Source organism: Caballeronia sp. LZ024 (assembly GCF_031451455.1).
Classification (GTDB): Bacteria; Pseudomonadota; Gammaproteobacteria; order Burkholderiales; family Burkholderiaceae; genus Caballeronia; species Caballeronia telluris.
Window position 1 is genome coordinate 511625 of record NZ_JARUXL010000004.1, and the last position, 56130, is coordinate 567754.

General features: G+C 65.0%; 55 protein-coding genes (2 of these 55 only partly in view). 14 read left to right on the forward strand and 41 right to left on the reverse strand.

Features of this window, described 5'->3' with window-relative positions:
* The 6 genes from rhaS to rhaM form a co-directional block, all read right to left on the reverse strand.
* Positions 1–910, reverse strand: the 5' portion of a protein-coding gene (gene rhaS / locus QCE48_RS24495) for a rhamnose ABC transporter substrate-binding protein (RefSeq protein WP_309782844.1). It extends 104 nt beyond the left edge of the window; the window shows 910 of its 1014 coding nt (coding positions 1–910); its start codon is at positions 908–910; the stop codon falls past the left edge of the window.
* 76 nt (positions 911–986) lie between these two features.
* Positions 987–1991 (reverse strand): ABC transporter permease, encoded by a 1005-nt coding sequence (locus QCE48_RS24500; protein WP_309782845.1) that lies wholly within the window; start codon positions 1989–1991, stop codon positions 987–989.
* On the reverse strand, positions 1984–3024 hold the full coding sequence (locus QCE48_RS24505; protein WP_404982097.1) for an ABC transporter permease: 1041 nt from the start codon (positions 3022–3024) through the stop codon (positions 1984–1986). The genes QCE48_RS24500 and QCE48_RS24505 overlap by 8 nt, the downstream gene beginning before the upstream one ends.
* A complete protein-coding gene (locus QCE48_RS24510; protein WP_309782846.1) occupies positions 3021–4541 on the reverse strand; it encodes a sugar ABC transporter ATP-binding protein in 1521 nt (506 codons plus the stop codon). Before QCE48_RS24510 ends, QCE48_RS24505 begins: the two co-directional genes overlap by 4 nt.
* Positions 4542–4569: 28 nt before the next feature.
* Entirely contained in the window at positions 4570–5460 is an 891-nt protein-coding gene (locus QCE48_RS24515) for an amidohydrolase family protein (protein ID WP_309782847.1), read from the reverse strand.
* Positions 5461–5496: 36 nt separating this feature from the next.
* On the reverse strand, positions 5497–5811 hold the full coding sequence (rhaM, locus tag QCE48_RS24520) for an L-rhamnose mutarotase (protein ID WP_309782848.1): 315 nt from the start codon (positions 5809–5811) through the stop codon (positions 5497–5499).
* 148 nt (positions 5812–5959) lie between these two features.
* On the opposite strand from rhaM, the gene QCE48_RS24525 reads away from it, so the two are divergent.
* Positions 5960–6907: a LysR family transcriptional regulator gene (locus QCE48_RS24525; protein WP_309782849.1), complete on the forward strand. Its 948-nt coding sequence runs from the start codon at positions 5960–5962 to the stop codon at positions 6905–6907.
* Here QCE48_RS24525 and QCE48_RS24530 read toward each other — a convergent pair.
* Genes QCE48_RS24530 through QCE48_RS24545 form a run of 4 tightly spaced genes read right to left on the reverse strand, consistent with a single transcriptional unit; the run spans position 6894 to position 10998 of the window.
* Positions 6894–7673, reverse strand: a complete 780-nt coding sequence (locus QCE48_RS24530; protein WP_309782851.1) for an SDR family NAD(P)-dependent oxidoreductase — start codon at positions 7671–7673, stop codon at positions 6894–6896. The two genes, QCE48_RS24525 and QCE48_RS24530, sit on opposite strands and share 14 nt — an antisense overlap.
* 11 nt (positions 7674–7684) lie before the next feature.
* The gene (rhmD, locus tag QCE48_RS24535; RefSeq protein WP_087629587.1) at positions 7685–8866 is read right to left on the reverse strand and encodes an L-rhamnonate dehydratase; all 1182 of its coding nucleotides are present in this window, start codon (positions 8864–8866) and stop codon (positions 7685–7687) included.
* A gap of 25 nt (positions 8867–8891) precedes the next feature.
* Positions 8892–10211 carry an MFS transporter gene (locus tag QCE48_RS24540; protein WP_309782853.1) on the reverse strand — a complete coding sequence of 440 codons (1320 nt, stop codon included), beginning with the start codon at positions 10209–10211 and terminating at the stop codon, positions 8892–8894.
* A gap of 34 nt (positions 10212–10245) precedes the next feature.
* Positions 10246–10998 (reverse strand): SDR family NAD(P)-dependent oxidoreductase, encoded by a 753-nt coding sequence (locus tag QCE48_RS24545; protein ID WP_309782854.1) that lies wholly within the window; start codon positions 10996–10998, stop codon positions 10246–10248.
* A 282-nt stretch (positions 10999–11280) separates the two neighbouring features.
* Between QCE48_RS24545 and QCE48_RS24550 the strand changes: the two genes are divergently transcribed.
* Positions 11281–12606: a tryptophan leader peptide gene (locus QCE48_RS24550; RefSeq protein WP_309782855.1), complete on the forward strand. Its 1326-nt coding sequence runs from the start codon at positions 11281–11283 to the stop codon at positions 12604–12606.
* A 32-nt stretch (positions 12607–12638) separates the two neighbouring features.
* Here the strand turns inward: QCE48_RS24550 and QCE48_RS24555 are convergent, their stop codons facing one another.
* Entirely contained in the window at positions 12639–13298 is a 660-nt protein-coding gene (locus QCE48_RS24555) for an NUDIX hydrolase (protein ID WP_309782856.1), read from the reverse strand.
* A 100-nt stretch (positions 13299–13398) separates the two neighbouring features.
* Between QCE48_RS24555 and QCE48_RS24560 the strand changes: the two genes are divergently transcribed.
* On the forward strand, positions 13399–13845 hold the full coding sequence (locus QCE48_RS24560; RefSeq protein WP_309782857.1) for an RDD family protein: 447 nt from the start codon (positions 13399–13401) through the stop codon (positions 13843–13845).
* Positions 13846–14031: 186 nt separating this feature from the next.
* Here the strand turns inward: QCE48_RS24560 and QCE48_RS24565 are convergent, their stop codons facing one another.
* The 3 genes from QCE48_RS24565 to QCE48_RS24575 form a co-directional block, all read right to left on the reverse strand.
* Positions 14032–14355: a DUF4148 domain-containing protein gene (locus QCE48_RS24565; protein ID WP_309782860.1), complete on the reverse strand. Its 324-nt coding sequence runs from the start codon at positions 14353–14355 to the stop codon at positions 14032–14034.
* Positions 14356–14473: 118 nt separating this feature from the next.
* Positions 14474–14812 carry a hypothetical protein gene (locus QCE48_RS24570; protein WP_309782861.1) on the reverse strand — a complete coding sequence of 113 codons (339 nt, stop codon included), beginning with the start codon at positions 14810–14812 and terminating at the stop codon, positions 14474–14476.
* Between the two features lie 60 nt (positions 14813–14872).
* Positions 14873–15724: a hypothetical protein gene (locus tag QCE48_RS24575; protein WP_309782862.1), complete on the reverse strand. Its 852-nt coding sequence runs from the start codon at positions 15722–15724 to the stop codon at positions 14873–14875.
* Between the two features lie 644 nt (positions 15725–16368).
* Here QCE48_RS24575 and QCE48_RS24580 point away from each other — a divergent pair.
* Positions 16369–16671, forward strand: coding sequence for a hypothetical protein (locus QCE48_RS24580; protein ID WP_309782864.1), 303 nt, complete (start codon positions 16369–16371; stop codon positions 16669–16671).
* A gap of 181 nt (positions 16672–16852) precedes the next feature.
* Entirely contained in the window at positions 16853–17707 is an 855-nt protein-coding gene (locus QCE48_RS24585) for a helix-turn-helix domain-containing protein (protein ID WP_309782865.1), read from the forward strand.
* Positions 17708–17734: 27 nt separating this feature from the next.
* Here the strand turns inward: QCE48_RS24585 and QCE48_RS24590 are convergent, their stop codons facing one another.
* The 4 genes from QCE48_RS24590 to QCE48_RS24605 all read right to left on the reverse strand — a co-directional run bounded on the left by QCE48_RS24590 (position 17735) and on the right by QCE48_RS24605 (position 22484).
* A complete protein-coding gene (locus tag QCE48_RS24590; protein WP_309782867.1) occupies positions 17735–19543 on the reverse strand; it encodes an ATP-binding protein in 1809 nt (602 codons plus the stop codon).
* Positions 19540–20037 carry a molybdopterin-dependent oxidoreductase gene (locus QCE48_RS24595; protein WP_309782868.1) on the reverse strand — a complete coding sequence of 166 codons (498 nt, stop codon included), beginning with the start codon at positions 20035–20037 and terminating at the stop codon, positions 19540–19542. Before QCE48_RS24595 ends, QCE48_RS24590 begins: the two co-directional genes overlap by 4 nt.
* Positions 20037–21674, reverse strand: coding sequence for an ATP-binding domain-containing protein (locus tag QCE48_RS24600; RefSeq protein WP_309782870.1), 1638 nt, complete (start codon positions 21672–21674; stop codon positions 20037–20039). Before QCE48_RS24600 ends, QCE48_RS24595 begins: the two co-directional genes overlap by 1 nt.
* 138 nt (positions 21675–21812) lie before the next feature.
* Complete coding sequence (locus tag QCE48_RS24605; RefSeq protein ID WP_309782872.1) at positions 21813–22484, reverse strand: glutathione S-transferase; 672 nt, start codon at positions 22482–22484, stop codon at positions 21813–21815.
* Positions 22485–22636: 152 nt separating this feature from the next.
* Between QCE48_RS24605 and QCE48_RS24610 the strand changes: the two genes are divergently transcribed.
* Positions 22637–22807: a hypothetical protein gene (locus QCE48_RS24610; RefSeq protein ID WP_309782873.1), complete on the forward strand. Its 171-nt coding sequence runs from the start codon at positions 22637–22639 to the stop codon at positions 22805–22807.
* 55 nt (positions 22808–22862) lie between these two features.
* Here the strand turns inward: QCE48_RS24610 and QCE48_RS24615 are convergent, their stop codons facing one another.
* The 6 genes from QCE48_RS24615 to QCE48_RS24640 form a co-directional block, all read right to left on the reverse strand.
* On the reverse strand, positions 22863–23276 hold the full coding sequence (locus QCE48_RS24615; protein WP_116562983.1) for a response regulator: 414 nt from the start codon (positions 23274–23276) through the stop codon (positions 22863–22865).
* 328 nt (positions 23277–23604) lie between these two features.
* Entirely contained in the window at positions 23605–24333 is a 729-nt protein-coding gene (locus tag QCE48_RS24620; RefSeq protein ID WP_404982299.1) for a helix-turn-helix domain-containing protein, read from the reverse strand.
* Between the two features lie 213 nt (positions 24334–24546).
* Positions 24547–25815 (reverse strand): FAD-dependent oxidoreductase, encoded by a 1269-nt coding sequence (locus QCE48_RS24625; RefSeq protein WP_309782874.1) that lies wholly within the window; start codon positions 25813–25815, stop codon positions 24547–24549.
* Positions 25812–26072 carry a (2Fe-2S)-binding protein gene (locus QCE48_RS24630; RefSeq protein ID WP_309782875.1) on the reverse strand — a complete coding sequence of 87 codons (261 nt, stop codon included), beginning with the start codon at positions 26070–26072 and terminating at the stop codon, positions 25812–25814. Before QCE48_RS24630 ends, QCE48_RS24625 begins: the two co-directional genes overlap by 4 nt.
* Positions 26065–27192 (reverse strand): FAD-dependent oxidoreductase, encoded by a 1128-nt coding sequence (locus QCE48_RS24635; protein ID WP_309782877.1) that lies wholly within the window; start codon positions 27190–27192, stop codon positions 26065–26067. The genes QCE48_RS24630 and QCE48_RS24635 overlap by 8 nt, the downstream gene beginning before the upstream one ends.
* The gene (locus QCE48_RS24640) at positions 27189–28148 is read right to left on the reverse strand and encodes a 4-hydroxyproline epimerase (RefSeq protein WP_309782878.1); all 960 of its coding nucleotides are present in this window, start codon (positions 28146–28148) and stop codon (positions 27189–27191) included. The genes QCE48_RS24635 and QCE48_RS24640 overlap by 4 nt, the downstream gene beginning before the upstream one ends.
* Before the next feature lie 186 nt (positions 28149–28334).
* Here QCE48_RS24640 and QCE48_RS24645 point away from each other — a divergent pair, with 186 nt between their 5' ends.
* Positions 28335–29240, forward strand: coding sequence for a dihydrodipicolinate synthase family protein (locus QCE48_RS24645; RefSeq protein WP_309782880.1), 906 nt, complete (start codon positions 28335–28337; stop codon positions 29238–29240).
* Positions 29241–29303: 63 nt separating this feature from the next.
* Here the strand turns inward: QCE48_RS24645 and QCE48_RS24650 are convergent, their stop codons facing one another.
* Complete coding sequence (locus QCE48_RS24650; RefSeq protein ID WP_309782882.1) at positions 29304–30035, reverse strand: response regulator transcription factor; 732 nt, start codon at positions 30033–30035, stop codon at positions 29304–29306.
* 434 nt (positions 30036–30469) lie between these two features.
* Here QCE48_RS24650 and QCE48_RS24655 point away from each other — a divergent pair, with 434 nt between their 5' ends.
* From QCE48_RS24655 to QCE48_RS24665, 3 genes are all read left to right on the forward strand, one after another.
* Positions 30470–31771 carry an MFS transporter gene (locus QCE48_RS24655; protein WP_309782883.1) on the forward strand — a complete coding sequence of 434 codons (1302 nt, stop codon included), beginning with the start codon at positions 30470–30472 and terminating at the stop codon, positions 31769–31771.
* Between the two features lie 127 nt (positions 31772–31898).
* Positions 31899–33341 (forward strand): MFS transporter, encoded by a 1443-nt coding sequence (locus QCE48_RS24660; RefSeq protein WP_309782884.1) that lies wholly within the window; start codon positions 31899–31901, stop codon positions 33339–33341.
* Positions 33342–33476: 135 nt separating this feature from the next.
* The gene (locus QCE48_RS24665) at positions 33477–33626 is read left to right on the forward strand and encodes a hypothetical protein (protein ID WP_309782885.1); all 150 of its coding nucleotides are present in this window, start codon (positions 33477–33479) and stop codon (positions 33624–33626) included.
* Positions 33627–33700: 74 nt separating this feature from the next.
* On the opposite strand, the gene QCE48_RS24670 is transcribed toward QCE48_RS24665, so the two are convergent.
* Positions 33701–33973 (reverse strand): hypothetical protein, encoded by a 273-nt coding sequence (locus tag QCE48_RS24670; RefSeq protein ID WP_087629678.1) that lies wholly within the window; start codon positions 33971–33973, stop codon positions 33701–33703.
* Positions 33974–34118: 145 nt separating this feature from the next.
* Positions 34119–34943 carry a helix-turn-helix transcriptional regulator gene (locus QCE48_RS24675; RefSeq protein ID WP_309782887.1) on the reverse strand — a complete coding sequence of 275 codons (825 nt, stop codon included), beginning with the start codon at positions 34941–34943 and terminating at the stop codon, positions 34119–34121.
* Between the two features lie 140 nt (positions 34944–35083).
* Here QCE48_RS24675 and QCE48_RS24680 point away from each other — a divergent pair, with 140 nt between their 5' ends.
* From QCE48_RS24680 to motB, 3 genes are all read left to right on the forward strand, one after another.
* Positions 35084–35467 (forward strand): nuclear transport factor 2 family protein, encoded by a 384-nt coding sequence (locus tag QCE48_RS24680; RefSeq protein WP_309782889.1) that lies wholly within the window; start codon positions 35084–35086, stop codon positions 35465–35467.
* 153 nt (positions 35468–35620) lie between these two features.
* Entirely contained in the window at positions 35621–36490 is an 870-nt protein-coding gene (gene motA, locus QCE48_RS24685; protein ID WP_309782890.1) for a flagellar motor stator protein MotA, read from the forward strand.
* A gap of 24 nt (positions 36491–36514) precedes the next feature.
* Entirely contained in the window at positions 36515–37480 is a 966-nt protein-coding gene (motB, locus tag QCE48_RS24690) for a flagellar motor protein MotB (RefSeq protein ID WP_309782891.1), read from the forward strand.
* Between the two features lie 554 nt (positions 37481–38034).
* On the opposite strand, the gene QCE48_RS24695 is transcribed toward motB, so the two are convergent.
* The 14 genes from QCE48_RS24695 to QCE48_RS24760 form a co-directional block, all read right to left on the reverse strand.
* Positions 38035–38415 carry a phosphopantetheine adenylyltransferase gene (locus tag QCE48_RS24695; RefSeq protein WP_309782893.1) on the reverse strand — a complete coding sequence of 127 codons (381 nt, stop codon included), beginning with the start codon at positions 38413–38415 and terminating at the stop codon, positions 38035–38037.
* Between the two features lie 112 nt (positions 38416–38527).
* Positions 38528–39313, reverse strand: a complete 786-nt coding sequence (locus QCE48_RS24700; protein WP_309782894.1) for a hypothetical protein — start codon at positions 39311–39313, stop codon at positions 38528–38530.
* Positions 39314–39663: 350 nt separating this feature from the next.
* Complete coding sequence (locus QCE48_RS24705; protein WP_309782896.1) at positions 39664–40992, reverse strand: FAD-dependent oxidoreductase; 1329 nt, start codon at positions 40990–40992, stop codon at positions 39664–39666.
* 12 nt (positions 40993–41004) lie between these two features.
* Complete coding sequence (locus QCE48_RS24710) at positions 41005–42042, reverse strand: DUF2156 domain-containing protein (RefSeq protein ID WP_309782899.1); 1038 nt, start codon at positions 42040–42042, stop codon at positions 41005–41007.
* Positions 42032–42505, reverse strand: coding sequence for a hypothetical protein (locus tag QCE48_RS24715; RefSeq protein ID WP_309782900.1), 474 nt, complete (start codon positions 42503–42505; stop codon positions 42032–42034). The genes QCE48_RS24710 and QCE48_RS24715 overlap by 11 nt, the downstream gene beginning before the upstream one ends.
* A 10-nt stretch (positions 42506–42515) precedes the next feature.
* Positions 42516–43319, reverse strand: a complete 804-nt coding sequence (locus tag QCE48_RS24720; RefSeq protein WP_309782901.1) for a glutathione S-transferase family protein — start codon at positions 43317–43319, stop codon at positions 42516–42518.
* A 24-nt stretch (positions 43320–43343) separates the two neighbouring features.
* Positions 43344–43988 carry an isoprenylcysteine carboxylmethyltransferase family protein gene (locus QCE48_RS24725; RefSeq protein ID WP_309782902.1) on the reverse strand — a complete coding sequence of 215 codons (645 nt, stop codon included), beginning with the start codon at positions 43986–43988 and terminating at the stop codon, positions 43344–43346.
* Between the two features lie 14 nt (positions 43989–44002).
* Entirely contained in the window at positions 44003–45367 is a 1365-nt protein-coding gene (locus QCE48_RS24730; RefSeq protein WP_309782903.1) for a cytochrome P450, read from the reverse strand.
* On the reverse strand, positions 45298–47127 hold the full coding sequence (locus QCE48_RS24735; protein WP_309782904.1) for a fatty acyl-AMP ligase: 1830 nt from the start codon (positions 47125–47127) through the stop codon (positions 45298–45300). Before QCE48_RS24735 ends, QCE48_RS24730 begins: the two co-directional genes overlap by 70 nt.
* 29 nt (positions 47128–47156) lie before the next feature.
* Positions 47157–50021, reverse strand: a complete 2865-nt coding sequence (locus QCE48_RS24740) for an aminotransferase class III-fold pyridoxal phosphate-dependent enzyme (RefSeq protein WP_309782905.1) — start codon at positions 50019–50021, stop codon at positions 47157–47159.
* Between the two features lie 663 nt (positions 50022–50684).
* Positions 50685–50972, reverse strand: coding sequence for a DUF6723 family protein (locus QCE48_RS24745; protein ID WP_309782906.1), 288 nt, complete (start codon positions 50970–50972; stop codon positions 50685–50687).
* A 372-nt stretch (positions 50973–51344) separates the two neighbouring features.
* Entirely contained in the window at positions 51345–53531 is a 2187-nt protein-coding gene (locus QCE48_RS24750; protein WP_309782907.1) for an ATP-binding protein, read from the reverse strand.
* Between the two features lie 225 nt (positions 53532–53756).
* Complete coding sequence (locus QCE48_RS24755) at positions 53757–54035, reverse strand: hypothetical protein (RefSeq protein ID WP_309782910.1); 279 nt, start codon at positions 54033–54035, stop codon at positions 53757–53759.
* Between the two features lie 75 nt (positions 54036–54110).
* Entirely contained in the window at positions 54111–55313 is a 1203-nt protein-coding gene (locus QCE48_RS24760) for an ammonium transporter (protein WP_309782913.1), read from the reverse strand.
* A gap of 359 nt (positions 55314–55672) precedes the next feature.
* Here QCE48_RS24760 and QCE48_RS24765 point away from each other — a divergent pair, with 359 nt between their 5' ends.
* Positions 55673–56130, forward strand: partial view of a phosphoribosyltransferase gene (locus QCE48_RS24765; protein ID WP_309782915.1) — the 5' portion only. The gene runs 223 nt beyond the window's last position; only the first 458 of its 681 coding nucleotides appear in the window; it begins with the start codon at positions 55673–55675; its stop codon lies beyond the right edge, outside the window.

A 56130-nucleotide genomic window follows, 5' to 3' on the forward strand; every position in this document is an offset into this window, starting at 1 on the left:
CGAACGAATCACCCTCCTTGCCGGTGATCTTGCCCGACGCCAGGTTAGCCGCCGCGAACGCCGCGAGATAACCGAGCTGGCCCGGGTCCCACAGCTGGAACGCCTTCACGGTGCCGTTCTTCACGAACGCGCGCATCTGGTTCGGCGTGCCAAGTCCGGTCACGACGACCTTGCCCTTCGCCGGCGACGACTGGATGTAGCGTGCCGCGGCCGCAATCCCGACCGACGTCGGCGCGACGATACCCTTGAGGTTCGGATACGCCTGCAGCAGACCCTGCGTCTCGACGAACGACTTCTGGTCGTCGTCGTTGCCGTATGCGATCTTCACGAGCTTGAGCTTCGAATACTCGGGCTTCTTCAGTTCCTCCTGCATCCACTTGATCCAGGTGTTCTGGTTCGTCGCATTCGGCGTCGCCGACAGAATCGCGAACTCGCCCTCACCGCCGACGAGCTTCGAGAGCAATTGGATCTGCCCACGCCCGATAGCTTCCGAATCCGCCTGATTGACGAAGATCTGACGGCCGTCCGGTGCAGTGTCGGAGTCGAAGGTCACGACCTTGATGTTCTGCGACATCGCCTTCTTCAGATAAGGCACCACCGCGTTGGCATCGTTCGCGGCGATCACGATCGCGTCCTGCCGCTGCGTGATGAGCGTGTTGATGTACGAGACCTGCGAAGACGCGCCCGCATCCGACGGGCCGACCACCTTGCCCTGCCCGTTCATCTCCTTGATCGCGGCCATGCCGCCGTCGTCGGCGATCACTTCGTAAGGGTTGTTGATCTGCTTCGGCAGGAACGCGATCTTCAGACCGCTCTTCAAGTCGGCGGCGTTGGCGGTCATCGCGACGCAGGCCGCCAGTAGCGCGGCCGCGAGCGCCGGATGGCGGATCGAGCGTAATGGTTTGAACATGGCCTTGAGTCTCCTGATGTCGCGCGCGGCCTCGCTAAACGCGAGCTCTTTGACGCGCGTGGTTATGAAACCTGCGTTAAAGCGTCTGAGTCATGAAGCGCTTTTCCCGTGCCGCACGGAAGCGCGCAACGAGATTCGGTATCAGCACCGACGACAGCAACAGCGCGCCGGTCACGATGGTCAGCGTTTCGCTCGACACGTCCGCGAGCGTCAGCGCATTGCGCAACACACCGATGATAAGGAGCGACAGCAGCACGCCGATCATCGACCCGCGTCCGCCGAAGATGCTCACGCCGCCGAACAGCACGGCCGCGATCACGGAGAGCTCGAAGCCTTCGCCATTATCGCCGCGAGCGCTCGTGAAGCGAAGCGTATAGACGACGCCCGCGAGTGCCGCCATCGCGCCGGACAGCATGAATAGCCTAAGCTTCGTCTTAGCGACATCAATGCCGGAGAACTGCGCGGCCACCGGATTCGCGCCGATCGCATAGAGGCTGCGACCGAACGGCGTCGCCTGCAACAGCACCGTGAAGACGATCGCACCGACGATCACGAGGATGAACGGCATCGGCAGGAACGTGGCCGCGATGGTGTCGATGCCGAATGCCGTGTACGCGGCGGGAAAATCCGCAATGGCCTGATCGCCGAGCAGCACATAGGCGAGCCCGCGAAAGAGTGCGAGCGTGCCGATCGTGACCGCGAGCGACGGCAGGTTGAACCGCACGATCACGAGCCCGTTGACGAGCCCCGCGAGCGTGCCTGCAACCAGCACGATCGCGATGACGAGCGGCATCGGCAGGCCCATGTGCCATAACACGCCCATCAATGCGCTCGAAGCGCCGAGCACCGACGCCACCGACAGATCGATCTCGGCGGCGATGATGATGAGCGTCATCGGCAAGGCGATCAGCGCGATCTCGGTGAAGTCGGCGAGCATGTTCGAGAGGTTCGCCGACGACAGGAACATCGGCGAGAGCACGCTTCCTCCGGCGAGCGAGACGAGAAGCACGATCGCGAGCATCGCTTCCCACTGGAGGTGGCGGCGCCTGGTCGTGGAGAGAGCGGAATCGGGTTTAGCCATGATCGCGTTTCCTCATCATGCGTTTGGCGACGGAGCGGGCAAGCAGCGTATCGAGCGTGATGGCCGCGACGATCAGGAGGCCCTGGATGGCCTGCTGCCAGAACGGCGACACGCGCAACACCACGAGCGCGATGTTGATCACGCCGAGGACAAGCGCGCCGAGCGTCGCGCCCATCACGGTGCCGACGCCGCCCGTGATCGCCACGCTGCCCACCACTGCGGCGGCGACCACCTGCAACTCGATGCCCTTCGCCGTGCTCGCATCGACGGTGCCGAAGCGCGCGAGCCAGAGCACGCCCGCGAGTCCGGCGATCGCACCGGAGAGCAGAAAGCCGATCATCACGCGGCGTTCGACGCCAATGCCGGCGAGCCGCGCGGCCTCCGGGTTCGAGCCGATCGCGTAGTGCTCGCGTCCGCCGCGATACTGCCGCAGATAGATGGCGAGGGCGACGAGCACGACGAACGCAATCAGCACGAGATTCGGAATGCCCAGCACCGATCCGGTGGCGATCAGCGCAAACGATTCGGGAAGACTCGTCGCGTTGATCTGGCCGCCGTGGACCCACGCGTAATCGGCGCCGCGCACGATGTAGAGCGTCGAGAGCGTGGCGACGAGCGAGGGCACGCGGCCGAACGTGACGAGCGCGCCATTCAGCGCGCCGATCGCGAGACCGATGCCGATGCCTGCGAGCATCGCGAGCACGACGGGCATGTGCGGAAACATCACGAACAGGCTGCCGACCGCATACGCGCTCACGCCGACCACCGACGCCACCGAGAGATCGATGTGCCGCATCAGCATCACGACCGTCATGCCCGCCGTAAGCAGGCCGATGATCGAGACGTTGAGCAGCACGTCGCGCAAGTTCTGGAGATTGAGGAACTCCGGCTTGACGGCGGCTGTCGCCGCGACGAGCGCGATCAGCACGACGAAGAGCGTGGCCTCGCGGCTCTTCACGAGTCCCGCAACGGGATTGGGCCGCTTGTGCTTGGGTGCATGCATCGCGGGCATCGTAGATGAGTGTCGTGTCATGCTGCGCGTTCCAGATGCGGGGATGCACCGAGCGCGGCGCTCATCACCCGTTCCTCGTTCGCATCAGCGCGCGCGATGTCGGCGCTGATGCGGCCTTCGTGCATCACGAGCACGCGGTCGGCCATGCCGAGCACCTCGGGCAGTTCGCTCGAAATCATCAGCACCGCCATGCCTTCGCGCACCAGATCCGCGAGCGTGCGATACACCTCGGCCTTCGCGCCGACGTCGATGCCGCGCGTCGGTTCGTCGATGATGAGCACCTTGGGATTCGTCGCGAGCCACTTGCCGATCACGACCTTCTGTTGGTTACCGCCGGACAGCGTGCCCACTGGCGCATCGAGATCGCTCGCTTTGAGGCGCAGGCGCTTGCCCCAGTCGGCGGCTAGCGTCGACTCGCTCTTCGCCGAGATGAGACCGTGTTTCATAAGCCTGCCGAGCACCGTGAGCGACGCGTTGCGCGCGATGCTGAGTTCGAGCGCGAGACCCTGCGCGCGACGATCTTCCGGCACGAGCGCAAGGCCCGCGCGGACCGCCGCCGCTGGCTTGCCGAGAGAGAGCGGCTTGCCCGCGATCTTGACTGTGCCCGCGTCGACCGGATCGATGCCGAAGATCGCGCGCGCCACTTCGCTTCGTCCCGCGCCGACGAGTCCCGCGAGCGCGACGATCTCGCCCGCGTGGACATCGAACGAGATCTTGCTGAAGACGCCTTCGCGCGTAAGACCGCGCACCGACAGGCGCACTTCGCCGCGATCGACATCGGCCTTCGGATAGAACGTGTCCAGATCGCGGCCGACCATCTTGCTGACGATCGCATCGATGGTCATGTCAGCGGTCAGCGCGTCATGCACCTTCACGCCGTCGCGCATGATCGTCATGCGCTGCGTGAGCGCGAACACTTCGTCGAGCCGGTGCGTGATGAACAGGATCGCGACGTCGCGTTCGCGCAGCGCGCGCACGATGGCAAAGAGCCGCTCGACCTCGGGCAGCGAGAGCGCTGCGGTCGGCTCGTCCATGATCAGCACGTTCGCATTGAGCGACAGCGCCTTCGCGATCTCGACCACTTGCTGGTCCGCAATCGACAGGCCGCGCACGAGCCGTTCCGCGCGCAGGTTCACGCCGAGCGTCGAGAGCAGCGTATCGACTTCGCGGTTCATCTCGTCGTAGCGAATGCGGCGCAGCCCGTCACGCGGCTGCCGGCCCATGAAGATGTTCTCGGCAATCGACAGGTCGGCGAACAGCGTCGGCTCTTGATAGATCACGGCGAGCCCGGCGTCGCGTGCCTCGGCGGGATTCGCGAAGCGCCGCGCGATGCCTTCGACGAGCAGTTCGCCCGTATCCGGCTGATGCACGCCCGCGAGAATCTTGACGAGCGTCGACTTGCCCGCGCCGTTCTCGCCGAGCAGCGCATGCACTTCGCCGGACAATAGCGCGAGACTGCCGTCGCCGAGCGCGCGCACGCGTCCGAACGACTTGCTCGCATGCCGAAGTTCGAGCCTCGGCGTTTTCGTGTCAGTCATGCTGTCTCCATGCAAGCCGTTACGTCATTTAAATCCGGTAGATACGTTCCGCATTGCGTCGGAACAGCGCTTCCTTTTCGCTATCGGTTGCATCTGCAACTATCGCTGCATACGCGCGCCACAACGCGCCATACGAACCGAACAACCGGTCGACCGGAAAGTTCGACGCAAACATCGCGCGCTCGCAACCGAACGCATCGATCGCTTCCAGGACATATGGCCGGAAGCTCTCGACGGTCCATGCATGATCGAACATCGCGAGCCCGCTGATCTTCACCGCGACGTTCTCGCAGGCGGCGAGCGCGCGCATGCCGCCGAGCCAGGCGCGATAGCCCGCAACCGACGAACGGTCGACGAACATGCCCGCATGGTTCACGATGAACTGTGTGTCGTGATGCTCGCGTGCCAACGCGGCGGCATCGTTCATCTGAGACGGATATAGTTGCATATCGAACGACATTGAATGGCGTTTCAGCAAGCCGAAGTTTCGACGCCACACCGCCTCGTGCATGAAATGACGGCCGCCGTAGTCGTAATGCGGATTCTCGTGCACATTGAGAATCTGGCGAATGCCGCGCGTGTTACTGAACGCCGCATGCGCTTCCAGCAGCGCCTCTGCGTTATTGGCCGAAAGATCGGCGTATGCCACGATGCCGTTCGGCATGCCGCGCCCTTCGCCATCGGCGATGCCTTGCAGCCAGCGTGTTTCCTCAACGGGATCGGCCGGATCGTGATTCGCATCGACGTGCACGAGCTTCAGCACTTCAATGTCGCCGGCATCGCGCAGCAGATCGCCGATCAGGTAATCGTGCTGCAACTCGCGCGCATCGCCGACGAACGACGTCTGCGGATTCGCGAGCCACGGATAGTGATGCGTCTTCAAATCCCACAAGTGAATATGCGGATCGACAACCTGCATGGCGGTGTCCTCGTGCGGTTCGAAAGCGCCGGCGATTCAGGGAAGATGAAAGACAGGCACGAGCGGTGTCGACACCGGCGAGTTGTCCGGGTTCGTCGCCATCAGTTCCGCCATGTAATCCCACCATTTGCGCATCACCGGCAGCGCCGGCAGCGCATCGGTCGAATGCGACGCTTCGCGCTTGAATGTCGCGAACAAATGTCCGGTCGATTCGTCGAGAAAGATCCAGTAATCGCGGATGCCGGCAGCGCGAAGCGCCTCGGCAAGCTCAGGCCATATCTGGCGATGACGCCGTTCGTATTCATCGCGCATGCCGGCTTTAAGGGTCATTCGAAACGCAAGTGTCTCCATGGCGGCCTGCCCTTTGGATGGTTATGTGATCGTTGAAATCAGGTGCGTCCAGGCTCTTGTGCTGCGACTATAATGCGCCGACCGATAACATCACAATCCGATTGCAGGATTGGCCGATCGCAAAACCGTATCGCCCAGGCGTCTCGCGATGAACGAAAACATCTCCCACGCACTCGTCAACCGTCTGAAATTCAAGCATCTCGCGCTACTCGTCGCGCTCGACGACGCACGCAACCTGCATCAGGCCGCGGACGCCATCAATGTCGCTCAGCCGAGCGCGAGCCGCATGCTGTCCGACATCGAGGAAGCGTTCGGCTTCCAGCTGTTCGAGCGCAACGCGCGCGGCATGCAGCCGACGCCGCTCGGCACCGCGACGCTCGCCTATGCGCGCCGCTCGCTCGCGGACCTAACCCGCTTCGCCGCCGACCTTGAGAGCAAGCGGCGCGGCGGCCACGGGCAACTGACGGTCGGCGCGATCATGGGCGCCGCGCCCGACGTGCTCGCGATGGCGGTCGCCGAACTGAAGTCGGAACGGCCGCTGCTCAACGTGCGCATTCTGGGTGAAACGAGCGATCAGGTCGTGCAACTGCTGCACCGCCGCGAAGTCGATCTCGCGCTCGGCCGGCTCACGACCCCGCTGCAACACAACGACTTCGACTTCGAACCGCTCGCGCGCGAAGCCATGCGGCTCGTGGTGCGCGCGAAGCATCCGCTTGCCGCAAAGACGCCGCTTGCACTCGATGCACTGATCGCCTGGCCGTGGATTCTCCAGCCGATCACGAGCCCGGCGCGCGGCCTGTTCGAAGAGGAACTCGCGCGGGCGGGGCTGACGTCGCCATCGAACGTGGTCGAATGCGCGTCGATCTTCGCCACGCTGCAATTGCTTCAAAACAGCGAAGCGGTCGCGATGCTGCCCGAATCCGTCGTGCGCGATTACTTGCGTGCGCAACTACTGGTCGAGTTGCCCGTCGAGATCGGCAAGAGCCTGTCGGGCTTCGGCTTGTTGCGTCGCAAGCAGGAGACGCTCTGCGAGCCCGCCGAATACTTCATCGCCTTGTTGCGCAAGTATTCGGCGAGTTCGCTCATTGCAGGTTGACGAACAGCCCGCCATCGACGAGCAGCGCCGCGCCCGTCACATAGCGCGCGCGGTCGGACGCGAGGAACACGACGCACTGCGCGACATCGTCCGGCTCGCCTAAGCGGCCAAGCGGGATACGTTTTTCCATGTACGCGCGCTTTTCGCTATCGGAGAGATCATCGGCGTTGAGGTCGGTCGCGATGGTGCCCGGCATCACCGAGTTGCAGCGGATGCCATAAGGGCCAAGCGCGATGGCGCACGACTGCATCAGCGAATGTACGCCGGCCTTGGTCGGCGTGTAATGCGTCTGCATGCCGCCGCCAACGAGCGCGCTGATCGAACTGGTCGCGACGATCGCGCCGCCCGTGCCTTGCGCCTTCATCTGGTTGGCGACCGCCTGCGTCACGTAGAACGCACCGTTCAGGTTGACCGCGACAGTCGTCTCGTAGACGGACGCAGGCATGTCGAGGAACGCATGAAACGGGCAGATGCCTGCGTTGCTCGCGAGCACGTCGACATGGCCGAACGCTTCGACGGTACGCTCGACGAGTCGCACGCCGGTTTCCTTCTCAGCGACGTTGCCTTCTATCGCGATCACGCGGCGACCCAGCGCTTCGATCTCGCCGACCACTTCCTCGACCGCCGACAAGCGGCCGTAAGACTTGTCGTTATCGCCCCAGTAGTTGATGGCGATGTCCGCGCCCTCTTTGGCGCTGGCGACGGCGATCGCGCGGCCGATGCCTCGCGACCCGCCGGTGACGATGACCACTTTGTTCTCTAGCACGGGCTTGCCCCTCAATCGTGTGTGTAAGGCCGGACGAGCGCACAGTCGGGATTGAGCCGCACCCCGAAACCGGGCGTCTCCGGCACCTTCATGCGGCCGTTCACCGGCACCGGCTCGTCGAGCAAAAGCGGCGTGAACATGGGCACGACTTCATCGGCCTTCGGCGCCATCATCAGGAACTCCGCGAACGGCGAGTTGTGCCGCGTCACCACGAAGTGATAGCTGTACACCGAGGACCCATGCGGCACGACGAGCACGTTATGGGCATCCGCGAGCGCGGAAATCTTGATCAGCTCCGTGATGCCGCCGCACCAGCCCACGTCCGGCTGGACGAGATCCGCACAGCCCATCTCGAACAACATCCGGAAGCCCCAGCGCGTCGCCTCGTGCTCGCCCGTCGTCACCATCATGCCGCGCGGCACCGAGCGGCGCAGTTCGGCGTAACCCCAATAATCGTCAGGAGGAAGCGCCTCTTCGATCCACTTCAGCCCATGCTCGTGCGCCGCCGACGCCAGGCGCTTCGCATAGTTCAGATCGAGGCTCATCCAGCAGTCGAACATGAGCCAGAAATCATCGCCGACTTTCGATCGCATGTCGGCGAGCTTCGCGATGTTCTTCGCGAGGCCCGCTTCGCCCTCTGCCGGCCCATGCTGCAAGGGCATCTTGCCGCCGATGAAGCCCATCTCCTTCGCGAGATCGGGACGCGCGCCCGTCGCGTAGAACTGCAGTTCGTCGCGCACCGGGCCGCCGAGCAGATGAAACACCGGCTCCTTCCGAACCTTGGCGAGCAAGTCCCACAGGGCGAGATCGACGCCCGAAATCGCGTTCAGCACGATGCCCTTGCGGCCGTAGTAAAGCGTCGCGAAGTACATCTGGTCCCACATCTTTTCGATGTCGGTCACGCGCTGGCCTTCGAGAAACCGCGCCAGATGTTTCTCGACGATGAACGCGCCCACTTCGCCGCCCGTCGTCACCGCGAAGCCGACGGTGCCGTCGCTCGCCTCGATCTCGACGACGAGCGAGCCGAGCACGTTGATCCCGAACGACTGCCGGCTTTGCCGATACTCGGGATAACGCGCCATCGGCGTCGAGATGTGGTCGTCGATCCAGTGGTCGGCGCCCTGGTCGTGGTAATCGGCGCCGCCGCCCCGCACGGTGAAGGCGCGCACTTGCCGGATGGTTGGCATGGACATGATCTGACTCCGTTGAATGTTCTGGTTATGACGCTTTCGCGGGCTTGGCGCGGGCAAACTCGGCAGCTTTCGGCTGGCGCACGAACACGACGATGACGAGCGCTGCCAGCACGCTCGCCGTGCCGAGCGCGACGAGCCCCGCGCTCTTCGATGCATACGCGGCTTCGGACGCCGTGCGCAGCATCGGCGCGACGAAGCCGCCGAGGCTGCCGAGCGAATTGATGAGCGCAATGCCCGCCGCGGCCGCGGCGCCGGCGAGATAGCGCGTGGGGAACGTCCAGAAGAGCGGCTGCGCGCCGATGAAGCAACTCGCGGCAAAGCACAGCGCGATCATCGACACGACCGGCTGGCTCGCGAGCCCCGACACGGCGATGCCCGCGCCCGCGACCAGCAGCATCAGCACGGCGAGGCGCCGGTGCAGGCCGCTCGCGTCCGCATAGCGCGGCACGATCCACGTCACGACGACGGCGCAGATCCACGGGATCGACGTGACGAGTCCGACCTTCAGCCCCACCTTCGCGCCGAGCAGCGCGGACACCTGTTGCGGCAGATAGAAGATCACGCCGTAGACGGCTATCTGGATCAGGAAATAAACGGTCGAGAGAATCAGCACGCGCACGTCGATCAAGGCCGCGAGCACGCTGTGCGGCCCATGCGACGAAGCAGTGCGCGCATCGCTTTCGATCCGCGCACTGAGCAGCGTGCGCTCGTCGGACGTGAGCCAGCGTGCTTTCGCCGGCTCGTTGTCGAGATACCAGAACGCCCACACGCCGACGATCGACGCGAGCCCGCCTTCGACCAGGAACAGCCACTGCCAGCCCGCGAAACCGAGCGCGCCATGCAGGTCGAGCAGAAGGCCCGAGAGCGGACTGCCGAAGATGAATGCGAGCGGCGCGCCGAAGTAGAAGACGCCGAGCGCGCGCGCACGCGCCGACTGCGGAAACCAGCGCGTCAGGTAATAGACGATGCCCGGAAAGAAGCCCGCCTCCGCCACGCCGAGCAGAAAGCGCAGGACATAGAACGTGGTCGTCGAATGGGCGAAGGCCATCGCCGCCGAGACGAGTCCCCACGTGACCATGATCCGGCACATCCACAGCTTCGCGCCCACGCGATGCAAGAGCAGGTTGCTCGGCACCTCGAAGAGCGCATAGCCGACGAAGAAAATGCCCGCGCCGAATGCGAACGCGGCGTTCGAGAGCCCCGTGTCCTGCTGCAGCGCCTTTTGCGCAAAGCCGATGTTCGCGCGATCGAGAAACGCGAGCACGTACATCAGGAGAAGAAAAGGCAGCAGACGACGCATGACCTTCGCGGTCACCGCGTCCTCCGCGGGGTGCGGATCGCTCATAGGTTGTCTCCGGTATGCTTGTCCCGCGCCGCGCCTAGTAAGTGGCGCGTCCGCCCGACAGGTCGAACACGGCGCCCGTGCTGAACGCGCAGTCTTCCGACGAGAGCCAGAGAATCAGCGACGCAGCTTCCTCCGGCAGCAGAAAGCGGTTCATCGGAATCTTGGAGAGCATGTAGTCGATGTGCTGTTGCGACATCGAATCGAAGATCTCGGTCTTTGCCGCGGCCGGAGTAACCGCGTTGACGAGGATGTTCTTCGTCGCGAGTTCCTTGCCGAGCGACTTGGTGAGACCGATCAGCCCCGCCTTCGACGCGCTGTAGTGCGACGCGTTCGGATTGCCTTCCTTGCCCGCGACGGAAGCGATATTGACGATCCGCCCGTAGCCGTTCTTCAGCATGTGCGGCACGATCGCGCGACACGTGAGAAACGGGCCGATCAGATTCACGTCGATGACGCGCCGCCACACGTCGGGCGCGAGTTCCCACGTCGTGCCGTTGCCGCCCGTGATGCCCGCGTTGTTGACCAGCACGTCGATCTTGCCGTGCGCGGCGAGCGTCTTCTGCACGGCGGCCTCGACCGATGCCTCGTCGGTGAGTTCGACCACCGTCGCGCTGACGCTCTTCGCGCCGTCGAGTTCGTCGGCGGCGCGCTGAAGGCGCTCCGCGTCGATGTCCCAGAGCGCGACCTGCGCGCCCGACTTGAGCGACCGTTGCGCAACCGCATAGCCGATGCCGCGCGCGCCTCCCGTAATCACCACCGTGCGTCCTGCCAGATCGACCTGGTTCATCGTGTCTCCTTGTCCTGTTGTCTTCACGAGTCAAGCCACTATAGTGAAGTGGCAATAGCCGGACAATTCGACTTGATGATGACGCGATAACGAAAGTGGATCGTTAGCGCGACGGCGGCCGCGCCCCAAACCGGCGTGAGCGGACGGATTGCTCTGACCAAAGCGCGCGCATCGGCACGAGGCGGACCTTGCCTGCGCGCACGCAAACCGCGATGATTGGCGAGACTCAAGCGCGCGCGTATCGCGCCCCGAATCGTGTTCCTTTGCTCAGTTGAGGACAACGTGGACTGGAAGTTCTGGAACAAATCATCGCCCTCCCAGGGCGCGTCCGACTCGGCATCGGATACCTACGGCGCACTGCGCAAACTGCTGGGCATGCTCATGAGGGCGGACGCTCCGCCTTTTTCCAACTGGAACGCCGCCGGCATCGTGTTCACGCCGGAAGTCGAGAACACCGCCCAGAGCGCGACCAAGGGCTACGCGCTCGCGCTCTGGTTCTGGCTCTTCGCCGAAAAGCACGGCGTGGTCGCGGCGCGGATGGCGCGCGACACCTTTTGCCTGCTCGCGGACGAAGCCCAGCCCGCGACGGGCGACGTGCTGGATACGCTGATCGAACTGGAAAACCGCCTCATTCAGTCCTTCGACGCCACGCCCGTCGAACAACGCAGTTTCCAGCTTGAAGGACAGCCGCTGGAACTGCCGATGGAGTTCGTGCTCGCAACAGGCTTCCTGCTTCAGGCGCCGGATTCGCCCTACTACGGTCGTGCCGGCGGCGATCTGGAAGGCAACGACATCCGCATCGCCGCGTGCCTGCGCAATGCCACCGAGCACGCCATGCCGCTTTTCCGGGAAATGGTCCGCGGCCTGCCCGACTTCGACGCCCACGCCCTGCCTCAGTGGAAGTGGAGCGCGACACCCGGCGCCATCGAACGGCATTTGCAGCGGCGTTATAACAATCCGCTTTTCCCGCTGCATCGGCAGGTCGTGACGTCGAAGGACGTCTACGAGGCGCGTCTCGCCGACCATCAGACGGTCGCGGAGATTCGCAAGGAACTGACGGATCTCACGAGCGAGTTCTACGCTCACAATGAACTCCCCGCGGACTGGCATCCCTTTCTGAATGGCTTTCGCGAGCGGCTCGATGCGCTCGAAGACCGGCGCCTCATGACGGGCGGCGAGACGGCGGCGCTCGGCGCCGCGATTGGGGAGATGCGCGGCAATGTGATGACGCTCTGGCGTTCCGCGCTCGAAAACAACCGGCAAAGCCTCTCTTCGCTCGATGCGGCCGAGGCGCGCGAGCATCGACGGCGCGCCACGCTCCATGCGACCGACTGGATGCGCCAGTTGCGCAGTCACGCTTCGCCCATCCCGCCGCAGGAGGTCGTCGCCGCGCTGCTGAGCGACACGCCGGCCGAGATGGAAGCGGCCGTGTCCGTGCTGAAAAGCGAGCCGGAGTTGCACGGAACGCTTGCGAACTGTCGCTCCTACGCGCACCGGCTCGTCGCCGAGGTCCGCGCAAGCGGCCATCCGCTCGCGGATATCGACGAGAAGCTCCGGATCCTCGACGAGACGCAGCCCAAAGCGCTGGAGCAGGACGACGCGTCGTGAACGGCGGCGCGACGCGAACCGCTGCGCCCTCGTCAGTCGAACGCGATGCCGCCGTCGCGTCGAAGCGCGTCGAGGCGTCGGATCTGCTCGGGCAGGATGCGTCCGAGCGACAGCGGCGGCAACGCGTCGATCGCGAAAAAGCCGACGCCGTTCGTTTCGACGCCGATAACATCGCCCGCGCTCACGATCCTGCCGAGAAACATGAGCTTCCAGATATGAAAGACCGAAGGCGGATGCGGATGCTTCGCCGTATCCCACACCGCGAGCAGGCGCTCCACGCTAACCGTGTATCCGCTTTCCTCGCGCACTTCTTTGGCGGCGTTTTCGGCCGGCGACGCGCCGACATCCGCCCAGCCGCCGGGAAGTGACCACAATCCGTCCGCCGCCTCGCGTACCAGCAGGACTTCGCCGGCGTCGTTGAACACGGCGCACCGAACGTCGAGCTTCGGGTTTGCATAGCCTGCTTCATGTGCGAACAGGTCGGCCACTTGCTCCGCGTCCATGTCGGCCAGTTCGCCGAGCTGCGCGTGGGCGATGGCGGCGATCTCCTGATAGCGCTCCTTGTCGAATGCGCCTTCGGTATAGTGCAAGCCAGTTTGCGCCAGTGCCAGCAAACGGCGCGCTTGCTCGAGTCGTCGAATGGACAAGCGGACCTCTACGATCGTTGATGTCTTGGCGATGACGTGCGGCATGCACGCCGCGATTTGTTCTAATGTCACCCTATGTTTTTAGCGCCGAGTAATTGACCGAACTATGACACATGCGCCTTCCGGGCATCGCCTCGCGCCGTCGATGCGATACGCCAGCCACGCCCGCCGCATGAGCGCATTGGGCATCGATTCGCTCTGGTGGACCGTGATCGTGCTGTTCGTGCCGCTCGGTCCGTCGACGGACGAACTGCTCGCGCAACCGGAGTCGCTCGTCGCGACGATCCTTCTGTGGACCGTGCTCGCGCAATGCGTGCCGATATTGCTGACCGGCGTGATGTGGGTCGTCTGGGGCACTTCGCCGGGCAAGCGGGCGCTGCATGTGAAAATCGTCGATGCGGATAGCGGGCAGCGGATGACCGCGAAGCAGGCCGCCCTGCGCACGGCCGGTTACCTGATCTGCTTCGCGACGTGCGGTGCGGGCTTCCTGCCGATCCTGTTCAACGAACGAAGACAGGGATGGCACGACCGGATGGCGAATACGATCGTCATCGAAGAAGAGACCGGCGACGGCGGTCGTCCCGCGGCGTAGCGGTCACGTTGCGCTTCTGACGAACAGGATACGGCGACGAGAAAAAGAAAGGCGCCACATCGAGCATGCTCGTGGCGCCTTAACGCTCTCACGGTCGCAGCCGCTCGGAGAACGTGGTGAGACAGGATCGACGCGCGGCGCTTCCGGCGATCTCCGCGCGCGATCGTCCGACGGATGACGCCCGGTTCACTGACCGCCGAAATACAGCTTGTTCATCTCGGCAGGCGAAGCGGGCCTGACTGCCGTGCCGCCCCCGGAGGCCGACGATCCACTGACCGCGCCGCCGTAACCGGTGCCAGCGTCGCTCGGGGCGATACGCGCCTCGGCGGCCTGAATGTTGGCGGGATAATTCGGCTCGTCGCCGCCGCCCGGCACATAGCCTGCGGATTCCAACTGCTTGAGTTCGGTACGCACTTGCGCTCTCGTCAACGAAGAATCCGATTGCGCGAATGACACGAGCGGCGCCGCCAGCACCGACGCGGCAGCGACTGCATAGATGAGCGATTTCATGACGGCGTGCCTCCAGAACAATACGATCGTCCGACAGTACTGTCTTAAGCATAGTCGGCCGTAGCGCGATGAACTGCCGTATGACGCCGCAGACCGCTCGAAGTCAGGTTCCGGTCATCTACGCGGGGACGAAGACGACCGCGCCGACATCGGCGATCTGCGTAAAGCTCCGGAAAAAGCGGTATGTCTGGTCGCCGACAGTCAGGCGGTTGACACCGCCCTGCGTCATTTCGAGGATCTCGTTCGCCACCGCCGCAGTGATGGTCGCGTGGTTCTTCAGTTTCTCTTCCTCGTTCTCCGGATTGCCGAGGCAGACGGAAAAGACGTCGGGATCGCGACGCATCATGACGACGCCTTTCCCCGTGTCGAGCGATAGTTCGAGGTATCCGACGAGCGTGTGCAGCGCCCCGGATGTTTCCTTCAGCGGACCGTCGGCCAAACCAGAACCCGTAGTCATGCTAGCTCCGTCGTCTATGCCTGCCTGAGTTGCGAGCAATCGCTGCATCGCGTCTGAAAATCACTGGCCCGCGGCGACCGGGCCGGCGGGCGTCGGCGCGGCGCTTCTCGACGGCGCGGGCCGCGTGCTCCTCGCCCATCGGAGCTGGCTCGTCGCCATCGAGAGCATGACCTGCGACTGTGCGTTGCCCGAATCGAGATCCTTTGCGTGAGCGGCGTTCTGCGCCATGCAGGACCAGTCCTTGCCCGCTTCGCAGTATCGCGCGCGCTGCAAGGCGGCGTCGCGCTCGCGCTCGCGCCGGTTCAATTCTTCGGCAACCTGCCGACCCTCCGGACGCGCCTGTACGCTCTGGCGCAGCCGTTCGAAGCGCTCGCGCGCGTCGGTGAGGTCGCCCTGCTTCAGAGAGTAGCGCACGCCGTTCAGAATGTTCGTCTCCGATGCGGTGACCGCATTCTTCGCGGGCGGCGTCTCCGCTTTCGGCGCGGGAACAGCGGCAGTGGGCCTGGCGGGTGTCGTATCGGTCGGCGTGGAGGTCACGGTGCCAGCGGCTTCCGGCGCAGCGGAGTCCGCAATCGATTCGCCACCGGCATTGCCCGGAGCGGGAGCCGTCTGCGGTGCCGTACTCGCTGCGGCGACGGCATCCGGTGCCGCTGCCACAGGCGGCGCGACGACCGCACCGGAATCGTAGCCGCGCTGTGATTCAATTTCCGGCTGCAGCGCCTGTTGCGGCTGCGGACTTTCATGACGAAAGTAGACGGTGACGAACAACGCCGCGCCCAGAACGGCGAGGACATAGGGCCACACAGGTTTGCGTTCCGGACGATCACCGTCGAAAGGAAAAAACACGCCGCCGCCCGAATCCAGATGCGGCCGTTCGGCACGCGGACGCGGCGCGCGGGTTGCCGGCTGCATCGCTTCCGCGTGGTGTTTCCCCCCGGCCGCTTCCGATACAGGGACCGTATCGGCACCGCAAATCAGGCAGACGTCGCTGTCCGCGTATCCCGCGGGAAAGCGCTTGCATACAGGGCAGATGCGCCGTTCCAGAGTATCAGCGTGGCTCATCTTCATCTCCCGGTCGTTCGTAAAAAAACACCGCCGTGTGGGAGTACCCGGTGGCAGCACTGCAGGTCATCGCCTGAAAGTCCGCACCGCCTTCGCCATGCAAGGCAGGCGATTGAGAGTGCGGGCGACGACGCCGGTCATTCGGTTGTTTTCGGGCGAGCATCGAGGCTCGCTGATTCGCGCGTGGCCGCGCGGCGGATCGGACGCGAGACGAACGCGTGACGAGACAAAGGCAGTCGGCGTGCTGCGCGCGGAGGCGGATTTCGACGAAATCCGTATGCGATCGATGCGGCCCCGAAAAAGAACCGACTGATGCCAAAGATTACCATTTGCACGAGGTCGCCGTCGGATTCGGCCCGGCGCGACGACATCGGCGGCGCGGATTTTTGTCGCGCGTGACTGGCGCTTTCTGGCGAGGCACGACGATTGCAGTGAAGGTCATGCGGGTCGCATCGCACTGAATGCGACTCCTATCCACACTCAAGGAGATGACCATGAAACTCGCTACGAAGGCAACACAAGGCCTGCTGATATCGGCGCTCATCCTCGGCCTGTCCGGCGGCGCGTATGCGCAGGCCGGCGGCGGCGGTGGCGCGGGCGGCGGCACCGCGGGCGGCAACGGCGCGGGCCAGGGCGGCACCGGCATGAGCACGCCGAACGCGAACGGCGAAACCGGCGCGAACTCCAACGCGACGGGCGGCAATTCGATGGGTTCTTCCAAGTCCGGCATGTCGCACAAGAAGACGCAGAAGAAGGGTTCATCGACGATGGACGCGCCGGCTTCCGGCAGTCAGTAAGCGCCTGCGGGCTTTGCACCGACAAAGCCTATGAGCGCATCAAGCGGCCGGACCGGGTTCCGGCCGTTTCCATTGCATCCCGCACACGGACCCCGGCCGTTCCGCTTTACAATGACGCCGCATCACACCCCCGCGGACCGCGCTTGCGGGAACGGGGCGCCTCTCTCATCGTCGAACGGCAATGGTCACTGAAACATCTTCATCGGAATCGCTCGCCGTCGCGGAGCGCGTGCGCGAACTCATGAGCCGTCATGGCATCGGCAAGCGGCAGCAGACCGCCGAGCTATGCCGCATCCTCGATCTCAGTTTCTCGCAGGGCCATCGCAAGCTGCGCGGCAATAGTCCGTGGACGCTCACGCAGATCCGCCGCGTCGCCGATGCGTTCGACGAACCCGCGCTCCAGCTCTTCGATGCAAAAAATGCCAACGTCGACGACACCGAAGGCACCGCTCACGACGCCGTGTTCAAGATCGGCTCGGCGGAAATCCCCTGCACCGCGTGGGTCGGCGCGGCGCTCGACGCGGGCAGTCGTCCCGACTTCATCGTGCAAAAGCTGAACAACCGCTGGCTCGTGACGAAGCACGAGGGCGTGTTGCTGCACGAAGCCTTCGACGTCCACAAGATCGAGATCCAGCCGCGTCGCGCGGACGTGGAAAAGCCGGTGATCGCGGTCGTCGACGACGATCAGGCCTCGGCCGACAATCTGCACGACTATCTGGAATGCACGGGTTTCACGGCCATCGCGTTCTACAACCTCGACACGTTCCTCGAATCGCTGCAAACGCAGGTGTTCGATGCGGTCGTGATCGACTGGCTGTTCGGCGCGCATACGTCGGCGGGTGCGATTCGCGCGGTGCGCGAATCCGACAACCCGGACGCGCCGGTCTTCGTCCTCACGGGCGAACTCACGACCGGCAAGGCAAGCGAGTCCGACATCAGCCAGGTGATCCGCGACTACAACGTCGCGTGCTTCGAAAAACCGGCTCGCCTCGCCATTCTGGTGGCCGATCTCTCCAAACGTCTGCTGCGCGCCTGAGCTTGAACATGAGCGTTCGCTGAACGTTCAGGCGATGCGCCGCGTCGCCGATACCGCGCGCGCCACCGCGCTCTTGAGCACCTCGTAGCGCACCGGCTTCAGCAGATAATCGAAGAACAGGATGGTCGCGGCCGGATCGACGAGTTCGGGCGCGTAAGCGCTCACCGCGATGATCGGCACGCTCGCGCCGGGCGCGAGCCGCGCGCGATACTCCTGTGCGAACGAATAGCCATCCTTGCCCGGCATGTGCAGGTCCGCGAGGATCACGTCGGCCTGATTCGACGCGAGCCACGCGAGCGCGCCGTCCACCTCGCCCATCGCGACGGCCGCGTAGCCGAGATGCGTCAGCATTTCCGTGAGCGATTCGCGGATCGATTCGTGGTCGTCGATCACGAGCACGCGCGACTTCCGGAAAGGCGCGCTTTCGGCGGCCTGTTCGCGGCGCTCCGGCAGCCTCTCGGCCGACGCGACCGGCAGGTTCACGCGAAACGCCGCGCCCTGCCCGACTTCGCTCGACACTTCGACCCTGCCGCGGAGCAGATCGACGAGTCCGCGCACGACCGCGAGCCCCATGCCCGCGCCGTCGAAACGACGTGTGCTCGACGAATCGAGTTGGGTGAACTCCTGGAAGATCAGCGGAAGCTGCTCGCGCGCGATGCCGGGGCCGGTGTCGATCACCGAGATGTCGAGGCGGTCGTCGGTGCGCTCGAAGCGCACGTCGATCGAACCTGCGTCGGTGTACTTGATCGCGTTGGTGACGAGGTTCGTTACGATCTGCCTCAGACGATGCTGGTCGCTTTCGAGCGGACCGCGCTGTCCGAGAAACTCGCCGCGCAGTTCGAGGCCCTTGGCCGTCGCGGCCGGCGTGTTCGCATCGACGATGGAATCGAGCAGTTCGAGCGGATCGAACACCGTCATGCGCAGTTCGAGCTTGCCGGCGCCGAGCCGCGCGTAGTCGGTCAGGTCGCGCATCTGCGCTTCGAGATGACGCGCGCCGGTTTCCAGACGCTGGATGATCCGGCGGTCCGCGTCCTCGCGCAGGCTCAGGCCCAGCAATTCCACCGACGATACGATCGCGTGCAACGGCGTGCGCAGCTCGTGGCTGATCATGCCGAGGAACGTGTCCTTCGCGACGCTCGCCTCGCGCGCGGCGCGCGTCGCCTGATGTTCGGCCGCGAGTGCCGCGCGCTGCTGCTCGATCAGGCGCGTGCGCCGGTAGCCGTTCAGGAGCAGCAGCGTGGTCGCCGCCGCCGAGAGCAGCGCGAGCAGGATGCCGCCATAGATCAGATAGCGACGCTTGGCCTCGAAGTCGCTCACGATGCCCTCGCGCTCGGCCACGTCCACCATGCGCCGGCCGTTCGACAGTTCGGTCACCGCCGCGAGGTTCTGCCGCAGCACGCCCGTGATGCGAAGCGTGTGCTGGGGGTCCTGGTCGATCGTATCGACATCGGGCGAAATCGATTCGATCGCATTCGCCAGCTGGCGCAGGATTTCTTCTTGCCGGTTGCGCAACGCCTCGTGGTTGCCGAGCATCTTCGTGGACCCGGCGACGACGTTGAGCTTCGATTCGACGATCTGGTAGCGCAGGCGGACCGTGTCGGCTTCCTCGTCGATGCCGCCGCGATACAGCAGCACCTGGTTCGCGAAGCGCTCATAGGCGATCTCCAGTTGCGCGGCGTCCCAGTAGAAGCCGTCGTAGGCCATGACGATCTCATGCGGCGTCTGCTTCACGAGCAGGCCCGTGTAGAGCATGTAGGCGACGGCGCCGATCGGCGGCGCGATCGCGATCGCGATCAGCGCGGCATACCACACGCGCCGATACCACGGGCGCGTCATTTGAGGATCAGTGCTTTGACCTGCCATACGAATCGGGCGTCGGCGGCCGCGCCCGTCAGTTCCGACGGATACGCGTCGCGGGGATAGACGAGAAAGAACGGGCCGAAGTCGCGCACTTCGAGGCGCTTGCCGTCCATCGTGTAGGCGAGGATCGCGCCGTAAGCCTCGGCGTGGTTCGCGGGCATGCTGACGGTGTAGTCGTCGAGCGTGACGAAGTCGACCGTGCGGCCCGTCGCGCCGACGAGCTTCAGCACGTCGGAAAAAAGCGGTCCGGTGAAGGTCGACTTGCGCGTCCAGCGCGTCGAGGTGACGATCGTATGCACCGGAAGCTTCAGCAGTTCCGCCTCGGAAATGCGATAGACCGTGTGCGACGCGTCGTTCGTTCTTGAAATTTTTCCCTGCACTTCGAGCGCGAGGGGCGGCGCCGCGCGAACCAGCGGCGCGCTCGCCAGGAAGAGCCACAGGGCGGCGATGCGCAACGTTGAAACCGCCATCAGTGCGCCTCGTCGAACGCCTTCGCGGCGCGCTCCGACGCCACGACGATCAGCTTCATCGTCGCACGCGTCGCGCCGACGAAGAATTTGCGCGCGGCCTGCTCGTCGAGCGCATCGAAATCGACTTCGGTCAGGACCACGCACGGTGCCGATTGCCCCTTGAAACGATAGATCGATTCGAGCAACACGTCGCCCTCGCGGTACTCCGGATTGCCGAACAGATCGTAGCCGCCGGTGAAGCTGCGCAGCCGGTGCGGGCCGAGTTGCTCGACCGCCGTCAGCACCGAGCCTTCGCGTCCGCGAAACGACAGCACCGCGATGTCCTGCTTGCGAAAGCCGAGCGAGAGCGCCTGCGTGATCGCGCGCTTGGTCGCCTCGATCACTTCGTCGGCGTGACCGCTCGCGTAGGTCGACATGCTGACCTCGGAGCCGTCGAAGGGACTGCCCGCATCGAGCCGCACTTCGTTCCCGACGATGCGCCGGATGTACGCGAGCAGATCGCGCGGGCTGCGGTAATTGGTGTTCTCGCGCAGCGTCGTCCAGCCGGGCAGCGGAACGGGCTCGCGGAAGTAGAGGTTCTGCATCGGGTCTTCGAGCCACCACCAGGCGCCCTCGGGCTTTAAGAGCCGCGCGAGCGCATCGACCCACGCCGCGTGAAAATCCTGGCCTTCGTCGACGATCAACACGTCGAACTTCCAGTGCTCCGGCACCTCGACGTTCGCGAAGCGTTCTTCGAGCGTGGCGAACACGTTCGGCTGGCTGAAGTCGGGCGGACTGCCCGCATCGCGCGCGACCGCCGCGCTCAGTTGATGATAGTTGGCGATCTTCGCTTGCGTCGGCGCGACGAGCCGGATGTGATCGGCGAGCGGCCGGTTGAAGCAGACGTACAGCACGCTCTTGCCCTTCGCGACTGCATCGCGCATGACCTGCACGGCGAGTTGCGTCTTGCCGGAGCCGGCCGTGCCGATCACGCGCAGACGGAACGGCTCGAATTCGAGGCGGCGCGCCCAGGTCGCGAGGCCGCCCGACAGGCGCGTGACGAGCATGTCGGCCTGGCCGACGAGCGCGTTGGTATCGGGCGTGAGCGCGAGTTCGTCGGCGAGGAAGTGATGGATGCGAGTCGACGATTCGAAGCGCGGTTCGTCGGGCGGCAGGACGTCGAGCACGACTGCGGGCAGCTCGCGCTTGCGGCTCGCATCGACGATACGGCCGGGCGGCACGCCTGCGATGGAGTCGTCCTTGACCGTGTAGTCGGGGCAGTACAGAAGTTCTTCGATGCGATAGGTGCCCGCGCCGAACGCGGCCGTGAAGCGCCGATGGAGGTTTTCCAGCGTGCGTGCGAGCTGCACGGCGACGTTGCGTTCCTTTTGCAGATAGACCTTCACCAGCCCGGACGGCGTTTCGCGCAGGAAGCCCGCCTTCTGTTCGATGACGAGCACGCGGCCCGACGGCGCCACGACGACGAAGTCCGCTTCGCCGAAGACCGAGAACCCCTCGTTGATGCGGGTCCAGTGAACGCCGTGATACACGGTGTAGTCGTCGGGGAGCTTTTCCAGGAGCGACAGCGTCTCGAGTTCGCGCACGGCGGCGCCGGTTGCTTCGAGATTTTTCCAGTCGTCGGGGACGATGCGGGCCATGCTCAGCCTTTTTCGCGCGTCAGCGCATGGGGTTGGGGCGGGTAGGCGCAATTGTACGCATGACGCTCGGCGGCTCGCTGTGAAACTTGGTTTCGCGAGAACGCAAACGCGTCCGATCAACCCGCCTAACGACCGGCCTCAATCGGCAAAGTCGTACTTCCCGCCACGCGCCAGCGCCCGCTGATACGCCTCTCGCGCATGAATGCGTTCGAGGAACGCGCGAACATGGGGAAGCGCCTTGGCCCCGGCGCGATGACTGGCCGCTTCGAGCGGAAAACTCATTTGCACGTCGGCGGCGGTGAAGGCGTCCCCGACGAACCATTCCGACTTGGCGAGTTCCGCCTCGACATACCCGAAGTGCAGCTTGAGCTGAGGATCGATGAAACTGCTTTGCATCGTCTGAGCGATCCGGCGCGCGACGGGCTTCACGAAGAACGGCATCCGCGCGCTGCCGATACGCAGCGCCACCAGCTTGAGCAGCAGCGGCGGCATCGCCGAGCCTTCCGCGTAGTGCATCCAGTAGTTGTAACGCACGCGCTCCGGCGTCGCGCCGTGCGGCGGCGCAAAGCGTCCCTTGCCATAACGATCGACCAGATATTCGATGATCGCGCCCGACTCGGCGATCGTGAGACCCTCGTCGGTGATGACCGGCGACTTGCCGAGCGGATGCACCGCACGCAGTTCGGGCGGCGCAAGCATCGTCTTCGGATCGCGTTGATAGCGCTTCAGTTCATACTCGACGCCGAGTTCCTCCAGCATCCAGAGCACACGCTGCGAACGGGAATTGTTGAGATGATGGACGGTGAGCATGGGCAGGGATGGAATGTGATTTGCAAGGCGTCGTGGGTTGCGCCGCAGCATACCAATGATCCGGCGGGCGCCGAAGCGTCGAATATAGAAGGCCGCTTCGAAAGCGACCGCGTTCGATCACAACCAACAACGCAGGCACAAGGGAGAATTCGATGACACTCATCATTTATCTAGTCGGCTGGCTGATCTTCATCGGCGGCGTGGCGTGGGCGCTCGTCGCGATGCACGTCGCGCAGCACACGATCGCCATCGTGGCCGTCATCCTGCTCGGCATCGCCGTCATCACGGGCGCCACGCGAGCGCGCAACCGCGACCGCTCCTAGCATCGCAGTCGACCAGGAAAGGAAGCGCGCGCGGCGCGCCTCCTTTCGCAGCGCTTCAGGACATCGCGCGCGCGTTCAGCGAATCGTGGATCAACTCCACGAGTTCGTCGGGATGCGCCGGTTTGGTCATGAAATGCTGAAAGCCTTCGCCGATACTTCGCAATCGATATTCGTCGCCATCGTGGCCCGTCAGCGCGATCGCCACGGAGGGCGGCAGATTCCCGCGAATCTCGTGATCGCGCAAACGTTGTATCAGGTAGAAACCGTCCATGATGGGAAGGTCGATGTCGCAGATCACTGCATCGGGCAGGAGCCGGATCGCGGTTTCCACGCCCTCCTCGGCATCGGCGACGGCAACCACGTCCGCGCCTTCCTCCTCGAGCAACATCTGCAACGATTCCCTGCTCTCCGGATCGTCTTCAATCAGCACGATCCTCGTGTGCCCCAGTCTTGCTACTTCGTTCATCATTTTGTTTTGAAACTGCCTAAGCGGAATTCATATGCCGGCGATTCTACTGCTTGCCGCTCGACCCTATTCGCTTCAGGGTCGCGACATGGATTCCGACAGCACCGTTGTTGATCGGTTGGAGGGCCGCGCTTGTCCGGTGCGGAACGCGCGCGGTGCTTGAAGGTCCCAGGAACCCGGCGTGCCGCCGGTCCTGTCCGCATCCCGTTGAGCAAGAAGCAGGCCGGAACCTCGTCGCCCCGGCCACGCCCTTACGGGGCGGCGCCGCGCCCGTGCCCGAGTCCCGCGATAAGCACGACCGTGTAAATCCTCCATCCGCCGTGCCCGCTTTCTAGTCAGACTTTTCGGGCGCCGCGCCTGCGTGAAGGAGCGCGCGATATTCGGTCGGCGTGAGCCCGACCGTCGCCTTGAACTGGCGCGTGAATGCGCTGTGGTCGGTGTAGCCGCACAACGCGGCGACATCGGTGACCTTGTCATGCGTGACGAGCAGCGCCGTGGCGGCATCGAGCCGCGTCTTGAGCAGCACCTGGCGCGGCGTCAGGTGAAAGACCTTGTGGAAATAGCGTTCGAGTTGCGCGATCGACATGTTCGCCATCGACGCCAGCTCGCGCATCGTGAGCGGCTGCACGAAGTTTTCCTGGATGTGCTGCACGACTGCGGCAAGCCGGCTGTAAGCCGGATGCGTGCCTTCGGCCGCCTGCAGGTCGCGCGAGATGCCCGCGAGGCCGACCACCCTGCCCGACGCATCCTGTAGGGGCTGCTTGCAGGTCATGCACCAGCCGGGCTCGCGTCCGGCATAGAGATGCAGTTCGAGCTGATCGATCAGCTGATTGCCTTGCCCGATGATCGCCTTGTCCTGCGCCGTATAGATCCGGCCGAAGCGGCGCGGAAAGACGTCTTCGGCCGTCTTGCCGATGAGCGCGCGCTTGTCCTTTTGGCCGCAGCGCCTGGCGAGCGTGCGGTTGACCATCGCGTAGCGCGCTTCCTCGTCCTTCACGAAGAACACGACGTCGGGCATCGCGTCGAAGACCGGTTCGAGCAGCATGAAGTGCCCGAGCATCGCGTCGAGCGTCGATCCGCCCGCGCTCGCGCGCAATGCGGCGGCGCCGAGTTCGTCGGCCGGGCGGTCCATCGTAGTGGTCATGCGCGTATCGCTCGCGTGGTTTGCGACTTTGCCGGTCATGGACGGATGCGCACGGCGGTCGTGGCATGGAATGGCTGCGCTCGATTATAGGGGCGCGCGGCGGCATAAAAAAATGCGCGCCCGATCACGCTATGGGGCGATATCGCCGGCTGCGATCAGCGTGTCGATGCGCGCCGGGCTGAACGGCTCGCGCGGCGCCCCGACGTCCCATCCGAAATAAGCCGATGCCGCCGCGCCGCACACGCGGCCCTGGCACGGCCCCATGCCGCAGCGCGTGTGCAGCTTCGCGTCGCGCCAGTTCGCGTGCGGCGCGAGCGCGCCGACGCTGACGTCCTCGCAGCGGCAGATCAGCGTATCGGGCGATGGCAGCCGGCGCGCCTCGTCGCCCAGCTCGAACGCGGCGGCGACGCGCGCGCCAAAGCGCCGCCAGCTCCCGCGCGCGCGACGTTCGGCCGCGACGCGCGCATCGTCGATGCCGAGCGCCGCGTAAGCCGCGAGCGCGCCTTCGACCCAAGCGAGTTCCATCCCGCCGACGCCCGTGCATTCGCCCGCCGCCAGCACGCCCGCGACCGACGTGCGCTGCGAATCGTCGACGCGAATCGCGCCGTGCGAATCGAGCGCGCAGCCGAGCGCCTGCGCGAGCGCGACATTCGGCACGAGCCCGTAGCCGCACGCGACGCGATCCGTTTCGATCGACTGCTCGCGTCCGGCGGCGCGGATTGTCACCGCTTCGACGCGCTTCGTGCCGTGCGCCTTCACGACGACCGCGCCCGTCCGGTAGCGCGACCAGCGGATCGCCCGCATCAGCGCGACCGCCTGCGCCAGCTTCGCCGGCGTGAGCGCGAGCGTCGCGCCGAAGCGCAGCACGCGGCCCGCACCCGCCTGTTCGACGACCGCGCGCACGTCGCCGCCGTGCTGCGCCGCCGTCGACGCCGCCGCGAGCAGCAACGGCCCGCTGCCCGCGATCACGATGCGCTCGCCCGCGACCGGCATGCCGCCCTTGATAAGCGCCTGCAAGCCGCCCGCGCCGGTGACGCCGGGCAGCGTCCAGCCGTCGAAGGGCAGCAGAAGCTCGCGGGCGCCGGTCGCGAGAATCAAATGCGTGGATTCGATGCAGGCGGCTCCGTCGGCGGATTCGAGCAGCAGGCGGTTCGCGCCTGTCGCCGACACGACTCTCACGCCACTTTTCACGGCGAGGCGAGGCGCGGTGCCGCGCAACCAGAGCGCGAGCGGCGGCGCCGCCGCGACGCCCGGACCCTGCCGCCAGATTTGTCCGCCGGGGCGCGGGTTGTCGTCGATCAGCGCGACGCGCGCGCCCTCGCCCGCCGCCACCTGCGCGGCACGCAAGCCCGCCGGCCCCGCCCCGACGATCGCGATGTCGTAGCGTTCAATCTTCACCGCGCGGCCCCGGTCGCGGTGAGGATCGCGAGGCCGTCGCGGCACAGCGTCTGGCAGGCGAGCACATGCGCGCGCCCGTCGACGCTCACGCGGCATTCCTGGCACACGCCCATGCCGCACAGCGGGCCGCGCGGCTCGGCCGTTACCGAAAGCCGCGTCGCGAGCGTGCCGTGCATCGCGAGCGCCGCCGCGACGGTCGTGAACGCCGGAACGCTGCGCGCTTCCCCGTCGATCGTGACGGTCACGGTGTCAGTCATGCGCGTGCTCCGTCGAAAAGCGGCTCGGCGCGAACGCGGCGGGATCGAGCGCGCAAGCGTGGTTCAGCATCAGCGCCGCCAGCAGCTTCGCCGTGCCGAGCGAAGTCGTCACGCCGAGCCCTTCGTGGCCGGCGGCGAGCCAGATGCCATCGTCGAGCTCGCGCGCCGCGCCGATCAGCGGCAAGCCGTCCGGCGACGCCGCCCGAAACCCGGTCCACGCGCGAATGGCGTTGAGCGCCGGCAAGTCCGGGAGATAGCGCGCCGCCCGCGCGAGCATCGCGGCGAGCACCTGCGTTTCGATGGCCGGATCGAGCGTATCGAACTGCCGCGACGACCCGATCAGCAACTGGCCGGTCGGACGCGGCTGCGCATTGAATGCAACGGAAGTTCCAGTCGCGTGATGCGCGCTCTTGATATAGCCGAGTTCGAGCAGTTGATGACAGATCAGGCCAGGATAGCGGTCGGTAATCAGCAGATGACCTTTTTTCGCGGCGAGCGGCACGTCCGGCAGCAGTTCGTGCGCGGCCAGCCCGTTGGCGACGACGACATGCGCCGCCGTGCGCGCCTCGCCGTTCGCGAGCGTGACGCGTCCGCGCTCGATCTTCGCCGCGCGGCATCCCGTCGATACGCGGATGCGCGACGCATGAGGCGATTGCGTCAGCAGCCATTCGGCGGCGCGCGGCGCGTAGACGATGGCGTCGTCCGAGACGAGCAGGCCGCCCGCAAACCGCTCATGCAACGCGGGTTCGGTCGTCCGCAGCGTGTGGGTGTCGAGCAGGTCCGCGTGCACGCCGTGTGCCGCGAACGCGTCGCGCATCGCGCGGGCGGCGGCCATCTCTTCGTCGTCCTCCGCGACCCACAGCGTGCCGCAACGCGCGAACGCGTCGCAATCGCGCAGTTGCGGCGCGAGTTCGAGCCAGAGTTCGCGCGAATGACGCGCGAGCGCGAATTCCGCGGCCGAGTCGTTCATCACGACGATGTGGCCCATGCCCGCCGCCGTCGCCCCGCCGCCGATTCCGCGCGACTCCAGCACCTCGACCGCGAGACCGTGCGCCGCCATTTCCGCCGCACACGCCGCGCCGACGATCCCCGCCCCGACGACGATGACATCCGCGCTCATCGGATCGCGTTGGCGGGAGCGGCGGGAATGCCCCACGCGAACGGATCGGCGGGATCGAAGCAGAGGCGTCCGTCGCCCATGATGTGGGCGTGGCCGGTGATCGTCGGGACGATTCCCGCGTCCGCCGGCTCGTAACTCGCCTCGAACACGCTGCCGATCACGCTCTCCTGTCGCCAGACTTCGCCCGGAGCTAAAAGGCCGTCGGCGGCCAGGCACGCCACTTTGGCGCTCGTGCCGGTGCCGCATGGCGAGCGGTCGTAGGCGCTGCCCGGGCAGAGCACGAAGCTGCGGCTGTCCAGCCCCGCGCGCGGCGAGTCCGAGAACAGTTCGATATGGTCGATGTACGCGCCATCGGCACCGGTGATGTTCTGCGCGGCGAGCGCGTCGCGGATCGCCTCGGTGAACGCGGTCAGTTGCGCGATGTTGGCCGGCACGAGTTCGCGCCCGTGGTCCGCGACGAGAAAGAACCAGTTGCCGCCCCACGCGACATCGCCCGTAAGCGCGCCGTGGCCCGGCACGTCGACCGTCACCGCCTGCCGGTGCCGGTACGCCGGCACATTGCGCACGCTGACGCTGCCGTTCCCGTTGAGCGTCGCCTCGACGATGCCGACCGGCGTCTCGATCCGGTGCGGCCCCGGCGCGATCCGTCCGAGATGCGCGAGCGAGACGACGAGCCCGATCGTGCCGTGCCCGCACATGCCGAGATAGCCGACATTGTTAAAAAAGATGACCGCAGCCGTGCTCGCCGGATCGTCGGGTTCGCACAAGAGCGCGCCGACGACCACGTCCGAGCCGCGCGGCTCCGTCACGATGCCCGCGCGCCAGGCGTCGAATTGCGCGCGAAAGACGTCGAGCCGTTCCCGCAGCGTGCCGCGCCCGAGATCCGGCCCGCCCGAAACAACGAGGCGGGTAGGCTCACCGCCCGTGTGCGAATCGATGATGTCGAGTGTTTTCATGCTGCTATCGTAGAAACGCGGCGGCGGCGCGTCTTGGCGCAGCTAACCGGTTTTCGTGACGATTTCGGCACAACGGAGCGTTTTGCGGACTATGCCGAAATCGGCACGCGAGACGCTTGATTCGCGCAAGACGCGTGCATTTTCGCTGCCTAAACTGGCGGCTACATTCACTCGAGGAGAGCCGCCGTGGCGCATATCTGGGAAGGCGTGATGCCCGCCGTCACCACCAAGTTCAACGCGGATTTCAGCATAGACCGCGCGTGGACGAAGAAGAATATCGAAGCGCAGATTGAGGCGGGCGTCGACGGCATCATCGTGGGCGGATCGCTCGGCGAGGCGTCGACGCTGTCGCTTGACGAGAAGCTCGACGTGCTCGACATCGCCGTGGACGCGTCGCGCGGCCGCGTGCCGGTCCTCCTGACGATTGCGGAAAACAGCACGCTCGACGGCTGCCGCCAGGCCGAACGCGCGGCCCGTCACGGCGCGGCGGGCTACATGGTGCTGCCGGGGCTGCGCTATCTGTCGGACCGGCGCGAGACGCTCAACCATTTCCGCATGATCGCCGACGCGAGCCCGCTGCCGATCATGGTCTACAACAATCCGCTCGCGTATGGCGTCGACGTGACGCCGCAGATGTTCGCCGAACTCGCCGAGGACGAGAAATTCGCCGCGATCAAGGAATCGTCGGGCGACGTGCGCCGGATCACCGATCTCATCAACGAGACCGGCGAGCGCTATGCGCTCTTTTGCGGAGTCGACAATCTCGCGATGGAAGCCATCCTGATGGGCGCGTGCGGCTGGGTCGCGGGGCTCGTGTGCGCGTTTCCGCACGAGACGGTGGCGATCTACCGGCTGCTGCGCGCCGGACGCATCGAAGAAGCACGGACGATCTACCGCTGGTTCGCGCCGATGCTCGCGCTCGACGTTTCGCACAAGCTCGTGCAGAACATCAAGCTTGCCGAGGCGATCGTCGGGCTCGGCACCGAGCCGGTGCGGCCGCCGCGCCTGCCACTCGCGGGCGAGGAGCGCAAGACAGTCGAGGCGCTGATCCGACGCTCGATCGAAACGCGGCCGGCGCTGCCTTCGCTGTAAGGCGTCGCGCAGCGGAAGGACGAAAAAAATGCCGTCTTGCGACGGCATTTTCCGTTGGCGTCCTCAGGCGGCGACATTCGACGCGTCGCGCTCGATCTGTTCCACTTCGTCGCCGTACAGATGGAGCAGCCGGTAACCGCTCTTGTAGACCGGCTGCAGGCGGAAGTGATTGACCGGCTCGATGTCGAGCGCGAGGCGCAGGCGCGACACGTGGCTGTCGATGGTGCGCGTGGATTCGCGGAATTCGCGCCCCCAGACCATCGCGAAAATGTGATCGCGCGACAACACGCGCCCGACGTTCGAGAAGAACAGCATCGCGAGCCGGAACTGCGTTCCGCTCAGTTGCACCGGCTTGCCGCGCACGGTGACGCTCTGCTGGCGCGCGTCGAAGTGATAGCAGCCGACGTCGAAGCTCGCGGACGTCTGCGCGGGATACGCGCGCCGCAAAAGCGCCTCGACGCGCGCGCCGAATTCGGCGGCGCGCACCGGGTGGGCGAGGAAGTCGTCGGCGCCGGCGGTCAGCGCGCGCACGACGTTGTGCTCGGCGCCGTCGGCGGTCACGAACATCACCGGGACGCGCTCGCCGAAGCTCGAACGCACCGACTTCAGCAGGTCGAGGCCACACAGGCCGGTGGAATGCCAGTCGAGGATCAGCATGTCGACGGTCGAGCGCGACAAGGCTTTCGAGAGCGCGAGGCCGTCGCCATAGACGACGCAGGTATGGCCGAGCCGCTTGACGAGTTCGCCAAGCAGGAGACGGTGAGTGGAATCGGTTTGAAGAACGGCGACACGCATGAAAGTCGGGCCCGGTGGTCGGAAAATGCGGCGACAAGGGTTCCGGGGCCACCGGAGCTTGGTTCGCCTTGGCCCCGGAAGCAGTCGCATCACAAGACCAATACAGAGGGCGGATTCTGAACAAGGGCCGGAGCCTGTCACATTGGATAAGTCCTATTTTTTACACAATGTGATGTGCTTACAGACGGCTTCCAGCGGCGCGCAGGGCGACATCCTGTAACATCCGATGTTTGGCAAAAAGTTCCCGCTTTCGCGCTGCCACCCGCAGATCGTGAAGGCAGGCTGCGCCGCGGCTCCGAGCCGCGCTGCGCGGCCGCGGTTTTCGCGCTGATCCGGCGCAGCTTTTCCGCAGTCGGGCGATGCCTCGTCCTGCGCGTTTCCACACGTTCCAACCCCGTGCGCGCGGCTTTTCCATTTACCGACGACTTTCATCGATGCAAGCAACACCACTCAACGGCGCCGTCCCCGCCGCTGGCCGCGCGCTCACGCGCGGCGACTATAAAACCCTGTCGCTCGCGGCGCTCGGCGGCGCGCTCGAGTTCTACGACTTCATCATTTTCGTGTTCTTCGCGCCGGTAATCGGCCAGTTGTTCTTCCCCGCGACGATCCCCGACTGGCTGCGCCAGTTGCAGACCTTCGGCATTTTCGCGGCCGGCTATCTCGCACGGCCGCTCGGCGGGATCATCATGGCGCACTTCGGCGACCTGCTCGGCCGCAAGCGCATGTTCACGCTTTCCGTGCTGCTGATGTCCGTGCCGACGCTCCTGATGGGCCTCTTGCCCACCTACGCGTCGATCGGCCTGATGGCGCCGGTGCTGCTGCTCCTGTTTCGCGTGATGCAGGGCGCGGCGGTCGGCGGCGAGGTGCCGGGCGCGTGGGTGTTCGTGTCCGAGCACGTGCCGTCGCGGCACATCGGCTACGCGTGCGGCACGCTGACCGCGGGTCTCACGGCCGGCATCCTGCTCGGCTCGCTGATCGCGGCGGCCGTCAACCGGAATTTCGCGCCCTCGGAAGTCGCGGATTTCGCCTGGCGCGTTCCGTTCCTGCTCGGCGGCGTCTTCGGATTGTTCTCGGTTTATCTGCGCCGCTGGCTGCATGAAACGCCGGTGTTCGCTGAATTGCAGAAGCGCAAGTCGCTTGCGGCCGAGATTCCGCTGAAGGCCGTCCTGCGCGACCACGGCCGCGCCGTGATCGTCTCGATGCTGCTCACGTGGATGCTGTCGGCGGCGATCGTCGTCGTGATCCTGATGACGCCGACGCTCCTGCAGAAACAGTTCCACATTCCCGCCGCGACGGCGCTGATCGCGAACTGCGTCGCGACCCTGTGCCTCACGATCGGCTGCGTGCTCGCAGGCGCGATCGCCGGGCGCGTCGGCGCGGGCAAGACGATCTTCGTCGGCGGCATCGCGCTCGCGATCTCGTACTACACGCTGTTCCAGCAACTGGCCGTCGATACGTCCGTGCTCGTGCCGTGGTACGCGTTCACGGGCTTCACGGTCGGCGTGATCGGCGCGATTCCGTTCGTGATGGTCAAGTCGTTCCCGGCGGTCGTGCGCTTTTCGGGCATTTCGTTCTCGTACAACGTCGCCTACGCGATTTTCGGCGGCCTCACGCCGATCGTCGTCTCGCTGATGATGAAATCCAATCCGATGGCGCCCGCGCTGTACGTGGCGGCGCTGTGCGTCGTCGGCGCGCTGACGACGCTTTTCATCCGGCACGCGCCGGAAAAGCACTGAAGACCGGGCATTGGCGGTTTGCGGCAAGGCGCGCCTGCGGGCGCGCTTTTTTTTCGCCGTCGCGGCCCGCAGCCACGTTTCACGTCACCCGGAAACATCGCGTGCGCGACGCGCCTACGATGTCCGCATGAACTCGAACCCCACTTCCCCTTCCTCCGGCCTCGACGCGCGGCACCTGCTGATCGTCGGTGCGACGAGCGTCGGCTTCGTCGTCTCGCAACTCGATGTGTCGATCGTCAATGTCGCGCTCGCGAGCATCGCCCACGACCTGAACGCGAGCCTCTCGAGCCTGCAATGGACCGTCGACGCTTACGCCCTCGCCTTCGCCGCGCTGATGCTCTCGGCGGGCGTGCTCGGCGACCGCTTCGGCGCGCGGCCATTGTTCGTCGCGGGGCTCGCGCTCTTCGCGCTGGCGTCGCTCGGCTGCGCGTTCGCGGCCGATGCGCCGCAACTCGTCGCCGCGCGCGCGTTGCAGGGCGTCGGCGCGGCGGCGATGCTGCCGAATTCCCTCGCGCTCCTGAACCGGTCGTGCGGCGACGACCGGCGCCTGCGCGCGCACGCGGTCGGACTATGGACGGCGGCGGGCGCGGTGTCGATCGCAGCGGGTCCGATCGTCGGCGGCATCCTGATCGCGGCCTTCGGCTGGCGCGGGATTTTCTGGGTCAACCTGCCGCTCTGCGCGGCCGGCATCGTCGCGACCTTCGTCTGGGTCGACGACACGCCGCGCGCGGCGCGCGCAAGCGGCGTCGATCTGCCCGGCCAGGCGCTCGCGATCGTCGCGCTGACGGCGTTTGTCGGCGCCATGATTGAACTGAGGCCGCGCGGGATCGCGCATCCGCTTGTGCTCGGCGGGATCGCGCTCGCGATCGCGGCGGGGACCGCGTTCGTCGCCGTCGAAAGGCGGAGCACCGCGCCGATGCTGCCGCTCCCGCTCTTCGCGGACCGCACGTTCAGCGCGGCGGTCGTATTCGGCGGGGTAGCGAACCTGACCTATTACGGGATGGTGTTCGTGCTGAGCCTGTATTTGCAGCGCGTGCTCGGCCATACGCCGTTGCAGACGGGCCTCGCGTTCCTTCCGCTGACGGGCGGCTTCTTGGTGTCGAATCTGGCGAGCGGCCCGGTGGTCGCGCGGTTCGGCTCGCGCGGGCCGATGATCGCCGGCGCGCTCATCGACGCAGCCGGTTTCGCGGCGCTCATGTTCGTCGGCGCATCGACGTCGACGGTCGCGCTGCTGCTGCCGTTCCTGCTGATCCCGACCGGCATGGGTCTCGCCGTGCCCGCGATGACGACGGCCATCCTCGGTACGGTCCGGCAGGAGCGCGCGGGGACGGCGTCGGCGGTGCTCAACACGGCGCGGCAGTCGGCCGGCGCGATCGGCGTCGCAGCGTTCGGCGCGCTCGCGGGTCACGCCACGGACGCGAGTCAGGTGGCGAGCATCATCGCGGGCGTGAAGTGGTCGGCGGGGATTTCGGTGGCGCTCCTGATCTGCGGCGCGCTGACGGCGCGTCGGGTGCGCAACGCCGGGCAGCCGGCGGCGAAAGGCGTGGCGGGCCGGGCGCCACGGCCGTGATGACACAGCGGGAATGGGCATGCCGCGCCGAGCACGAAGCCGCCGGCGTCATCCTTGCGGGAACGCCCCTTGCACGGTCAATCAAGCGCCCATCGTGCAAACGCGCGGCCCGCAGGCCGCTTGAGGAAAGCCGACATGTCCACGCCGCCTGATTCGCCGCCGCTCGATCCCGATCCGGACGAGTTGCTCGACCCCGATGCATCGCCGAACCCCGACGATCCCGATCTGCCCGACGGTCCCGATTCCGTCACGCCGTTCGCGCTCGGCGATTCGCCCCGCGCCTAGGCGCGCCGTGCGCCGATGCGAAAGCGCCCGCATCGCGAAACCGCGAGCGGGCGCCGACATGACAGCAACAAGCCCTACAGGCTCGTGGTCTGCACTTCGCCGGTTTCGAGCGCGCGCTCGATCAGCGCTTCCTGCTGCGCCTTGCGCACCGCATCGGCGACGAAGCTCTCCGGTGCTTCCACTTCCGCCTTGATCGCGCCGATGATGCCGCTCGCGTCGACGATCACGAGCGACTCCGCCGAATCCGCGCGGCTGATGATCACGCGCTGCGGCCCGCCGCCCTCCGCGATGCTGGCGCAGAACGCCATCCGCTGTCCGCCGATGGTTTGCTCGAAGGTATGGATCATCGCTTTCTCGCCCTTGTCTGATGCTTCGTTGGTTGGTTCGCCGGGCCGTGCTTCCGGCGCGCTCTTGCACGATCGCGAACGACGCGCGGCCCTGTTTCATTGATCGGCGGCCCGGCCGGAGGTTCCATTTCGCCTGCGCCGCCCGTCACGCGGACGCCGTCGCGCGCAAGGCGGCGGCGGTCTCGGCGTCGGCGGGAAAGAACGCTTCGATCGCCAGTTCGGACAATGTGATGTCGACCGGCGTGCCGAAGACCGTCGTCGTGCTGAAGAACGACAGCACGCCCGCCGCCGTGCGCAGCCTGAACGGCACGACGACCGCGTCGATCTCGCCGTGCATAGCCTGAGCAAGCCCCGCGCCCGCATGCGGCGGCGCCGGATACGACTCCAGTTCGCGCAGCAAATCGGCCAGCACCGGATCGCCGGAGACTTCGATTTGGCGCCGCACGCGCGCGAGCAGATGCGCACGCCACTCGTGCCAGTTGACGATCGCGTCGGCGAGCCCCTTCGGATGCAGCGACAGCCGCAGCACGTTCACGGGCCCTTCCAGCAGCGCCGGATCGGCGAGCGCGACGAGCGGCGCCACCGCCGCGTTGGCGGCCATCATCGTCCAGTGGCGGTCGACCGCCAGCGCCGGATACGGCTCGTGGCCCTTCAGCACGAGATCCACCGCCCGCCGCGCCGCGGACAGTTGCGGATCGGCGAGCGTGCGTTCGCGATACAGCGGCGCGTAGCCGGCCGCGATGAAGAGCGTATTGCGCTCGCGCAGCGGCACGTCGAGCTGTTCGGCGAGCCGGATCAGCATCTCGCGGCTCGGCACGGACCGGCCCGATTCGACGAAGCTCAGATGGCGCGTGGAAACCTGTGCGTCGCCCGCGAGGTCGAGCTGGCTCAGTCTTCTGCGCTGCCGCCATTCGCGCAGCAAGGCGCCGACGGGCTTGCGCGGCGCGGCGTGGGCAAGGGTCGAGTTCATGACGGCGATCATAGTCGAAGGGTGTGCGGGCGTTCCATTACCTACGGCGTAATCGACAGGCGTTTGCGCGTCTTCGATAGTTCGGTCACGGCGACAGGACACGCGTGCCGCTGCGCCGAACTCACTTAAAAGGAGCCACCATGAACGCCCAGTCCCCTTCCCGCGATGTCCTGATCGACCGCTACTTCGACGCATGGAACGAAACCGACGCCGAACGCCGCGCCACGCTGATTCGAGCGAGCTATGCGGAACACGCGAGCTATCGCGATCCGCTCCTGCACGGCGACGGCCACGCCGGCATCGACGCGATGATCCGCGCCGTGCACGAGCGCTTTCCCGCGCACACGTTCCGGCGCACGACCGATGTCGACGGTTTCGCCAACCATCTGCGTTTCAGTTGGGAATTGCGCACGCCGCAAGGCCAGACCATCGTGAAAGGCACTGATTTCGGCACGCTCGACGACAATGAACGCATCGTCTCGATCACCGGTTTCCTCGATCAGACGCCCGGCGCGGCCTTGTAAAACTTACCTACAAACGTTTGCTGACAAACTTTCTTTCCTCCCGCCCTAAATCTCCGCCCAGCCACGCCGTTAAGACCAAAGACGACTTTGCGCAAGCTACGGCCCAGTATTTCCTGACCTTGCGCAAAGCCCACGACTCTCGCGGAGAAAGAAATGTTTGTCGTAATCGGATGGGTGTTGGTCATCGGCTCGGTGATCGGAAGTTTTGTCGGCGTCGGCGGGCATCTGGCCGCGCTCGTGCAGCCGTTCGAGTTGCTGTGTATTTTCGGCGCGGCGATCGGCGCGTTCGTCGTGTCGAATCCGACCGCCACGCTGAAGAAAACGCTCAAGGCGCTGCCGAGCATCTTTAAGAGCGGCGCGTACACAAAGGAGAAATATCTCGCGCTGATCGCGCTGCTCTACGAACTGCTTCAGAAGGCGCGCAAGGAAGGCATGATGGCGCTCGAAGCCGATGTCGACGCGCCCGAAGCCAGCCCGCTCTTTCAGAAATACGAAGACGTGATGAAGGATCATCACCTGCTCGATTTCATCGTCGACTATCTGCGCATGATGTCGAGCGGCAACGTGAACGCGCTCGAAATGCAAGACCTGATGGACGAGGAACTCGACACGCACCACACCGAGGCATCGGTTGCCGCCAACGCGATCCAGAAGATGGCCGACGGCCTGCCCGCGTTCGGCATCGTCGCGGCGGTGATGGGCGTCGTGCACACGATGGGCTCCGTCGGCGCCGCGCCCGCCGTGCTCGGCGAGATGATCGCCGGCGCGCTCGTCGGCACGTTCCTCGGCATTTTGCTCGCGTATGGCTTCATCGGGCCGCTCGCGGACCTGCTCAACGCGAAGGGCCAGGCCGAAGCCAAGCCGTATCAATGCGTGAAGTCGGTGCTGCTCGCCTCGATGAACGGCTACGCGCCGACGCTCGCCGTCGAGTTCGGCCGCAAGGTGCTCTTCACCGCAGACCGCCCGAGTTTCAAGGAACTCGACGACGCCGTGCGCGCCACCAAGATGCCGAAATCGGCCTAATTAGCGCATCGAACGGACGAGATCATGGCTGAAAAACCTTCACGCGACCCGCTGCAATCCGTGCTCGCGCCGACCGTCGTCGTGCGCCGCAAGAAAAAGGGCGGCCACGGCGGCCATCATGGCGGCGCATGGAAGATCGCCTACGCCGACTTCGTCACGGCGATGATGGCGTTCTTCCTGTTGATGTGGCTGCTCGGCTCGACATCGAAATACGACAAGCAGGGCATCGAGGACTACTTCAACACGCCGCTTGCCGCCGTGTTCGGCGGCAAGGACGGCAGCGGCGCGGCGCATACGAGCGTGATCGAGGGCGGCGGGCGCGACCTTTCCAGCTCGCGTCCGGGCGAAGCCACCAAGAGCCAGACGCAGCCGGTGCCGCCGTCGATCGCGCGCGCCGCCGTCGCCGCCGACGACGCGCAGCGCCTCCAGCAACTGAAGCAGAAGCTCACCGCGCTCATCGAGAACACGCCAGCGCTGCGCGCGTTCAAGGACCAGATTCGCATCGCGATCACGAGCGAGGGGCTGCGCATCGAGATCGTCGATTCGCTCAAGCGGCCGATGTTCGCCTCCGGCAGCTCGCGCCTCGAAGGCTACGTGACGACGATTCTTTCGCAGATCGGCGCATCGCTGAACGACGTCGACAACCGCGTGTCGATCGCCGGCCACACCGATGCCGTGCCCTACTCCGGCGGCCAGGCAGGCTATTCGAACTGGGAACTGTCGGGCGAGCGCGCGAACGCCGCGCGGCGCGCGCTGGTCGCGGGCGGCATGAGCGAACGCAAGGTGCTGCAGGTGCGCGGTCTTGCCGATGTGCTGCCGCTCAACAAGGACGTCGCCGACGAGCCGACCAACCGGCGCATCAGCATCCTCGTGCTGAACAAGGCGGCCGAACAGGCATTCTTCAGGGATGGCGGCCGCACGACCGTCGATGAAACGAAGGCCGTGACCGGCGGCGTGATGCCGGTGGCGGCGACAGGCAAGTCGTCTTAGACCGCAAGCTGCACATCACAGGCGCCGCGACCGTCGAACGTTTGACGAGTCGCGCGCGGCGCGTGTCTGCCACGCGATTCGCCGGACGCTCCGGCGATCGCCTCCTCCTGCCACGCGCCTTTGTCGCCGTTCGAACTTGCGCAACGCGAGAGTCGCGTTGCAGCGTCATGCTTCGTGGGTTCTCGGCGCTGATCTTCGGCGGCTTCTGCCCGGATGTCACCTACGGCCTGCGAACTTTCTTTACTCAGAATCGCCGTGCACGCTTCCTGGCGCGTCGGAAACGGACCGATGACGGGCGCGAACGGGAACAGCAGCCGGCCGTCGGTGTTTCTGTCTCCCGCGCTTTCACGCAGCGTTTTCTACTTGAACACAACCACGGCGTAGCCCGTTGGCGCCAACGGGTTACGCGCGCCCTCAACGGATCCCGTGCAAGTCATCCGGTCCGATGGACCAGTACGCACACACTCGCAGTCCGGGCAGAGGCGTCTTCCGACTGCGCCTCTGTGTTGCTTCCGGTCCGGCGAGCGAGCTACGTGCCTGCCTCGTAACATCGGTCACCCAAAAGCTTTTTGCCACCACGATATCGCCACTCCGGCAGCGAGTATCAAGAGCGCGACTATATCCACGCTTACGACTCGCGCGATCTGCGCGTTGTTTTGCCCGATGGACCACGAGAGCCAGAGAAAGGAACTCACGCTGATGAAAGCCGCAAGGAACGCCAGTGTATGAAGCGCAGGAACGAACGCCGAATACACGAGAAACGCGCCTAGCATGGCGAACAACACCGCACGATGGCGCATTAGAATCAGCAGGTTGGGCTCCTCCACCGCGATGCCGTAGAGTCGTGCCAGTTGCGCGGAGCCGAGCACGCCCGTAAGCGGCAAAAGATGAATCGCGCCGACAATGACGAGCGACGCTGCGATCAGGCTTTTCATGTTCCCTCTGTCGATATGCACGGCTGCACCGCCGCCATTCTCCGCGACGGGCATCTCTGTTTGAAACGGAATGGCGGCCTGTGGGACGCAGCCCGGCTTCGGGCTGCAATCTTCAGCCTTTCAGCCAGTCTGCGAGCATCGGCTCGGCGGCCTTGCGGCTCATCGGGTGGAACGCAAGGCAACGGCTTCCGGCAAGTAACGTCATCATCTCGGCGTTCTCGATGAACGCAAGGCCGCCAGCGAGTTCGGCGGCCTGCATCGCGCATCGCGCGATGATGCGTTGGACCGCGAACCGCACCATGAGCACGCGCGCGAGAAGCCCCTGATCGGTGGGCGACGTCTCCATCATGTGAACGGCGCCGTCGAGCGCCGCCTGCGCGCACTCGATCTCGCCGCCGAGCGCGGCCCGCTCACCGGGATCGACGCGCTCGTCACGCAACACGCGCTCCGCCATGGCGCTGACCACACCGAGGTAGCTCGCAGTGGCGACGATCTCGAACCAGCCCATGCCCTCGACCTCCGCGCTCGCGACAAGCTCGGCCGTTTCACGGTCGTCCTCGGCCGCCAGCAGCAACTGGTCGGAGGTGACGTGCACGTTCTCAAAGCACAATTCGTGGTTGTCCGCTGCGGCGAGGAGCGGGATGCGCCAGAACTCCCGGCGCGAGACCCCTTGCTGCCTGGCGGGCAGTATCGCCATGCCGGTGTGTTTCACCGAATCGGCGCCTTGCAGCGCGACGCCGACCGTAATGATGTCCATGCTGTTCGCCATCGTGCACGGCTTTTTCCGGCCGTTGAGCCGGAAACCCTCTCCGTCGGGCGTGAGATACACGGTGGAGTCGAGGATGCCTGCGCCTCGGCGCCCCTCGGCGAACGCCGACGCGACGAGCAGTCCGTCCATCGCGACGTCACGCAGCATCTGAGCGCACGACGGCACGAACTGGGAAAGCGGACTGCAAAAGCTGACCGTAAAGTTGTGCATCGTCAGCATCAGAGCCATCGACGGCGCACGCGCGCCGAGCGCGCGTTGAATGCGTATCCCCTCGTAGGGCGAAATGCCCTCGCCACCGAAAGCCGTGGGCACCCAAAGCCGCGGTAGCCGATACTGCCGAATGAGCGCCTTCAGCGCCAGAGGATCTTTCGACTCCATTGCCGTCAGGCCTTGTCGCGCGAGTTCGGCGTCGAGGCCTGGGGCAAATCGTTCCAATGTCGAGCGCGATTCATTCATGAACATAGTAGTGGTGTCCTTACTCAGGAGGTCAGTCGGCTCGCGCGTTCAAGCCACGCGAGGTACAGCGGAAGAAAAACGCGCATCAAGGGTTCGGGCAACCCCATCGCGTGGCGGCGAATCCATGGTCGAGGCGGCAGCGGAACGTTCCCCGTCAGCATGGCCGCCAGATCCCGGCCCATGGCGAGCGAAAGCGCAAGACCATGTCCGTTCGATGCACCGATATGCCAGTGACGCAAGTCGTCGTCGAGCGGCCCGACGATCGGCCACTCGTCGAGCGTGCATCCGAAATTGCCGTGCCAGACGGCCTCGGCGGTCACGTCTCGCAGCGAGGGCAGGAAAAACCTGAGTTGTTCGATGAGGTCCCGGCCAACCAAGCGCCGGTCGGCTTCGACCAGTCCGTTTCGCGCATGTCGGTAGCGTCCGCCGATCAGCAGCCTGCCATCGGGTAACGGACGCAGGAAGCTGAAGGCCGGGCGGGCATCGAACAGTCCCTGACCCTGACGCCATCCGATGGCAGCGCGCTCGTCCGGAGCGAGTGCGCGCGTCACAGCCGCCCACGCGGAGATCGGGATGACCGCATGGCGGAAATGATCCAGTTGGCCGACGCCCCCGTCCACGGCCAGCACGACACGCGGCGCGCTTGCCTGAACGGAATGCACATCGAAGGCGCCGGTGCGCCGATCCCAACGGGTCACGCGGGCATGCTCGAAGATGCGCACACCAAGATTCAGCGCTGCGCGCTTCAATCCGATGCAAAGGCGCCCCGGATTCAGGAGCGAAGCCGGGAATGCCAGCGCATTGAATACGCGGTTCGAATCCGGCAGAGCGGCCCGTACGTCGCTTGCGCTGACCAGAGGCACGTCGAAACCCAGCGACCGGTAGGCTTCAGCGTGTCTTTCGAGCGTGCGCGCGTCACGTTCCCTGAGCGCGACCTGCCACTGACCGCGCGATTCCAGATCGCAATCGATCCCATGCGCGCTTGCCAGGTTCGCACCGAAGGCCACCGCATCGAGCGAATACTGGTAGGCGACGCGCGCCGTATCTCCGCCGAGCGAGCGGATCTGGGCGTCGATTGCCGGGCCCATACGCGGCGCGCATTGCCCCGAATTCAGCCCGCTCGCCCCGTATCCGATGCGTCCCGACTCGAACAGCGCAACGTCGAGCCGCGGCGCCATCTGCCTGATGTGGATCGCAGTGGACAAGCCCGCTAGCCCGCCGCCGATCACCGCCACATCGCAACGAACAGGCTCGTGCGGAGGCGGCCTGACTTCATCGACGGGAACGGGAAGCCACACCGTCGACGGTTCATTAGATTCGGATAACAAAACATGCGAATTGACGTTCGACATAGCTGGCATGATTCAAATGGCGCGTGTCAGCCGAAGAAACTGCCACAGCCCGCTCAGCGTCCCGCCCTTCTGAAACGCGACGTACTCCGGCAAAACGACGTCCGGGTTCCACTTCATCTTGTACTGCAACTGCGTCTGCGCCGGATAGATGAAGCTGCCGTGCGCCGCCAGTTGTGCGAAGCCCCACGCCGTCATACGATGCCATGAACCGGGTAGCTCGTGCTCGGGCGCGAGCGACGTCAGCGGCGTGAAGCCGAAGTTCAGCATCTTTGCGCCTTCGGCCTTGAAAATCTCGATCGCGCGGCTGTTGATCAGCTCCATGACGCCAGCCGGCGCATCCGGCAACCGGCGGCTCAGGTCGTGCATCCAGCCGGCGTAACGGCCGAAACTCGCGGTATAAAGGATGTAGGCAACCGGAACGCCTTCTCGCAAGGCGACGAAGATCCGCCTCAGCGAGCCGTCGATCTCGTCGAGTTGGCCCCTCTCGCCGACCAGGAATTCGAGCTCCCGCGTGCCCTTTTCCTTGATCCACTGACGGTCGATCTCCTCGATCGCGTGCCGCACGTCGGGAACGAGCGCGACATCCTTGCCGAGTTCCGCCACGACGATGCCGCAACGGCGCGCACGCGATATCTTGTTGCGCAGCTTGATGAAGCGCGTCCCGGCGAGAGCAAAGCCGGCGAGCGTGATCCCGTATGACGCTCCGATCTGGTTGACGCGAAAGCCGCGGCGGGCGAACCGCTCGGCATCGTCGTGCAATATCTGCACCGCCACCACTTGCCTGCGCTCGCTGGCCGCCCAGGCAAGAAAGCGGTCGAGCAGTTCGTCGGCCTGCCCCGCCGCCGCCGAGACGCCCGCCACCATCACGAGATGACGGCGGCCCGCGGGCCGGTACGCGATGAAACCTTCGATGCCGTCCGCGCTGAAGCGCAGCGTATCGCGGTTGATCGCGAGAAGTGCCGACGGATGGTCGGCATGCGTGCGCAGGACGCGCAATACAGTGTCGCTAGCCGCGCTCACGAGGTCGGTCTGCCCGGCATCACGGTGCATCTTGCTCTCCCGCCACCCGCGACGAACCGAGATAGTTCGCCCGGAACCGCGCGAACTCCGCGTGGGCCGCCGGCTCGAAGCTCACGCCGAATGGCTTGAGAAAGTTGCCGAAGAGCGAGCGGTCGCCGAAGAGATGAATCGGAATTGCGAGAAGCGCCCACTCGGGCCGCACGAACCACGCCCACAGCCCCGCCACCAGCAGCGCGCACAAGGCGCTATGCATCGTGTTGTACAGGACGTAGTACGCCGGGTTCAGCGGCTGCCCCCGCGCACGCCGGAACGCTATCGCACCGGGAAAGTAGCCGATGACGTCGATGTACGCGAACAGCAGCACGAATACAGGCCATCGGACGGCATCGCGATGCATCACCAAAAGGCCAATGCAGATCGCCAGGCTGGCTAGGTTCTCGAGACGAAGCAAGCCATAGGTTGCAGGCGTCTCGAAGAGGTTCTTCTGGTCCATCGTGCCCCCGTCAGGCGGTGTGCGCGATCAATCGGCTGAGCGCGGGATGCGCCGCAGCCGAGAGGCTCGTCAGGAGGTTTTGTGTCGTGGCGTCGACATAACGGACCAGCGCCGGCTGCATCGATGGACGCGTCAGCATGCGCAAGTACCACGAGCGCAGGTGCGGTGTGCTCTCGAACGTCATGAGATCGCCAAGGCCCAGGTGCTCGGCACGCATCACGTACGGGAGCACGGCGATGTCCGCGAGACTGAACGCGGGACCGGCAAGCCACGCGTGCGAATCCGGCAGGTGCGATTCCACGCGCTGAAAAAAGGCGCGATGCCGTTCGATGCAGTCGGGGATCTCCGGTGCATCGAGTCCTTTTTCAAGGACACTCGAACGCCATGCGCGGACGGCGGGATCGGGAACAGCCTGCAACAGCGCGCTCAGCGTTTCGGGCGGCTGCTCCTTGAGCATCGGGCGTGCAAATACCGCATAGGTCAGCATGCCCGAAGCATGGTGCAGATCTCGCTCGACGCACTGATTCCACACTCGCGCAGTATGGCGATCAATCGCGGATGCGGGCATGAGCGGGAACTGCGGCACGGTTTCGTCGATGTACTCGCAGATCGGCCACGATTCGACGAATACATGTCCGGCGTGTTCGAGTACCGGCACCTCGGCGCGAGGATTCAGACGCCGGAAGGTCTCGAGACAATGCTCGCCGGCCAGCAGATCGACGATGCGGTCGTTCCAGTCGACACGCTTTTCCGCGAGCGTGATGCACACCTTTTGCGAGGCGACTGAAAACGGCGAATGGTGGAGAGTCAACATGAAAGGCTCACTTTGAATGGGGGATTACCAGACGAGCGGAACAAACCGCTTCACGCGCCGGCAATAGATTTCGTATTGGTCGCCGAACGTCTTCAACATCAGACCTTCCTCGTAACGGATGCGTCGCACGAAAGCCACCATCAGGAGCGCGCCCGCCAGCGTGGCGGCGACCAGCGCGTGCATGGCGACGAGCATGCCGACGTAGAGCAGCCACGCTCCCGTATAGCTCGGGTGACGCACGAATCCGTATGGTCCAGTCGTGATCACGTGCTGGCCGCTCTGCACGCGCACGTGCCAGGTGAAGAAGCGTCCGAGCTTCGCCACCGCCCAGGCGCGCAGCAGAGCGCCGGCGAAGGCCGCGCAGATCGCGCCGGTTGCCAGCACGTCCCAGCCCATGCTGGCCGGGTAGCGCCAGATGACGCACTCCGCCACGCCGCCCAGCAGCGTCAGGTAGACCGTCCAGACGAGCTGCCTCGCCGTGCCGCGATCCTCGGGAGGCGCATTGCGGTCGAGCGGGCTGTAGGCGGGCTGAGTCAGCGACGCCAGCAGACCTGCGCCCACCATCACCCAGAGTTTCGAGAAGGCGAGTGCGGCCGGTTGAAACAGCAAGGCCGGCAAAATGAACACGACGAGCGCGGCGATCAGTCCAGTCAACAATTTCCGGATCATGTGATGGCTCCGTCTCACGCCGTCGCGGGCAGCGAGCGCAAGCCTCGAAACACAACGGTGCCGGGCAGCCATTGGGGATCGTGGATTTCCGGCTTGAGATCCGGCAAACGCTCGAACAGGGTCTCGAGCGCCACTGCGGTCTCGACTGCACCCAACTGCGCGCCGAGACAATAGTGCGGACCGCCTCCGAACGACAGCGGATAGCTGTTCGTTCGAGTGATGTCGAAGCGATCCGCCTCGGCCCACGCGTCGGAATCGCGATTTGCGGAAGCGACGATACAGAGAATCGTTTCGCCTGCCTTGATGGCGGCGCCGCCCACTTCGATGTCGCATCGCGCCTGCCGCGGCGTCATCTGAACGGCGGAGTCGTAGCGCACCATCTCCGTCACCGCATCGGGCAACAGCGCTGGGTTCTCCTTTAGTGCGCGGAGCTGGTCCGGATGCCGATAGAGCGCGAGCAGGCCGTTACCGATCGTGTTCACGGTGGTCTCCTGCCCTGCCACGAACATCATCCGCAGGTTGTCTATCGTCTCGGGCCGGGTCAGGCGCCCTTCCACTTCGCAAGCGATCAAGAGCGACGTGAGATCGTCGCCCGGTTCGCGTCGCCGCAAATCGATCAGCCACTCGAAATATTCGCGCGACTGATCGACCGCCTGGTTTTGCTCGAACAGCTCGATCGGACTCAGTGGCGCGGGTTCCAGCGCCCGAGAGCCGTTGGCCGTGCGCTGGCGAAATTTCGGCCAGTCTTCTTTAGGCACGCCGATCATCTGACAGATGACGGCGCTCGGAAGCGGAAAGGCGAGATCCAGCATGACATCGAACGACGTCTTCTTGAGCGCCGCATCGACGAGTTCGTTCATTACCGAACGCATGAAGGGACGCATCTCATCGACCCGTTTGTGCGAAAAGGAGCGCGCAACGAGATTGCGCAGCCGGAGATGCTCGTCGCCGTCCTTCATGACCATCATGTTGCGGGCCGACGTGTAGATCGGCTGGTCGAGTATGCCGGCACCGAGCCGCTCGGCCATGTTCTCGAAGTAGAAGTAGCCGCGTCCGAAGTGCGCATCCTTCAACATGTACGCCACTTCGCTATGCCCGCTCGCGATCCACACGCCGTGCGGCGACCGGTACATCGGTGCATTGGCGCGCAGTTCCGCATATACGCGGTAAGGGTTGTTGACGTGTTCCGGATGCGGAATAAGCGGATCGAACGACGGAAGGAACGGCGCCACGGAGGAATCTGCGGCGGCGCCACGGGAGGAGAGATTAGTTAAACTTGACATGATGACTCCGGAAAAATCGGGATGGCTCAAAGAGACGCTTCGAGCGGGGATGCCGGCTCGGCGGACGCGGTGTCGCCCAGGGCGGGGTTTTTCCATTGGACGATTACCGCGAGCCTTCCCTCCAGATAGCTCGACCGGCACGGGCGGCGCGAGAGCTTGCCGCTCGTCGTCTTCGGGATCGTGCCGCTCTCGATCAGTACGAGCGCATACGGCTGTACACCGTGTCGCGTGTAGATCGCCTCGCGCATGCGGGCGAAGATTTCGCCCGCGCGCTCGTCGTCGCGTTTGCCGATCTCTTGCACGAACACGAGTTGCTCTTCGTTGCCGACTGTGACGGAAAACGCGATCCCGCATGACGGGCGGATCGCCTCATGACAGAGGTCGACCGTGCGTTCTATATCGTGCGGATAATGATTGACACCGCGAAGAATGATGAGATCCTTGAGACGGCCGCTCACATAAAGCTCCCCTTCGTGCAGAAAGCCGAGGTCGCCAGTGCGAAGGTATCGCTCGGAGCGACCGCTCACGCAGGCGTGAAAAGCCGCAACCGTGTCCGCTTCGCGGCACCAGTAACCCGCCGCAACGGAAGGACCTGCGAGAAGGATTTCTCCGACACGGCCGTCGGGCAGCATGAGTTCGGTGTCCGGATCGACGATGACCAGATCGAAGCCCGTCGCCACCTCGCCGCAGCTGACAATTGGCAGCGCTGGCCGCACGGGCGCGGTGTCGTCGGGAGCCACCGCGTGCAGGTCTTGCGAATAGGCGGCCTCGTCGATCAACAGCGTCCGGGGTGCCTCGTCCCTTCGCTTGCCCGTTACAAACAGGGTCGTCTCGGCCATGCCATAGCACGGATAAAACGCCTGGCGCCGGAATCCGACGCCGCCGAAGCGGCGCGAGAATCGATCGAGCGTAGCGGCGCGCACCGGCTCGGCGCCCGAATACGCCAGTTCCCAGCTCGACAGGTCGAGCGCGTTGAGATCGTCGTCCGCTATCTTTTGAACACACAATTCATAGGCGAAGTTGGGTGCACCGCTGACGGTGCAACGCCGCCTGGAAATCTCGCGAAGCCATCGATCGGGGCGGCGAAGGAAGGCTGCCGGGGCCATGAAGCTCACCGGCACGCCAGCGCAATACGACCCGAGTAATGCCCCCATCAGGCCCATATCGTGATAGGGCGGCAACCACGTCAAATGATGATCGTCGGGGCAAAATTGCAGGTGAAGTGCGATGGCATGGACGTTGTGCAACAGGTTGCCATGCGTCACCATCACGCCCTTGGGCGTACCCGTCGATCCCGACGTGTACTGGAGGATCGCTAGCTCGTCGCGCCCCGCTCGCGGTTCGCGCCACATCGTTTCCAGCGATTCGAGTCCGCCATCGGTCGCGAGCCAGCGCAGACGTGCAAGCGGCGGCAGCAGCGCTGTCTCGTCCCCGAGTTCTTCGAGCGTCTGCCGGGTGGTCAACGCGGCACTTGCCGCGCAGTCTTCGGCAACCGCCGCGAGCCTGTCGCGCAACCGCGGATTGAGCGGCGGATAGGCCGGCACTGCAACCATGCCGGCGTACAGGCAGCCGAACAGCGCACACAGATAATCGAGACCTGCGGGATACAGCAGCAGCACCCTGTCGCCCGGCTTGCCGCGCGCCTGCAATAGCGCGGCGACCTGCCTCGCGCGGCGGTCGAGCGTCTCGTGGTCGATCGGCAAGTCTGCCGGTCTTGTTCCTGAATAATCGATGAACGTGAACGGACGGCCTTGCGGCGAACGCTCCGCGTGCCCTCGCACGACATCGACGAGGTTCCTGCTCTCATAAGGCCACGCACTGACGCGCAGCGTAAGCGGCTTGGTTGAAACGGCCATTTGAACGGCTTCCTGGAAGTGAGACGTTGTTATGCCGCAGCGGACGTGAAGCCGACCGCCGCATCGACGAAGCGCGTGAGAAGTGCGTCGGTGAGCGGGCTGCCGAAGCTCTGCAGCCCGGCGAGCGCGAAGCCGTGCTTGCGCGCGAGTGCTTGCTGCGCCGATATCTCGCGAACGTCGAGCGTGTTGCCGATGCTCGTGTTCTCGAAGCGGCCCTCCAGCGCGAGCAGCATCGTTTCCGCCATGCACGCGTATGAGGTCCCGTCGACGAGACCATATGGGCCGACACGCGGCTTGCCCGGCAACGCGATGATGCCGCCGTCGATCACGAGCACGTCGGGGCGACGTCCGACTATCGACTCGTGCACCGAACGCGGGCGCGAAATATCGCAGACGATCGTCCCGGTCCGCCACACGCTGGCATTCACCGCGTCGCCCGGGAAACTCGTGGCTGTGACGGCCACATCCACGGCGCTGATTGCGCTGCTGTTGTCGGTCAACACGAGCGCTCCGCATTTTTCAAGTGCGACGATCAGCGCTACGGTGTCGCGCTCACGCTGCGCAATCTGTCTGATCCGCTGCGCCAGCGAGCCGGGAAGAAAGGCTTCCGGGCAAGGCGCGAGCGCCTGCTCGACAATCGCCTTCGCAACACGGACGAGGCGCGCGCGACCGACGGATGCTTCGTGTGCGGGATTGCCGATCAGGATGAGCCGGGCGGCGCGCCGCGAGAGCAGCACGGCCATGCACGATCCGATGGCTCCGGCCGCGCCGACGATGCCGACGCCGCTTGCATCCCATCGACGCTCCACGCGACGCATCATGAAATCGAGTGCATCGAGGCCGGCCACGACGGTATATGAGTTGCCGGAAGTGAGGGCGACGTCCTCGTTCAGCAGCTGTACGCCGCCGCCGCTCACGATCGACGTGTAAGCACCCAGTCCGACGATACGCGCGCCGCGTGAACGGCCGAGTTCAATGCCCTTTTTCAACACGGCAAGGGCGTCGCGTTGCGGGAGCCTGCGCAGTTGCTCCGAGGTATGCGGAATCATGATGAAATCGCCGCGCGCACACGTCCCCGTGGCTGATTCGATCTGCATGGTGGAACCTACGACGGGGTCCATCAGGCCATCCATGCTGCGTGCAAACTCGGCCAGTTCGCCTGGCTCCAGAATCGCGAGACTGGTGTCGTAGTCGGCGTAGCTTCGGGCATCGAGCGGATGTAGCAGGAATGCAAAGCGACGCGCATCGTCCGGCGTTCGCGCCGGGGTGATCGACGCAGGCAAGCGTTTCGATACGGGCGCCACGTTTTCGACCGGCCGATGCTGAAGGATCGCGCGGTAGAGCTTCCCTGTGTCGTGTTCGGCCAGCACGTCCATCGCGCGGCCGATTGCATCCGCCGCCATGTCACACTGCTTGCGAGTCGCATTGAGAGGCGGCTGAACGCGCAGCACGTCGCCCCGGTTCAGCGTGGGCGCCACGCGAATGCACTCGGCGTTGAGCAGATAGCTTGCGACGAACTGCGCCAGTTCTCTTTGTCGCGCGGCCAGTCCGAGGAAGCACTCTTTTGTGAGCGACTCGGACGTAAAGCGGATACCCAGCATGAATCCCTGTCCGCATATCTCAGTGATCAGCAACGGATGACGCTCTCGAATCTGCTCCAGCCGCCTCTTCAGGTAAGCGCCTTCTGTTCTGACATGCGTCAGCAGTTCGCCGCCGTTCCTCGTCAGAAGATCCAGCGTGGCGAGACCCACGCGCGCTCCGAACGCGTTGCCCGCGAAGGTGGACGAGTGCTTCAGCGCGATTTTTTCGCTATACACCGCATCCGTGCAAAGCGTCGCGGCAACAGGCACCATGCCACCGCCCAGCGTCTTCGAGAGCGTCAGGATATCGGGGCGCACGCCCTCGTTCTCGCAAGCGAACAGTGCGCCCGTGCGTCCCAGCCCAGTCTGGATTTCATCGACGATCAGGAGCACGCCATGACGGCGGCAAACCGCTTCGACCTCACGCAGGTATCCGGAAGGAGGCACGTGCACGCCACCTTCTCCCTGAATCGGCTCGATGACGAATGCCGCGTACTGCGTAGCCTGACCGGCGTGCAACGAAAGGGCTGCTTCGAGAGCCTCGATGCTTGCGTATTCGATGTGATCGAAGCCCGGCAGAGGGAGGCCGAAGTGCGTCTGATAGTCGAGCTTTCCCGTCGCTGACAGTGCGCCGAAAGTCTTGCCATGAAACCCGTTCTTCGTGGACAGAATGCGCGTTCGGTTCGTTGCGTGACGCGCCATCTTCAGCGCGGCTTCGACGGCCTCGGCCCCGCTGTTGGAGAACGTCACGTAACGCAGGCCAGGGGGCGCGAGTTCGATGAGACGCTGCGCCAGCAAGCCTGCCGACTTCAGGAACGAAGGCTGCGCAAAGATCGGCTCGGCATCGTCGCGCAGACGTTCGACCGCACTCCAGATTTCGGCGGGATGATGCCCGAACGGGACCGCGCCATACTGCGACAGGAAGTCGAGGTACTGGCGCCCGTCCTCGTCATACAGATAGGCGCCAGCGGCTCGCACGAAGGTCCTGTCGATCTTCAATTGCGCGAGCTTGGTCGCGAGATAGGGATTGATGTACTTCTCGAATGGCCGGGCCGTATCCGCCGGTGACAGCCTGCCCGATTGCAGATCGACGAGCGCTTCGCATAACTGCGCAGAGTCAGCAATGCATTCAAGGAAATTCACTGGAATCGATATCTCGAGCCACCCCTCCAGCGCTGAAACGAGTTCCGCACCCGACAGGGAGTCGACGCCGAGGTCAGCGAGACTCGATTCATTGCCATTCCATTCGATATTAAAACTGGCCCGGACGTATTCTGCCAACCACTTCGACACTTCTTCTTTTGTTCGTGTCACGCCTACCCCCTAAGTATGCCGCCTTACAAAAGCATTCGATCCAAGGAAGAGCCGCGTTCAACCGCGCACGGCATCTGGGAGGATTCTTTCACCGCTCGCCCACCTCCCCGTTTCTTTTGGCTCGACGTTATTCAAGACTACGATGTTTTTTATTTCGTATACCAAAGCGTCTGGGGAGTTTATGCCTTCGCCGATTTATTCGGAACGGTGACACATTGACGCACCTTGAAAATCACTTAGTCGATTTTTTATTAATTTTAAAAATTACTCGAGATAATCGATTTTTTGATTTTTATCAAAAAATCGCGGGTACGTAGTTTTTTTGTATATTCGTTATCCGAATTAATAACAGCGAGACTTCTTTATTCCCAATTGGATTATCGCCATCGACAGATGACTCGGACTTCTACCGTTCATGTCTGCAGAGTCAAGGCCGATCCCGACTTGCCGTCGACAAGACCTGCCGATTCGGAAAGCATCCCCGAGACGATATCGAGGTGCGTGACGGTCGTGCGCGCACCTCGGACCTTTGGGCAGCCGCGCACCGTCGCCCCCGTATGAGGCGTCGGAAAAATTGTTAGCGCACCGATCTGGCCCTGTAAGTAGGGCAGGTTCGCAACGCCGGCCGCTTGCCCCGACTTCGCATTGAAGATCCGCTACTCATCAAGCCTCCGGATTGTCGATATCCCCCGCGACGATCCTGGTCCCGAACGTAGCTGCCGCCGTGCGCGCTTCCTGGCGCGTCGGAAACGGACCGATGACCGGCGCGCCCGCGAATGGGAACAGCAGCCGGCCGTCCGTCTTGCGCACCACTTTCAGCGTGCCGATATACAGCCCCGCCGCGTTGACCTGATACGACGCGTAGATTTCGAAATCCTGCTCCGTCGGCGGCCCGCTTTGCAGACCCGGCTTGCGCATCGTCTTCGAATAGGCCAGTTTCGGTTTTCTCACTGCGTGCCTCCTCGTTTCACACAGTCACTTGCCAGATATCCGGGGCGCCGTGCATTTCCTGCCGTGGTGACGCGCGCTTTTACACATCGCGCGCCGGGCGAAACACAACGGACCGGACATTCTTAGCAACACTACGTAGTCACGACCGGCCTCGGCGCACCGACGTGAAATGCGTATAGGCCGCATTTCGTACAGCCGGACGACCGCCGCACAAGGCGCGGCGGCGTGCGGGCGCGTCGCACGCGCGCTCGCCCGCGGTGCGCGCTGCGCGCCGACGCGCGGTCTCGTGGCAAAGCAATACGCATGCGCCGTTCCCTCTCGGGAGCGAGCGTGAAAGGAAGATGGGAGCCGGGGGCGCAGGCCCCCCGTGAATTACTGCGCGACGCGGGGCGCGAGCAGTTCGCGCAGGTCGTCCATGTCGAACGGCTTGGCGAGAATCGGCACGCCGAGATGCCTGGCGCGTTCGAGTTCGTCGGCGTAACCGGTCATCAGTACCACTTTTTGCGAGGGCAGCCGCGTGATGATCTGCTCCGCGAGGTCAATGCCGTTCATGCGCCCGGGCATCTGCACATCCGACAGCACGAGGTCGAACCCGTAGCCCTGGCCGAGCAGATCGAACGCGGCGTCGGCGCTTTCCTCGTGATGCACCGCGCAGCCGAACACCTCCAGCACGGCCATGATGCCTGCCGCGACATCCATGTTGTCTTCGACGAGCAATACCGACATCCCGCGCAATTCGCTCCCTGCTTCTTCGACAGGTGCAGTGACGAGCGGCTCGTCCGCCACGGCCGGAGGCGGCTCCTCGACTTGCGGCGCGTGATGATGCGGCAGATAGAGGCGCACCGTCGTGCCCGCGCCCGGCACGCTCGTGATGCGCGCGGAGCCGCCCGCCTGCTCGCACGCGGCGAGCACCTGCACGAGCCCGAGACCCGTGCCCGCGCCGCGCACCTTGGTCGTAAAGAGCGGCTCGAACGCGCGCTGGCGCACGTCGTCGCTCATGCCTTCGCCGTTGTCGGAGATCGAGATCAGCACGTATTCGCCGTTCGGCAGCTCGGTTTCCCCCGCCTTCACGCGCACGTTCTGGCAGCGGATCACGATGCGTCCGCCGCGCGGCATCGCCTCGCTCGCATTGACGACGATGTTCACGAGCGCGAGTTCCAGTTCGACCGGATCGGCCATCACGGTCCACAGGTCCGGCGACAGTTCGATCGACAGCACGACGTTCGGTGGCACCGATGTCTTCACCAGTTCGGCGATGCCCGACAGCCAGACGGCCGGTTCGATGAGTTCCCGCTTGAGCGGCTGCTTTCGCGCCACGCTCATGAGCCGCCGCGCGAGCGATTCCGCGCCCGCGGTCGCGCGCTCGACGGCCAGCACTTCGCTCTCGACGTCGTTGAAATGCTTGCGCCGCGCCAGTTCCATGTTCGACGACACGACCATCAGCAGGTTGTTGAAGTCGTGCGCGACGTTCGCGACGAGATTGCCGAGCGCGCCCATGCGGCGCAACTGGCGGCTCGACGCCTCGATGGAAAGGCGGATCGCCACTTCGCCCCGCCAGCGTTCCCACGCGGCCTGCTCGGCGTTCAGGCGGCGAATCGAGAACACGACCAGCAGCCACACGACCACGCACGGCACGAGCGCGATCGCGCCGACGACGAGGCCATTGCGCCACCAGTTCTGGAATATCGAATCCGTGGCGTAGCCGGCGGCGACGTAAAGCGGATAGTCGGCGACGCGCCGGTAGGCGAGCAGCTTCTCGACGCGGTCGAGCGTCGAAGTCATGCGCACCCGGCCGTAGAGTTCGTTACTGCGCAACGCGTTGGTGAACGGCGTGTTGCTCGCCGGTTGCGCCCCCGCCGGCTCCGGCGGAAAGCGCACCATGATGCCGCCGTCGCGCCGGTACAGGCCGATGGTCAGCGCGGGATCGCCCGCGGCGAGTTCGCGATAGTAGTCGCTGAAATATTCGCGCTTGAGCGCGATCGACACCACGCCGAGAAACTGCCCGCCGTGCGACACTCGGCCCATCGTCGAGGTGAATACGTCCGCCTGCCCGACCTTGCCGCGCAGCGGCAGCGAGAAATACGTGACGGGCGCCATCGCGCGGGCCGAGCGGAAGTCGTCGCGTTCTGCGATCGACACGTGCGGCGCCGGGTAGTAGCGGCTGTTCGCCAGCAATTCGCCGTTCACGCCGAACACCGAGATCGCCGCGACCTGCGGAAAGCCCCCGCCGATGTCGTCGAGCGTGCGGTGCAGCGCCGCTTCGCGGCTCGTGATGCTGGCGTCGTCGCTTTCGCCGAGCATGTCGACGATACGCGTCTGAAGCTGCTGGTTCAGGTCCATGACCTTGACCGCGTGTTCGTTCGCGACGCGCACCACGCGCTCCACCAGTTCGTCCGCGTTGGCGAGACGGCGCTGGTAGTCGTAATAGCCGTAAGCCGTGAGACACGCAAGCGGGATCAGGATCGACCCGATCAGCACGATCAGGAGCACACGGTGCGTCGCGGCGAAATTGCGCGAAGGCAGCGGCAGGTCGAAGGTCGCAGTCTCAGTGGGGTTCAAGCGTCGGGCCTCGGAATGTCGAGTCGATATCATACCGGCGCGCGGGCCTCGGCATGGAGCCTGCCGAACGGCCAGGCTCATGCGGCGTGAGGCGCCGCGCCAATCGACATCGGCACACGGCCCGGGCTCAAGCGCCCGTCATGGTGCGATGCAATGCAATAGGCCGAAGAAGTCCGTCGATGAACCGTGGATGAACGCATCGACGGACCCGGAAGGCAAGCGCCGTCATTGCCCCTTGGCGTCGCTGCTGGCGTTGGCGCCGGGGAAATTGGTAGTGTCGGTCGCCGATTTTTTCGCTGACTTGTGCATCTTCTTGCTCGAACCGCTCATCGCGCCCGATGCCGGATCGCCGCCCGCGGTCGGTCCCGCCGTCGCCGCGCCGTGCGCATTGCCGCCGCCCGTGCCGCCCTGGCCGCCCGCGCCGCCGCCGCCGTTCTGCGCCATCGCGGCCCCGCACGTCAATGCGAGCAGCGTCGATAAAACCAGCTTCTTGCCTTGTTTCATGTTTCCTCCGGTTGTCCGAGCGGACGGCGTAGAGAGCCGCCGCGTCGTCGACCGTTTCAGCAAGCGATGTGCCGCTCAACCCGCCATCTCGCGCTCGGGCGTGGACGAAATGCGATGCACGGACAGATCGGCGCCGTTGAACTCGTCCTCGCGATCGAGGCGCATGCCCACCGTGAACGCGATCGCGCCGTAGACGCCCACGCCGCCCGCGACGGCCAGCATGATCGCGCCGCCCGTGCCGATCAGTTGCGACCACATCGACACCCCGCCGATCCCGCCGAGCGCCTTCTGCCCGAAGATGCCCGCCGCGATGCCGCCCCACGCGCCGCACAGGCCGTGCAGCGGCCAGACGCCGAGCACGTCGTCGATGCGCCAGCGGTTCTGCACGCAGGTGAACATCTGCACGAACAGCGCGCCCGCCACGCCGCCGACGATCAGCGCGCCGAGCGGATGCATGACGTCCGAACCCGCGCACACGGCGACGAGTCCGGCGAGCGGCCCGTTGTAGGTGAAGCCCGGATCGTTGCGTCCGGCGACCCAGGCGGCGAGCGTGCCGCCGACCATCGCCATCAGCGAATTGACCGCGACGAGGCCGCTGATTTTGTCGACGCTCTGCGCGCTCATCACGTTGAAGCCGAACCAGCCGACCGCCAGCACCCACGCGCCGAGCGCGAGAAACGGAATGCTCGACGGCGGATGCGCCGAGATCCGTCCGTCCTTGTGATAGCGGCCGTGGCGCGCGCCGAGCAGGAGCACGGCGGGGAGCGCGATCCAGCCGCCGAACGCATGCACGACGACCGATCCGGCGAAGTCGTGGAACGGGGCATCGAAGGTATTCATGAGCCAGGCCTGAATGCCGAAACGCTCGTTCCACGCGACGCCTTCCAGCAGCGGATAGACGAAGCCGACGATCACGAAAGTCGCGAACAGTTGCGGGTTGAACTTCGAGCGTTCGGCGATACCGCCCGAGACGATCGCCGGAATCGCGGCCGCGAAGGTCAGCAGGAAGAAAAAGCGCACGAGCGCGTAGCCGTTCTGCTCGGCGAGCACGTCGGCGCCATGCCAGAACTGCACGCCATACGCGATGTTGTAGCCGATGAAGAAATAGGCGAGCGTCGAGACCGCGAAGTCGACCAGGATCTTGACGAGCGCATTGACTTGGTTTTCCTTGCGCACCGTGCCGAGTTCGAGGAACGCGAAACCGGCGTGCATCGCGAAGACCATCGCCGCGCCCAGCAGCAGGAAAAGGGTATTGGTTCCGGATTCAAGTGCCTGCATGTTCGACGGGCAAAAAAGCGGCTTTTCTCGCAAGTTCCGGACCAGTCTTGGTGCTATCCGCGCCGATCCTGTGCGGACAGGCGCGCCGGCCGTTTTTGAATGGTGCATCGCGCACCGTGGCGGTTTCCGCCGATGCATGAAGATGGTGCTTCCCAGGAAACCTTCGTAAGCTCGCGCACCGTTTTTGAGCACTCATGCCCATCAATGGCGAAAACGGCGCCGTGTGCGGCGACGAATTACCTTTCAATTCAATGAAATACGCTGAAGGAGTCCTGCCGCGTTGACTTCCCGCTCGCGCGAACTAAGGTTTCTATGGAACGCGTGCGTTCGTGTCGCCGGATCATCGAAGGAAGCGCAGCATGGAATCGGTCTATGAGAATCGCGCCGAGGCGGGCCGCGTGCTCGCCGGACTGCTCGCGGGCTACGCGCATCGCGACGACGTCCTCGTGCTCGGCCTGCCGCGCGGCGGCGTGCCGGTGGCGTTCGAAGTGGCGCGCGCGCTCGACGCCGATCTCGACGTGCTCGTCGTGCGCAAGCTCGGCGTGCCGGTCCAGCCGGAACTCGCGATGGGCGCGATCGCGTCGGGCGGCGCGTTCTATCTCGACGACAGCATCGTGCGCTATGCGGGCGTCAGCCCGGCCGAACTCGACGCCGTGATCGCAAGCGAGCGCATCGAATTGGCGCGGCGCGAGCGCGCGTATCGGGGCAATCGCGGACCGGTCGACGTGGAAGGACGGATCGCGATCGTGGTCGACGACGGCATGGCGACCGGCGCCACCATGAAAGCCGCGGCGATGGCCTTGCGCGAGCGCAAGCC

What these genes read in the sequence shown, in the direction of transcription:
- QCE48_RS24500 (WP_309782845.1), bottom strand. Translation starts at nt 1,991, where the DNA reads ATGGCTAAACCCGATTCCGCTCTCTCCACGACCAGGCGCCGCCACCTC.
- QCE48_RS24505 (WP_404982097.1), bottom strand. Translation starts at nt 3,024, where the DNA reads ATGACACGACACTCATCTACGATGCCCGCGATGCATGCACCCAAGCAC.
- QCE48_RS24510 (WP_309782846.1), bottom strand. Translation starts at nt 4,541, where the DNA reads ATGACTGACACGAAAACGCCGAGGCTCGAACTTCGGCATGCGAGCAAG.
- QCE48_RS24515 (WP_309782847.1), bottom strand. Translation starts at nt 5,460, where the DNA reads ATGCAGGTTGTCGATCCGCATATTCACTTGTGGGATTTGAAGACGCAT.
- rhaM (WP_309782848.1), bottom strand. Translation starts at nt 5,811, where the DNA reads ATGGAGACACTTGCGTTTCGAATGACCCTTAAAGCCGGCATGCGCGAT.
- QCE48_RS24525 (WP_309782849.1), top strand. Translation starts at nt 5,960, where the DNA reads ATGAACGAAAACATCTCCCACGCACTCGTCAACCGTCTGAAATTCAAG.
- rhmD (WP_087629587.1), bottom strand. Translation starts at nt 8,866, where the DNA reads ATGTCCATGCCAACCATCCGGCAAGTGCGCGCCTTCACCGTGCGGGGC.
- QCE48_RS24540 (WP_309782853.1), bottom strand. Translation starts at nt 10,211, where the DNA reads ATGAGCGATCCGCACCCCGCGGAGGACGCGGTGACCGCGAAGGTCATG.
- QCE48_RS24545 (WP_309782854.1), bottom strand. Translation starts at nt 10,998, where the DNA reads ATGAACCAGGTCGATCTGGCAGGACGCACGGTGGTGATTACGGGAGGC.
- QCE48_RS24555 (WP_309782856.1), bottom strand. Translation starts at nt 13,298, where the DNA reads ATGCCGCACGTCATCGCCAAGACATCAACGATCGTAGAGGTCCGCTTG.
- QCE48_RS24560 (WP_309782857.1), top strand. Translation starts at nt 13,399, where the DNA reads ATGCGATACGCCAGCCACGCCCGCCGCATGAGCGCATTGGGCATCGAT.
- QCE48_RS24565 (WP_309782860.1), bottom strand. Translation starts at nt 14,355, where the DNA reads ATGAAATCGCTCATCTATGCAGTCGCTGCCGCGTCGGTGCTGGCGGCG.
- QCE48_RS24570 (WP_309782861.1), bottom strand. Translation starts at nt 14,812, where the DNA reads ATGACTACGGGTTCTGGTTTGGCCGACGGTCCGCTGAAGGAAACATCC.
- QCE48_RS24575 (WP_309782862.1), bottom strand. Translation starts at nt 15,724, where the DNA reads ATGCAGCCGGCAACCCGCGCGCCGCGTCCGCGTGCCGAACGGCCGCAT.
- QCE48_RS24580 (WP_309782864.1), top strand. Translation starts at nt 16,369, where the DNA reads ATGAAACTCGCTACGAAGGCAACACAAGGCCTGCTGATATCGGCGCTC.
- QCE48_RS24585 (WP_309782865.1), top strand. Translation starts at nt 16,853, where the DNA reads ATGGTCACTGAAACATCTTCATCGGAATCGCTCGCCGTCGCGGAGCGC.
- QCE48_RS24590 (WP_309782867.1), bottom strand. Translation starts at nt 19,543, where the DNA reads ATGACGCGCCCGTGGTATCGGCGCGTGTGGTATGCCGCGCTGATCGCG.
- QCE48_RS24595 (WP_309782868.1), bottom strand. Translation starts at nt 20,037, where the DNA reads ATGGCGGTTTCAACGTTGCGCATCGCCGCCCTGTGGCTCTTCCTGGCG.
- QCE48_RS24600 (WP_309782870.1), bottom strand. Translation starts at nt 21,674, where the DNA reads ATGGCCCGCATCGTCCCCGACGACTGGAAAAATCTCGAAGCAACCGGC.
- QCE48_RS24605 (WP_309782872.1), bottom strand. Translation starts at nt 22,484, where the DNA reads ATGCTCACCGTCCATCATCTCAACAATTCCCGTTCGCAGCGTGTGCTC.
- QCE48_RS24610 (WP_309782873.1), top strand. Translation starts at nt 22,637, where the DNA reads ATGACACTCATCATTTATCTAGTCGGCTGGCTGATCTTCATCGGCGGC.
- QCE48_RS24615 (WP_116562983.1), bottom strand. Translation starts at nt 23,276, where the DNA reads ATGATGAACGAAGTAGCAAGACTGGGGCACACGAGGATCGTGCTGATT.
- QCE48_RS24620 (WP_404982299.1), bottom strand. Translation starts at nt 24,333, where the DNA reads ATGCTCGGGCACTTCATGCTGCTCGAACCGGTCTTCGACGCGATGCCC.
- QCE48_RS24630 (WP_309782875.1), bottom strand. Translation starts at nt 26,072, where the DNA reads ATGACTGACACCGTGACCGTCACGATCGACGGGGAAGCGCGCAGCGTT.
- QCE48_RS24635 (WP_309782877.1), bottom strand. Translation starts at nt 27,192, where the DNA reads ATGAGCGCGGATGTCATCGTCGTCGGGGCGGGGATCGTCGGCGCGGCG.
- QCE48_RS24640 (WP_309782878.1), bottom strand. Translation starts at nt 28,148, where the DNA reads ATGAAAACACTCGACATCATCGATTCGCACACGGGCGGTGAGCCTACC.
- QCE48_RS24650 (WP_309782882.1), bottom strand. Translation starts at nt 30,035, where the DNA reads ATGCGTGTCGCCGTTCTTCAAACCGATTCCACTCACCGTCTCCTGCTT.
- QCE48_RS24655 (WP_309782883.1), top strand. Translation starts at nt 30,470, where the DNA reads ATGCAAGCAACACCACTCAACGGCGCCGTCCCCGCCGCTGGCCGCGCG.
- QCE48_RS24660 (WP_309782884.1), top strand. Translation starts at nt 31,899, where the DNA reads ATGAACTCGAACCCCACTTCCCCTTCCTCCGGCCTCGACGCGCGGCAC.
- QCE48_RS24665 (WP_309782885.1), top strand. Translation starts at nt 33,477, where the DNA reads ATGTCCACGCCGCCTGATTCGCCGCCGCTCGATCCCGATCCGGACGAG.
- QCE48_RS24670 (WP_087629678.1), bottom strand. Translation starts at nt 33,973, where the DNA reads ATGATCCATACCTTCGAGCAAACCATCGGCGGACAGCGGATGGCGTTC.
- QCE48_RS24675 (WP_309782887.1), bottom strand. Translation starts at nt 34,943, where the DNA reads ATGAACTCGACCCTTGCCCACGCCGCGCCGCGCAAGCCCGTCGGCGCC.
- QCE48_RS24680 (WP_309782889.1), top strand. Translation starts at nt 35,084, where the DNA reads ATGAACGCCCAGTCCCCTTCCCGCGATGTCCTGATCGACCGCTACTTC.
- motA (WP_309782890.1), top strand. Translation starts at nt 35,621, where the DNA reads ATGTTTGTCGTAATCGGATGGGTGTTGGTCATCGGCTCGGTGATCGGA.
- motB (WP_309782891.1), top strand. Translation starts at nt 36,515, where the DNA reads ATGGCTGAAAAACCTTCACGCGACCCGCTGCAATCCGTGCTCGCGCCG.
- QCE48_RS24695 (WP_309782893.1), bottom strand. Translation starts at nt 38,415, where the DNA reads ATGAAAAGCCTGATCGCAGCGTCGCTCGTCATTGTCGGCGCGATTCAT.
- QCE48_RS24700 (WP_309782894.1), bottom strand. Translation starts at nt 39,313, where the DNA reads ATGGACGGACTGCTCGTCGCGTCGGCGTTCGCCGAGGGGCGCCGAGGC.
- QCE48_RS24705 (WP_309782896.1), bottom strand. Translation starts at nt 40,992, where the DNA reads ATGTCGAACGTCAATTCGCATGTTTTGTTATCCGAATCTAATGAACCG.
- QCE48_RS24710 (WP_309782899.1), bottom strand. Translation starts at nt 42,042, where the DNA reads ATGCACCGTGATGCCGGGCAGACCGACCTCGTGAGCGCGGCTAGCGAC.
- QCE48_RS24715 (WP_309782900.1), bottom strand. Translation starts at nt 42,505, where the DNA reads ATGGACCAGAAGAACCTCTTCGAGACGCCTGCAACCTATGGCTTGCTT.
- QCE48_RS24720 (WP_309782901.1), bottom strand. Translation starts at nt 43,319, where the DNA reads ATGTTGACTCTCCACCATTCGCCGTTTTCAGTCGCCTCGCAAAAGGTG.
- QCE48_RS24725 (WP_309782902.1), bottom strand. Translation starts at nt 43,988, where the DNA reads ATGATCCGGAAATTGTTGACTGGACTGATCGCCGCGCTCGTCGTGTTC.
- QCE48_RS24730 (WP_309782903.1), bottom strand. Translation starts at nt 45,367, where the DNA reads ATGGAAAAACCCCGCCCTGGGCGACACCGCGTCCGCCGAGCCGGCATC.
- QCE48_RS24735 (WP_309782904.1), bottom strand. Translation starts at nt 47,127, where the DNA reads ATGGCCGTTTCAACCAAGCCGCTTACGCTGCGCGTCAGTGCGTGGCCT.
- QCE48_RS24755 (WP_309782910.1), bottom strand. Translation starts at nt 54,035, where the DNA reads ATGAAACAAGGCAAGAAGCTGGTTTTATCGACGCTGCTCGCATTGACG.
- QCE48_RS24760 (WP_309782913.1), bottom strand. Translation starts at nt 55,313, where the DNA reads ATGCAGGCACTTGAATCCGGAACCAATACCCTTTTCCTGCTGCTGGGC.